Annotated in this window: 61 protein-coding genes and 1 pseudogene (2 of these 62 only partly in view); 11 read left to right on the top strand and 51 right to left on the bottom strand. The window is 62.0% G+C overall.

Going from position 1 to position 54,959, the window contains the following annotated elements:
* The 5 genes from dapB to JG739_RS19510 form a co-directional block, all read right to left on the bottom strand.
* Positions 1-485: the 5' portion of a 4-hydroxy-tetrahydrodipicolinate reductase gene (gene dapB / locus JG739_RS19530; protein WP_202362984.1), read on the bottom strand. 322 nt of this gene lie to the left of the window's left edge; 485 of the gene's 807 nt are visible here — the first part of the coding sequence; the start codon lies at positions 483-485; its stop codon lies beyond the left edge, outside the window.
* A 113-nt stretch (positions 486-598) separates the two neighbouring features.
* Positions 599-1,162, bottom strand: a complete 564-nt coding sequence (locus tag JG739_RS19525) for a GNAT family N-acetyltransferase (protein WP_027154015.1) — start codon at positions 1,160-1,162, stop codon at positions 599-601.
* Between the two features lie 5 nt (positions 1,163-1,167).
* Positions 1,168-2,019 carry a 3-mercaptopyruvate sulfurtransferase gene (gene sseA, locus JG739_RS19520; RefSeq protein WP_202362983.1) on the bottom strand — a complete coding sequence of 284 codons (852 nt, stop codon included), beginning with the start codon at positions 2,017-2,019 and terminating at the stop codon, positions 1,168-1,170.
* Positions 2,020-2,069: 50 nt separating this feature from the next.
* Entirely contained in the window at positions 2,070-2,813 is a 744-nt protein-coding gene (locus JG739_RS19515; protein ID WP_202362982.1) for an alanyl-tRNA editing protein, read from the bottom strand.
* Positions 2,813-3,847: a cysteine synthase A gene (locus JG739_RS19510; RefSeq protein WP_202362981.1), complete on the bottom strand. Its 1,035-nt coding sequence runs from the start codon at positions 3,845-3,847 to the stop codon at positions 2,813-2,815. The genes JG739_RS19515 and JG739_RS19510 overlap by 1 nt, the downstream gene beginning before the upstream one ends.
* A gap of 212 nt (positions 3,848-4,059) precedes the next feature.
* On the opposite strand from JG739_RS19510, the gene JG739_RS19505 reads away from it, so the two are divergent.
* Together JG739_RS19505 and JG739_RS19500 are read left to right on the top strand one after the other, a co-directional pair.
* Complete coding sequence (locus tag JG739_RS19505) at positions 4,060-4,881, top strand: SDR family oxidoreductase (protein ID WP_202362980.1); 822 nt, start codon at positions 4,060-4,062, stop codon at positions 4,879-4,881.
* A 94-nt stretch (positions 4,882-4,975) separates the two neighbouring features.
* On the top strand, positions 4,976-5,950 hold the full coding sequence (locus tag JG739_RS19500) for an alpha/beta hydrolase (RefSeq protein WP_202362979.1): 975 nt from the start codon (positions 4,976-4,978) through the stop codon (positions 5,948-5,950).
* 101 nt (positions 5,951-6,051) lie between these two features.
* Here the strand turns inward: JG739_RS19500 and JG739_RS19495 are convergent, their stop codons facing one another.
* From JG739_RS19495 to JG739_RS19485, 3 genes are all read right to left on the bottom strand, one after another.
* Positions 6,052-7,470 (bottom strand): DEAD/DEAH box helicase, encoded by a 1,419-nt coding sequence (locus tag JG739_RS19495; protein ID WP_202362978.1) that lies wholly within the window; start codon positions 7,468-7,470, stop codon positions 6,052-6,054.
* Positions 7,471-7,812: 342 nt separating this feature from the next.
* Positions 7,813-8,100 carry a type II toxin-antitoxin system RelE/ParE family toxin gene (locus JG739_RS19490; RefSeq protein WP_202362977.1) on the bottom strand — a complete coding sequence of 96 codons (288 nt, stop codon included), beginning with the start codon at positions 8,098-8,100 and terminating at the stop codon, positions 7,813-7,815.
* 6 nt (positions 8,101-8,106) lie between these two features.
* Positions 8,107-8,343: a transcriptional regulator gene (locus tag JG739_RS19485; protein ID WP_202362976.1), complete on the bottom strand. Its 237-nt coding sequence runs from the start codon at positions 8,341-8,343 to the stop codon at positions 8,107-8,109.
* Positions 8,344-8,547: 204 nt separating this feature from the next.
* On the opposite strand from JG739_RS19485, the gene JG739_RS19480 reads away from it, so the two are divergent.
* Complete coding sequence (locus JG739_RS19480) at positions 8,548-10,080, top strand: acyl-CoA carboxylase subunit beta (protein ID WP_202362975.1); 1,533 nt, start codon at positions 8,548-8,550, stop codon at positions 10,078-10,080.
* 29 nt (positions 10,081-10,109) lie between these two features.
* Here JG739_RS19480 and JG739_RS19475 read toward each other — a convergent pair whose 3' ends face one another.
* Entirely contained in the window at positions 10,110-12,113 is a 2,004-nt protein-coding gene (locus JG739_RS19475) for a hypothetical protein (RefSeq protein ID WP_202362974.1), read from the bottom strand.
* Positions 12,113-13,642, bottom strand: a complete 1,530-nt coding sequence (locus tag JG739_RS19470; RefSeq protein ID WP_202362973.1) for an NAD(P)H-hydrate dehydratase — start codon at positions 13,640-13,642, stop codon at positions 12,113-12,115. Before JG739_RS19470 ends, JG739_RS19475 begins: the two co-directional genes overlap by 1 nt.
* A 449-nt stretch (positions 13,643-14,091) precedes the next feature.
* Between JG739_RS19470 and JG739_RS19465 the strand changes: the two genes are divergently transcribed.
* Both JG739_RS19465 and glnA read left to right on the top strand, forming a co-directional pair.
* Entirely contained in the window at positions 14,092-14,430 is a 339-nt protein-coding gene (locus JG739_RS19465) for a P-II family nitrogen regulator (protein WP_006205430.1), read from the top strand.
* A gap of 54 nt (positions 14,431-14,484) precedes the next feature.
* Positions 14,485-15,894 carry a type I glutamate--ammonia ligase gene (gene glnA, locus JG739_RS19460; RefSeq protein WP_202362972.1) on the top strand — a complete coding sequence of 470 codons (1,410 nt, stop codon included), beginning with the start codon at positions 14,485-14,487 and terminating at the stop codon, positions 15,892-15,894.
* 162 nt (positions 15,895-16,056) lie between these two features.
* Here the strand turns inward: glnA and JG739_RS19455 are convergent, their stop codons facing one another.
* Positions 16,057-17,097 (bottom strand): glutamine synthetase beta-grasp domain-containing protein, encoded by a 1,041-nt coding sequence (locus JG739_RS19455; RefSeq protein WP_202362971.1) that lies wholly within the window; start codon positions 17,095-17,097, stop codon positions 16,057-16,059.
* A gap of 317 nt (positions 17,098-17,414) precedes the next feature.
* Between JG739_RS19455 and JG739_RS19450 the strand changes: the two genes are divergently transcribed.
* Entirely contained in the window at positions 17,415-17,609 is a 195-nt protein-coding gene (locus JG739_RS19450) for a DUF2735 domain-containing protein (RefSeq protein WP_202362970.1), read from the top strand.
* Between the two features lie 187 nt (positions 17,610-17,796).
* Here the strand turns inward: JG739_RS19450 and JG739_RS19445 are convergent, their stop codons facing one another.
* The 7 genes and pseudogenes from JG739_RS19445 to JG739_RS19415 all read right to left on the bottom strand — a co-directional run bounded on the left by JG739_RS19445 (position 17,797) and on the right by JG739_RS19415 (position 26,110).
* Complete coding sequence (locus tag JG739_RS19445) at positions 17,797-19,686, bottom strand: MFS transporter (RefSeq protein ID WP_202362969.1); 1,890 nt, start codon at positions 19,684-19,686, stop codon at positions 17,797-17,799.
* Between the two features lie 286 nt (positions 19,687-19,972).
* Positions 19,973-20,764 (bottom strand): ATP12 family chaperone protein, encoded by a 792-nt coding sequence (locus JG739_RS19440; protein WP_202362968.1) that lies wholly within the window; start codon positions 20,762-20,764, stop codon positions 19,973-19,975.
* 11 nt (positions 20,765-20,775) lie between these two features.
* A pseudogene (locus JG739_RS19435) lies at positions 20,776-21,691 on the bottom strand (DMT family transporter).
* An 11-nt stretch (positions 21,692-21,702) separates the two neighbouring features.
* Positions 21,703-22,683 (bottom strand): RluA family pseudouridine synthase, encoded by a 981-nt coding sequence (locus tag JG739_RS19430; RefSeq protein WP_202362967.1) that lies wholly within the window; start codon positions 22,681-22,683, stop codon positions 21,703-21,705.
* Positions 22,684-22,815: 132 nt separating this feature from the next.
* Positions 22,816-23,193 (bottom strand): fluoride efflux transporter CrcB, encoded by a 378-nt coding sequence (gene crcB, locus JG739_RS19425; protein ID WP_202362966.1) that lies wholly within the window; start codon positions 23,191-23,193, stop codon positions 22,816-22,818.
* Positions 23,194-23,260: 67 nt separating this feature from the next.
* The gene (locus tag JG739_RS19420) at positions 23,261-24,571 is read right to left on the bottom strand and encodes a replication-associated recombination protein A (RefSeq protein ID WP_202362965.1); all 1,311 of its coding nucleotides are present in this window, start codon (positions 24,569-24,571) and stop codon (positions 23,261-23,263) included.
* Positions 24,572-24,622: 51 nt separating this feature from the next.
* A complete protein-coding gene (locus tag JG739_RS19415; protein WP_202362964.1) occupies positions 24,623-26,110 on the bottom strand; it encodes a DegQ family serine endoprotease in 1,488 nt (495 codons plus the stop codon).
* A 106-nt stretch (positions 26,111-26,216) separates the two neighbouring features.
* On the opposite strand from JG739_RS19415, the gene JG739_RS19410 reads away from it, so the two are divergent.
* Positions 26,217-26,870 (top strand): hypothetical protein, encoded by a 654-nt coding sequence (locus JG739_RS19410; protein WP_202362963.1) that lies wholly within the window; start codon positions 26,217-26,219, stop codon positions 26,868-26,870.
* A gap of 65 nt (positions 26,871-26,935) precedes the next feature.
* On the opposite strand, the gene rplQ is transcribed toward JG739_RS19410, so the two are convergent.
* The 31 genes from rplQ to rpsL all read right to left on the bottom strand — a co-directional run bounded on the left by rplQ (position 26,936) and on the right by rpsL (position 46,185).
* Positions 26,936-27,367: a 50S ribosomal protein L17 gene (gene rplQ / locus JG739_RS19405; protein WP_077377576.1), complete on the bottom strand. Its 432-nt coding sequence runs from the start codon at positions 27,365-27,367 to the stop codon at positions 26,936-26,938.
* A 136-nt stretch (positions 27,368-27,503) separates the two neighbouring features.
* Entirely contained in the window at positions 27,504-28,514 is a 1,011-nt protein-coding gene (locus tag JG739_RS19400; RefSeq protein ID WP_023799278.1) for a DNA-directed RNA polymerase subunit alpha, read from the bottom strand.
* Positions 28,515-28,614: 100 nt separating this feature from the next.
* Positions 28,615-29,004 (bottom strand): 30S ribosomal protein S11, encoded by a 390-nt coding sequence (gene rpsK, locus JG739_RS19395; protein ID WP_023799279.1) that lies wholly within the window; start codon positions 29,002-29,004, stop codon positions 28,615-28,617.
* Between the two features lie 139 nt (positions 29,005-29,143).
* Positions 29,144-29,512 carry a 30S ribosomal protein S13 gene (gene rpsM / locus JG739_RS19390; RefSeq protein WP_023799280.1) on the bottom strand — a complete coding sequence of 123 codons (369 nt, stop codon included), beginning with the start codon at positions 29,510-29,512 and terminating at the stop codon, positions 29,144-29,146.
* 191 nt (positions 29,513-29,703) lie between these two features.
* Positions 29,704-30,324, bottom strand: a complete 621-nt coding sequence (locus tag JG739_RS19385) for an adenylate kinase (protein WP_202362962.1) — start codon at positions 30,322-30,324, stop codon at positions 29,704-29,706.
* Positions 30,321-31,661, bottom strand: coding sequence for a preprotein translocase subunit SecY (secY, locus tag JG739_RS19380; protein WP_202362961.1), 1,341 nt, complete (start codon positions 31,659-31,661; stop codon positions 30,321-30,323). The genes JG739_RS19385 and secY overlap by 4 nt, the downstream gene beginning before the upstream one ends.
* 191 nt (positions 31,662-31,852) lie before the next feature.
* Entirely contained in the window at positions 31,853-32,326 is a 474-nt protein-coding gene (gene rplO, locus JG739_RS19375) for a 50S ribosomal protein L15 (protein WP_202362960.1), read from the bottom strand.
* 22 nt (positions 32,327-32,348) lie between these two features.
* Complete coding sequence (gene rpmD, locus JG739_RS19370) at positions 32,349-32,546, bottom strand: 50S ribosomal protein L30 (protein ID WP_006205449.1); 198 nt, start codon at positions 32,544-32,546, stop codon at positions 32,349-32,351.
* Between the two features lie 24 nt (positions 32,547-32,570).
* On the bottom strand, positions 32,571-33,134 hold the full coding sequence (gene rpsE / locus JG739_RS19365) for a 30S ribosomal protein S5 (protein ID WP_006333394.1): 564 nt from the start codon (positions 33,132-33,134) through the stop codon (positions 32,571-32,573).
* Between the two features lie 156 nt (positions 33,135-33,290).
* Positions 33,291-33,650 carry a 50S ribosomal protein L18 gene (rplR, locus tag JG739_RS19360; protein WP_202362959.1) on the bottom strand — a complete coding sequence of 120 codons (360 nt, stop codon included), beginning with the start codon at positions 33,648-33,650 and terminating at the stop codon, positions 33,291-33,293.
* Between the two features lie 193 nt (positions 33,651-33,843).
* Complete coding sequence (gene rplF / locus JG739_RS19355) at positions 33,844-34,377, bottom strand: 50S ribosomal protein L6 (RefSeq protein WP_126042425.1); 534 nt, start codon at positions 34,375-34,377, stop codon at positions 33,844-33,846.
* A 92-nt stretch (positions 34,378-34,469) separates the two neighbouring features.
* The gene (gene rpsH / locus JG739_RS19350; protein ID WP_006205453.1) at positions 34,470-34,868 is read right to left on the bottom strand and encodes a 30S ribosomal protein S8; all 399 of its coding nucleotides are present in this window, start codon (positions 34,866-34,868) and stop codon (positions 34,470-34,472) included.
* Between the two features lie 12 nt (positions 34,869-34,880).
* A complete protein-coding gene (gene rpsN / locus JG739_RS19345) occupies positions 34,881-35,186 on the bottom strand; it encodes a 30S ribosomal protein S14 (RefSeq protein WP_128186828.1) in 306 nt (101 codons plus the stop codon).
* A 27-nt stretch (positions 35,187-35,213) separates the two neighbouring features.
* Entirely contained in the window at positions 35,214-35,792 is a 579-nt protein-coding gene (gene rplE, locus JG739_RS19340) for a 50S ribosomal protein L5 (protein WP_023799287.1), read from the bottom strand.
* On the bottom strand, positions 35,785-36,099 hold the full coding sequence (gene rplX / locus JG739_RS19335; RefSeq protein WP_013531428.1) for a 50S ribosomal protein L24: 315 nt from the start codon (positions 36,097-36,099) through the stop codon (positions 35,785-35,787). Before rplX ends, rplE begins: the two co-directional genes overlap by 8 nt.
* 12 nt (positions 36,100-36,111) lie before the next feature.
* Positions 36,112-36,480 (bottom strand): 50S ribosomal protein L14, encoded by a 369-nt coding sequence (gene rplN / locus JG739_RS19330; protein WP_006205457.1) that lies wholly within the window; start codon positions 36,478-36,480, stop codon positions 36,112-36,114.
* A 71-nt stretch (positions 36,481-36,551) separates the two neighbouring features.
* Positions 36,552-36,791: a 30S ribosomal protein S17 gene (gene rpsQ, locus JG739_RS19325; protein WP_023799288.1), complete on the bottom strand. Its 240-nt coding sequence runs from the start codon at positions 36,789-36,791 to the stop codon at positions 36,552-36,554.
* A gap of 11 nt (positions 36,792-36,802) precedes the next feature.
* Positions 36,803-37,003 carry a 50S ribosomal protein L29 gene (rpmC, locus tag JG739_RS19320; protein ID WP_202362958.1) on the bottom strand — a complete coding sequence of 67 codons (201 nt, stop codon included), beginning with the start codon at positions 37,001-37,003 and terminating at the stop codon, positions 36,803-36,805.
* Positions 37,004-37,016: 13 nt separating this feature from the next.
* Positions 37,017-37,430 (bottom strand): 50S ribosomal protein L16, encoded by a 414-nt coding sequence (gene rplP / locus JG739_RS19315; protein WP_023799290.1) that lies wholly within the window; start codon positions 37,428-37,430, stop codon positions 37,017-37,019.
* A 27-nt stretch (positions 37,431-37,457) separates the two neighbouring features.
* Positions 37,458-38,183, bottom strand: a complete 726-nt coding sequence (rpsC, locus tag JG739_RS19310) for a 30S ribosomal protein S3 (protein ID WP_023799291.1) — start codon at positions 38,181-38,183, stop codon at positions 37,458-37,460.
* The gene (gene rplV, locus JG739_RS19305) at positions 38,183-38,572 is read right to left on the bottom strand and encodes a 50S ribosomal protein L22 (protein ID WP_023799292.1); all 390 of its coding nucleotides are present in this window, start codon (positions 38,570-38,572) and stop codon (positions 38,183-38,185) included. Before rplV ends, rpsC begins: the two co-directional genes overlap by 1 nt.
* A 2-nt stretch (positions 38,573-38,574) precedes the next feature.
* Complete coding sequence (rpsS, locus tag JG739_RS19300) at positions 38,575-38,853, bottom strand: 30S ribosomal protein S19 (protein ID WP_006205463.1); 279 nt, start codon at positions 38,851-38,853, stop codon at positions 38,575-38,577.
* A gap of 16 nt (positions 38,854-38,869) precedes the next feature.
* The gene (gene rplB / locus JG739_RS19295) at positions 38,870-39,703 is read right to left on the bottom strand and encodes a 50S ribosomal protein L2 (protein WP_029352208.1); all 834 of its coding nucleotides are present in this window, start codon (positions 39,701-39,703) and stop codon (positions 38,870-38,872) included.
* Positions 39,704-39,726: 23 nt separating this feature from the next.
* Positions 39,727-40,020, bottom strand: coding sequence for a 50S ribosomal protein L23 (locus JG739_RS19290; RefSeq protein ID WP_202362957.1), 294 nt, complete (start codon positions 40,018-40,020; stop codon positions 39,727-39,729).
* Complete coding sequence (gene rplD / locus JG739_RS19285; protein WP_202362956.1) at positions 40,017-40,637, bottom strand: 50S ribosomal protein L4; 621 nt, start codon at positions 40,635-40,637, stop codon at positions 40,017-40,019. The genes JG739_RS19290 and rplD overlap by 4 nt, the downstream gene beginning before the upstream one ends.
* Positions 40,637-41,383 carry a 50S ribosomal protein L3 gene (gene rplC, locus JG739_RS19280; RefSeq protein WP_202362955.1) on the bottom strand — a complete coding sequence of 249 codons (747 nt, stop codon included), beginning with the start codon at positions 41,381-41,383 and terminating at the stop codon, positions 40,637-40,639. Before rplC ends, rplD begins: the two co-directional genes overlap by 1 nt.
* A gap of 142 nt (positions 41,384-41,525) precedes the next feature.
* Positions 41,526-41,834: a 30S ribosomal protein S10 gene (rpsJ, locus tag JG739_RS19275; RefSeq protein ID WP_006205468.1), complete on the bottom strand. Its 309-nt coding sequence runs from the start codon at positions 41,832-41,834 to the stop codon at positions 41,526-41,528.
* Positions 41,835-41,897: 63 nt separating this feature from the next.
* Positions 41,898-43,073, bottom strand: coding sequence for an elongation factor Tu (gene tuf, locus JG739_RS19270; protein ID WP_091591201.1), 1,176 nt, complete (start codon positions 43,071-43,073; stop codon positions 41,898-41,900).
* 66 nt (positions 43,074-43,139) lie between these two features.
* Positions 43,140-45,230: an elongation factor G gene (gene fusA / locus JG739_RS19265; protein ID WP_202362954.1), complete on the bottom strand. Its 2,091-nt coding sequence runs from the start codon at positions 45,228-45,230 to the stop codon at positions 43,140-43,142.
* Between the two features lie 31 nt (positions 45,231-45,261).
* The gene (rpsG, locus tag JG739_RS19260; protein WP_008875664.1) at positions 45,262-45,732 is read right to left on the bottom strand and encodes a 30S ribosomal protein S7; all 471 of its coding nucleotides are present in this window, start codon (positions 45,730-45,732) and stop codon (positions 45,262-45,264) included.
* Positions 45,733-45,813: 81 nt separating this feature from the next.
* The gene (gene rpsL / locus JG739_RS19255; RefSeq protein ID WP_006333356.1) at positions 45,814-46,185 is read right to left on the bottom strand and encodes a 30S ribosomal protein S12; all 372 of its coding nucleotides are present in this window, start codon (positions 46,183-46,185) and stop codon (positions 45,814-45,816) included.
* Positions 46,186-46,647: 462 nt separating this feature from the next.
* On the opposite strand from rpsL, the gene JG739_RS19250 reads away from it, so the two are divergent.
* The 4 genes from JG739_RS19250 to JG739_RS19235 all read left to right on the top strand — a co-directional run bounded on the left by JG739_RS19250 (position 46,648) and on the right by JG739_RS19235 (position 49,432).
* Entirely contained in the window at positions 46,648-46,929 is a 282-nt protein-coding gene (locus JG739_RS19250; protein ID WP_023798115.1) for a hypothetical protein, read from the top strand.
* A gap of 95 nt (positions 46,930-47,024) precedes the next feature.
* Complete coding sequence (locus tag JG739_RS19245; protein ID WP_202362953.1) at positions 47,025-47,960, top strand: Gfo/Idh/MocA family protein; 936 nt, start codon at positions 47,025-47,027, stop codon at positions 47,958-47,960.
* 19 nt (positions 47,961-47,979) lie between these two features.
* Positions 47,980-48,183, top strand: a complete 204-nt coding sequence (locus tag JG739_RS19240) for a hypothetical protein (protein ID WP_202362952.1) — start codon at positions 47,980-47,982, stop codon at positions 48,181-48,183.
* An 85-nt stretch (positions 48,184-48,268) separates the two neighbouring features.
* Positions 48,269-49,432 carry an IS4 family transposase gene (locus JG739_RS19235; protein WP_202362951.1) on the top strand — a complete coding sequence of 388 codons (1,164 nt, stop codon included), beginning with the start codon at positions 48,269-48,271 and terminating at the stop codon, positions 49,430-49,432.
* Positions 49,433-49,620: 188 nt separating this feature from the next.
* Here the strand turns inward: JG739_RS19235 and rpoC are convergent, their stop codons facing one another.
* Positions 49,621-53,817 carry a DNA-directed RNA polymerase subunit beta' gene (gene rpoC, locus JG739_RS19230; protein WP_202362950.1) on the bottom strand — a complete coding sequence of 1,399 codons (4,197 nt, stop codon included), beginning with the start codon at positions 53,815-53,817 and terminating at the stop codon, positions 49,621-49,623.
* Positions 53,818-54,009: 192 nt separating this feature from the next.
* Positions 54,010-54,959 carry the end of a DNA-directed RNA polymerase subunit beta gene (rpoB, locus tag JG739_RS19225; RefSeq protein WP_077381038.1) on the bottom strand. It continues 3,187 nt past the right edge of the window, so only the last 950 of its 4,137 coding nucleotides appear in the window; the start codon falls outside the window, past its right edge; the stop codon is at positions 54,010-54,012.

The raw sequence follows: 54,959 nt of genomic DNA, 5'->3' as shown, positions 1-54,959 counted from the left end.
GACGGCGCGTCGGGTTTCCTGGCGCTGGCATAGTCGATGACCTCGACATCCGGCACGTATTTCGCCGCCATCAGGGCAAACCGCTTCATCAGCGTGGCGGTGATCGAAAAATTGCCGGCGGCAACGACGCCGACACGATTGGCGCGGGCTGCAGCATCGATCTCGCCGAAATCGCTCGCACCCATCCCCGAGGTGCCGATCACCACGTGCCGTCCGTTTTCGATGGCCAGCAGCGCATGGTCCTTCACGACATGCGGTTTGGTGTAGTCGACCAGCACGTCCGACGGCACCTCCATTGCCTCGGCCAGCGATGCGGAAACGATGATGCCGTTTGCCGGCAGGCCGACCAGGAGGCCGGAATCCTGCCCAGCGCCGCTGCGTGATACGGCCGCGGCCAGCGCCATGTCGCCTTGCGCCCCGATCGCCGGAACCAGTGCCTTTCCGACCCAGCCAGTCGCACCGGCCATCACCACCCGAATCGCCATCGTTTGATCCTCCCATCGCTATTTGAGCGCACCCGCCTTAGACGCGTGACGAACGCTCCACCAGTTTGCCTCCAAGCTGAAGCATTGATGAAGGTTCAGCTTGCGGAGAAAAATCATGGCCGCATGACGCTGGCCGCACGCTCGGCGAAGGTCATTGGATGCACCATCTCCTTCTTTTGCGCGACCGGTTCAAAGCCGAGCTTCTGGTAGAGCGGCAATGCCGCCGGATGGTCGAGCGTGCAGGTCTGCACCGTCACCCGCCTTGGTCCGTGCGACCAGGCGGCGTCGATCGCGGCACCCAGGAACCAGCGGCCGATGCCTTGGCCGGTGGCGTGCTCCATCATGCCGAAATAGGCAAGTTCCACTTCTCCCGGCAGATGCGGCTTCAGGTCGAAAAAGCCGGCCGGCGAGCCGTCGAGATAGAGCACCCTGATGTCGCGGTCCTCGCGATGGATCCCTGCAGAAAGCTCCTCGTCGCTCAGCCTCAGCACATTGACCCAGTGCCATTTACGGCCTACCCGATCCATCAAATAGCGGTAGAAATGCAGCGGAATGTCCTTGGTCTTCAGCAGCGCGATCTGGCGGTTGTACGGCAGCGGCGGCGAATAGGCCGGTGGCGCATGCATTTCGAGAAACGTCACCGTGACCTCGATGTCTTCAAGCGCGCCATTTTCCATCACAGTCAGTCCTTGCCCGTGACGACGGGCGTATCGCCAAGTCCACCCCATTCGGTCCATGAACCGTCGTAGAGCCTGTTGTCGGTATGGCCCAGCGTCTCGAGCGCCAACGTGATCGCCGCCGCCGTAACGCCTGAGCCGCAAGAGGTGACAACCGGCTTTGACAGGTCGATGCCGGCGCCCTCGATCACCTTGCGCAACCGGTCTTTCGACAGCAGCTCGCCGTCCTCGGCAAGCGCCGAAAACGGCACATTGCGCGCGCCGGGCATGTGGCCCGAGCGGATGCCGGCGCGAGGCTCCGGCTCGGTACCGGCAAACCGTCCAGGCGAGCGCGCATCGGCGACCTGGCTTTCTCCGGTCTCGATGATCCGGCGCATGTCGGCCAGGCTGGCGACGCGAGCGGCATCGAAGTCGGCATGGAACACGCAAGGCGCGATCTTCGTTGGCTCCGCCGTCACCGGCCGTCCCTCAACTTTCCAGCGATCGAAGCCGCCGTCCAATATGTAGACCTGGAACACCCCCATGACACGGAACATCCACCAGGCGCGCGGCGCCGAGAAGAAGCCCGGACCGTCATAGACAGCGATGGTATCGTCGGCCGAAATGCCCATGGCGCCGACATATTGGGCGAAATGCTGCGGCGACGGCAGCGTGTGCGGCAGTGGCGAATCAGGATCCGAGATCGCATCATGGTCAAGGAAACGGGCGCCCGGAATGTGCGCTGCGTCATATTCGGCGCGCGCGTCGCGCTTCTGCGCCGGCAAATACCACGACGCGTCGACGATGGTTAGGCCAGGCTCGCCAAGGCGCTTCTGCAACCAGTCCGCATCGACGGTGAAAGGGCTGTCTTCGGCCATTGTTCTTCTCCTGCCCGCCTTTGACAATCTGTTATCAGGTCGGCAATTTATCAGGCTGGCGGCATCGGTCCAAAGCGTATTCGGAAGCGCCGGTTCTCACGACCCTTCTTCTCGATCTTACCGATATGGATCTCGCCGACTTCTCCAGTGCTCTTCACATGGGTGCCCCCGCAAGGCTGGCTGTCGATCGAGGCGTTGTCGCCAATGCAGACCAGGCGGATCTTGCCCGTGCCGACCGGTGGCCGAACATTTTTCGATTTCACCAGTCCCGGATTGCCCGCCAGTTCCTCGTCGGTGATCAGCCTGACAAAGACCGGGTGGTCGGCCCGCACCAATTCCATCAGCCGGGCCGTCACATCTTCCCTGGTGAAGCCGGCATCCGGAATATCGAAATCGATACGGCTGTCGTCCTCGGAAACCGAGGCGCCGGTGATCGGGAACGGGCAGACGACGGTAAGCAAGTGGCAGGCTGTGTGCATGCGCATCAGCAGATGCCGCCTCTGCCAATTGAGGGCAAGCTTTACCGGCTCACCGACCTCAGGCACCGCCTGCTCAGGCGGCGGCACATGGATGATGTCATCCTTGGACTCACCGGTGATGGTAGCGGCAACAGCGATCAGGCTGCCATCGGCGCGTTCGAGGGTGCCCGTATCGCCAGGCTGCCCGCCCGATGTGGCATAGAAGATCGTCCGGTCGAGAATGATGCCGCCACGGTCGTTGACGGCGACAACCGTGGCGTCAGCCGTCCTGAGATAGGCGTCGTCGCGAAACAGGGCATCCGTCCTGTAAGCCATCACGCAACCTCTTCGAACGGCACCGAGATCGTGCTCCGCTGTTCCATCCAGCCCGGCACCGGCAGCTGCTTTTGGCGCAGGAATTCCGGGTTGAACAGTTTCGACTGATAGCGCGTGCCGTAGTCGCAAAGCACGGTCACGATGGTGTGGCCGGGACCCATCTCACGTGCCAGCCGGATCGCGCCGGCAATGTTGATGCCGGTCGAGCCGCCGACACACAGGCCCTCCTCCTGGATCAGGTCGAAGACGATCGGCAGCGCGTCCTCGTCCGGGATCTGAAAGGAGAAATCCGGTGTGAACCCTTCCAGATTGGCGGTGACCCGCCCCTGCCCGATGCCTTCGGTGATCGAGCTGCCTTCGGATTTCAGCTCACCGGTGGTGTAGAAGCTATGGAGCGCCGCGCCGAGCGGATCGGCGAGCGCGACCTTGACGTCCTTGCTCCTGGCCTTGAGCCCGAAGGCGACCCCGGCCAGTGTTCCGCCGGAGCCGACTGCCGAGACGAAACCGTCGACCTTGCCGCCGGTCTGGGCCCAGATTTCTTCCGCCGTGGTGCGGGTATGGCCATCACGGTTGGCGACGTTGTCGAACTGATTGGCCCAGATCGCGCCGTTCGGCTCGGACCGGGCCATCTGCTCGGCCAGACGACCTGACAGTTTCACATAATTGTTGGGGTTCTTGTAAGGTACAGCAGGCACCTCGATCAGCTCGGCGCCGAGTAATCTGATCGTGTCCTTCTTCTCCTGGCTTTGCGTCTCCGGGATCACGATCACGGTGCGGTAGCCAAGCGCCTTGGCAACCAGCGTCAATCCGATGCCGGTGTTGCCGGCCGTCCCCTCGACGATCACCCCACCCGGCCTCAGGAGGCCGCGCTGCTCGGCGTCGCGGATGATGAACAGCGCGGCACGGTCCTTGACCGACTGGCCCGGATTCATGAATTCGGCCTTGCCCAGGATCTCGCAGCCGGTTTCTTCCGAGGCTTTGTTGAGGCGGATCAGAGGCGTGTTGCCGATCGCTTCGATCACAGAACGGGGCATGGAATTTCCTTTATGTTGCGGCGGAACCCTAGAAACCCGAAGCTTGGGTTTCAAGGCAAGAATTTGCCTGGTCCAGCGGCATTTCCGGGCTGCATTTCCTAAAACAGATGTTGCGTTCCGCCAATCATTGAAGCTCACCATTGAAAAGCGCTCTTTTCATCCGATTTCTTCACCGCTAGAGCACAGGCCAAGACAAAGTCGCAGGGCGTAGCATGACACTCTATCGGGCCGACCCGAAGCACGGCGTCGCCTGGATTACCGGCGGCAGCAGCGGCATCGGCCGTTCACTGGCCAAGGACCTTGCGGCGCAAGGCTATGTCGTCGCGGTGACGGCGCTCGACGACGATCCGATCGATACGCTGGTTGTGGAGACGGCGCAGATGCCGGGCCACGTCACGGCCTATCCTTGCGACGTCACCGACGAGAAACGCATGGCAAGGACGGTCGCGGCGATCGAGAAGGATCTCGGCCCGATCGTCTTGGCCGTGTTCAATGCCGGGAGCTATATTGCGACCGCCGGCGAGGACCTCACTGTCCGTGGATTTCGCCAGTCCTTCGATGTCAATTATTTCGGCATCATCAACGGCCTGGTGCCGGTCATCGAGCGCATGCGCGTCCGCGCGCGCGGCCATATCGTCCTGGTCGGTTCGGTCACCGCCTATTTCGGCTGGCCGACCACGGCCGCCTATGGCGGCACCAAGGCAGCGATCAATATCCTCGCCGAGTCGCTGAAGTACGATTTCGACAAGATGAACGTCCGCATCCAGGTGATAAACCCGGGCTTCGTCGATACCCCGCTGACCGAGAAGAATTTGCTGCCGATGCCCGGGCTGATGCCCGTCAATCGCGCCTCGCGCCGCATGGCGCGCGGCATCAGATCCGGCGGCTTCGAAGTCACCTTCCCGCGCCGCTTGAGCTGGGGCCTGAAGCTGCTCAGAATCCTGCCGAGACCATTCTGCCGATTGGTCATCAGCACCGCGACCCGCTGGAAGGCGCGTCCGCTGAATTTCGACCGCAAGCCGCCGAGCGAATAGACCGGCCATCAAGTTGGCGATCCCGCCGCCGGCAGACGTCGTTGCCTGTTTGCCATCGTGGCCATAGGTTGAGATTTATTGCATGGAGTCTGCGATGGGGCGACGGATCGTGCTTGCGGTATTGGGTCTCGCCGTCATTCTTTTTCTCGCCTTCGTGCTTGGCCCGCGCGTCCAAGCCGACACCACGATCATCTTCGATCCTTCCGTGATCGGCGATGACCCGCAAGCCTATCTGGCACGCAAGGAGGCGGCCGTACCTGATATCCACGACGGGCTGGAAAAGGAAATCATCTGGGCCAATCCGATGGTTCACGCCAGGACGCCGCTATCGATCGTCTATATCCACGGCTTTTCGGCGTCGAAGGGCGAGGTTCGTCCGCTTCCCGACGAGGTCGCCGACCAGCTCGACGCCAATCTTTTCTACACCCGTCTCACCGGCCACGGACAGGGCGGTGCCGCGATGGCGGACGGCAGCGTCAACGCCTGGATCAACGATTATGAGGAAGCGCTCGCCATCGGTCGAGCGATCGGCGACAAGGTGATCGTCATCGCCACCTCGACCGGCGGCTCGCTGGCAGCCTGGGCTGCGACGCAGCCGGGCGCATCGGACGGGGTGGCGGCAATAGCGTTCATCTCGCCGAATTTCGGCGTCAAGGCTTCCGGCGCCGAACTCCTGACCATGCCGTGGGGCCGGGAGATCGCCGAACTGGTCGCCGGCAAGCAGCGCAGCTTCGTGCCACGCAATGCGCTGCACGAGAAATTCTGGACCTACCGCTATCCGATCGCGGCGACGCTGCCGATGGTGGCGCTGACAGAACTTGCCTATGGCGCGCCGGTGGAGAAGGCGACCATCCCTGCCCTGTTCATCTTTTGCGATTCGGACAGGATCGTGCGGCCGGACCGCACCCGTGAAATCGCCGGGCGCTGGGGCGCGGCGCACGAACTGGTGCCGGTCGACGCTACCGGCGATCGGGACAATCATGTCATTGCCGGAGACGCGCTGTCGCCGTCGACCACGGCTTACCTCGCGCAGCGCATTGCGGTGTGGGTTGAGGCGGTGGTGAAGTAGATCTCAGGCGAAAAAGGCGACCGAAGCATCGCTCCGATCGCCTTTTTCAATTGTGAGCAGCCGAGCCGACCCGACAGCCGCGGGCCGGATGTACTATCTGATTACGCAGCCCGCGCTGCTGGCCGCTTGCCGCCGAAACGACGCTTGTTGTTGCCCTTGAACGGCTTGGCGCCTTCCGGCTTGCGCTCGCCGGCGAAGGCCGGCTTGTCGCCGAAGCGCTTGTTGCCGTTGTTGTGGCCGCCCGGCCGCCTGCCGTCGCGACGACCATTGCGATCGTTGGCCGGCTCGAAGCTGCGCTCGTTCTTTTCGGCAGGATTGCGCTGCGGGTCGGGACTGCCGAGATGATCGGCGACGATCGGCAGCTTGGTGCGGATGATGCGCTCGACCTGGCGCAGCTTGCTGTTCTCGGACGGGTCGCAAAGCGTGATGGCGATGCCGTCCATGCCGTTACGACCGGTGCGGCCGATGCGGTGGACATAGCTCTCGGCCTCGTCCGGCAGGTCGAAATTCACCACATGGCTGATGCCGGGCACGTCGATGCCGCGCGCCGCGATATCGGTTGCCACAAGAATGCGCACCGAACCGTCGCGGAAATCGTTCAGCGCCTTCTGGCGGACGTTCTGCGACTTGTTGCCGTGGATGACGGCGGCCTTGAAGCCGTCGCGATCGAGATCCTTGGTCACCCTGTCGGCGCCATGCTTGGTGCGCGAAAAGATGATGACCGACTTCATCGCCTCGTCGGCGAGCATCGTCGCCAGAACCTGACGCTTTTGCTTGGTGCGGGCAAAGACGACGCCCTGCACGATCTCGGCTGCCGCAGTGCTGTGCGGCGCCACTTCGACACGGATCGGGTTCTTCAGCAGGCCTTTCGCCAGCTCGGCGATTTCGGCCGGCATGGTCGCCGAGAACAGCACCGTCTGACGGTCCGGCGCGGTCGCCCTGGCGATGCGCTTGACGTCGTTGATGAAGCCCATGTCGAGCATGCGGTCGCCCTCATCGAGCACCAGCCATTTGGTGTCGGCAAGAATGAGGTCGCCCTCACGCACCAGGTCGGTCAGCCGACCGGGCGTGGCGATCAAAATATCGACGCCGGGAGCAATCTTCTTTACCTGGCTAAAGCGCGAGACGCCGCCAAGCACGAGTGCTGTCGAGACATGCGCGCCCTTGGCGAGCAGCTTGATCATCTCTTCGATCTGCACGGCGAGTTCACGCGTCGGCGCCAGGATCAGCGCACGAGCGGTCTTCGGCCGGCGCTTGGTGCCGAGCGCGATGATCTTCGACAGGATCGGCAGCGCGAACGCCGCGGTCTTGCCCGAACCGGTCTGGGCGATGCCGAAAATGTCACGGCCTTCCAGCTGCGGCGGGATCGCCTGAGCCTGGATCGGCTTCGGATCGGTGAAGCCTGCGGCATGGGTGGCCTTGAGCAGCGCGCCGGTAATTCCAAGGGCCGCGAAACCGGTGAGTTCCGCAGTGTTGCCGGTCGAGGTGGTGTTACCGGCAAAAGTGTTTTCGTTGGTCAAAATAGTCTTCTTTCACGCGACCCTAGCCGCAAACATCGATGGCGGCAGGGCGCAACCTGCCGTCGAAAAACTGTCATGGAACGACAAGGCGGGCGGACGCAAACGTCCACTCGGCTGCGCTGTCGTGCCCGCAGGCATCATGCCACGGGGCTTTTTCGCCACCTTGCCGATCAACGGGAAAGAGGGAAAACAGACGCAACCAGTCTCATTCGTCGAGAAGGCCGGACAATTCCGGCCCAAGCGCCTATGGGTTGCATATGGCTGAGTTCGCCGCGGAATGCAAGGGGTGTCATGTTGCGGTGCAACAATTAACAGTCGAGACGAGCAGCCGTGGACGGCTGTTCAAACTTCGTCCGGCCATTCCCTCGCCCCATGCTGGACGAACAGAACTTCAATTTGAGTGTCTTTCACCCGATACGCGACGATGTAGGGTGTACCGGAAATCACCAGTTCACGAGTGCCCTTGATCTCGCCGATGCGTCCGATAAATGGATTGGCGGATAACAGCCGAGCAGTCTTTGAATGAATGTCATTGACAACTCGAGCAGCGGCCCGCGGGTTACGCTCGCCGATATAGTCGCCAATTGATGCAAGCTCGATCAGATAGTGGCGGGTCCAGACAATTCGCACAGACCTTTATGCCTGACTGAATTTGTTGAGAACCGCCGTGATCTCTTCTTCGCTTGCGAAATCCTCACGCTCAGCGGCCTCGATACCCGACTGAACACCGGCAATCCACTTTTCCTGCCACGCCAGAGAACGACCGTGCGACAGAGCATCCTCAATGATCTGATCGCGAGTCAGCTTGGAGCGCGAGGCCAAGATGTCGATCCGGCGGCTCAAATCCTCTGATATCTCAATGTTGTTCTTCATAAGTTCAGTCTGCCATATCAAGCGAATGCCTGCCAAGAAGTTTCGCCGCGGGAGGGCCATCTACAGGATACCCGCCGGCATATCGAGACCCGAGGCAAAGCGCGGCCAACATTGCGCAACAAGAACCCGTGGCGAAAGCGGTGCTTGCGCTCCCATGCCGCCATGATTACCACAAATCAGCTTTCCGTTTTTGGGGATCGACCGATGAAGGACGTGCTGAAGGAACTCGAGCGCCGCCGCGCCATGGCGCGCATGGGCGGCGGCAAGGCCCGCATCGACGCTCAGCACAAGAAGGGCAAACTCACCGCGCGCGAACGCATCGAGGTCTTCCTCGACGAAGGTTCGTTCGAGGAGTTCGACATGTATGTCGAGCATCGCTCGACCGATTTCGGCATGGAGAAAACCAAGATCGCCGGCGACGGCGTCGTCACCGGCTGGGGTACCGTCAACGGTCGGCCGGTCTATGTCTTCGCCAAGGACTTTACCGTGTTCGGCGGGTCGCTGTCCGAAGCCCACGCCGAAAAAGTGGTCAAGGTGCAGGAGATGGCGCTGCGCAATCGCGCGCCGATCATCGGCCTCTACGACGCCGGCGGCGCCCGCATCCAGGAAGGCGTGGCAGCCCTCGGCGGCTATGCCGAGATTTTTCAACGCAATGTGCTCGCCTCCGGCGTCATCCCGCAGATTTCACTGATCATGGGCCCGTGCGCCGGCGGCGACGTCTATTCGCCGGCCATGACCGACTTCATCTTCATGGTGCGCGGCACCTCCTACATGTTCGTCACCGGCCCGGACGTGGTGAAGACCGTCACCAACGAGACGGTCACCGCCGAGAGCCTCGGCGGCGCCTTGGTCCACACGACGAAGTCGTCGATCGCCGATGGCGCTTACGACAATGACGTCGAGGCGCTGCTGCAAATGCGCCGACTGGTCGACCTGCTGCCTGCCTCCAACACGGCCGAAATCCCCGAGATCGAATGTTATCAGTCGGTCGCCGATGACGATCTGTCGCTCGACCGTCTGATCCCCGACAATGCCAATAAACCCTACGACATCAAGGAGTTGATCCTTAAAGTTGCCGATGAGGGTGATTTCTTCGAGATCCAGCAGGATTTTGCGAAAAACATCGTCACCGGTTTCGGGCGCGTCGAAGGGCGCACGGTCGGCTTCGTCGCCAACCAGCCGATGGTGCTGGCCGGCGTGCTCGACTCGGACGCCAGCCGCAAGGCGGCGCGGTTCGTGCGCTTCTGCGACTGTTTTTCAATTCCGATCGTCACCTTCGTCGACGTTCCAGGCTTCCTGCCCGGCACCGCGCAGGAATATGGCGGGCTGATCAAGCACGGTGCCAAGCTCTTGTTCGCCTATGCCGAAGCGACCGTCCCGAAGATCACAGTCATCACCCGAAAAGCTTATGGCGGCGCGTATGACGTGATGGCGTCGAAGCATCTGCGCGGCGACATGAACTATGCCTGGCCGACGGCGCAGATCGCAGTGATGGGCGCCCGGGGCGCGGTCGAGATCATCTATCGCAAGGACATCGGCGATGCGGAGAAGATCGCAGCACATACAAAGGCTTACGAGGATCGCTTCCTGTCGCCCTTCGTCGCCGCCGAGCGCGGCTATGTCGACGAGGTGATCATGCCGCATTCGACCCGCCGCCGCATTGCGCGCGCGCTGCGCATGCTGCGCAACAAGAATATGCAGAACCCCTGGAAGAAGCACGACAACATTCCGTTGTGAGGCGCTGACGCCGCGAAAGCGGCGAAAGCTCACTCAGCTTCCGCGGCGCCGAACCCCGCGCCCATCGTCGCGCGGACGGCGCCCGACCACGGCGTGGCATGATTGTCGATGCGCATCTGGAAGATAAAATAGGTCGGCGAGCAGAAGCCGACACCTTTCACCTTGGCCGCGCCCGGCGTATCGGGCGGCAGCGATTGGCACATATAATCCTCGCGGCAGAAATGATCGGCCGAGCAAGCCGGCCGGTTGCCGCGATTGACGGCGCCGCCCAAGCACTGGTCGAAATTGTTGGTCGCCACGCAGATGTCGAATTTCTTGCCGCCGACCAGCCCGCAGATCTCGTTCGGCATCGGCTTGCCCGGCTTGAAGCCGGCAAAGGCACGGTCCCTGTCGTTGCATCCGCGATAGGCGATGCCGGCCGGAACACCGATCTTCGGCGGCCGGCAGGTGTAGGCGGTGCGCGAAATGTCGGTGGCGAAGGCCGCGAACTGGCCTGTAATGCTGTAGCGGTCATTGAAAGGCTGCGTGCCGCTGCTGGCGATGGAGCCGGTCAGGCATGGATGGCCGGAAAACATCTTTTCGCTGTCCTTGGGCAGCAGGCATTGCGCCAGTTTCGTCCGCACCCCCGATGCGGTCGCCAGCGCCGTGCAGACGGTGCCGCCGCCGCATTGCCAGATCGTGCCGAAGCGGGCCGCATCCTCGGGCATCAAACACGGCATCGCCATCTCGGCCGCTGCGTAAGCGACCTCGCCGGCGTCTTTCCATGCGGCCGGCGGCGCGAAGGACAGCGGACGGAGGCGGTTCGGCAGCTTGCCCTCAGCGGTCGCACGCAGCCAGGCGTCGCGCCGCGGCATCTCGGCATGAAGATGCGGCGAGATGCCGACCGCGATGCGGTTCAGCGGCGATGTCGTCTTGTCGTCGAGGCCGATGAAATGAAAACCGGCGGTCGAACCAGCCTGATGACAGCCTTGGCAGGCGCCATTGTCGAGCCGCTCGACCAGCGCTTCCGGCGTGCGCACAAGCTTCAGCGCGGAATAGTCGAGCCCAGAAAAATCCGCGGGCTGGAATAGCGGCGTAAACGGGTGATTGGCCAGCCTGGCGCTGCCGAAAGTCGACCACGAGACGACTTTCTTCGCCAGGAATTCATCCGGGATTTGGTAGACGCCGAGATCAACCGCCGCGACATTGGCGCTGACATAGTCGGCAAGTTTTGCTTTCAGCGCGGCGTCGTCGGCAAGCCGCGCCAGGTCGGGCGTGTTTTCCAGCGGCTTTTCACTGACCGTCTTTCCATCGATGCCAAAAATCCGCATGAGGTAGGCAGCCTGGCCGCCAAATTCGGTCTCCTGGCCGGAGGGAAAGCGCACCATTTGGGCGTTGAGCTCGAGCTGCTTGAAGCTCAGCCCGGCCTTTTCCAGCGGCCCGCCGATGAGCCAGCCGATGTCGACGGTCTCATCGAGCTGCGGCGTCCAGCGTCCGGCAACGCCGACGCAGCCGCCATCGGCGTCCGGCGCGGTGCTATAGATGGCATTGAAGTTGAACGGCAGGCGCGAGGCGAGAACCTTGCCGTTTTTCTTGAAGCTGTAGGCAAGGCGGTAGATGAAACGGACCTCGCCGCAGCCCCCGTCGCCTCGTATCTCGGCGAAATCACGCCGATCGAGCCGGTTGACGACACCGACCAGCCGGAAGCGCGCGGCGTCGGTCTTCAGCCAGCGCATGTCGATGATGCGGCCGACATTGCCGTCGGTGACTTCATAGAGCGGCCGCCCACCGGCCTTCATCACGGCGCGCAGCGCGGCGACATCGCCGGCAATCGTTTCGACGATCTGGTGATAGGCCGGCGCCTTTTCATAAAGCGTCTTCAGGTCGCCCTTGCCGTCGACATCGAAAATGCCAGCGAAGCCAAAACCCCTGGCGTCGAGAGCGGCGAGCACGGCCGGATCGTCGACAATCATCACCGGATTTTCGGCACGCGCAGTGTTCGCCATCAAAGCGGCAAAGAAGATAGCGGCAAGCAGCGCGAACCCGCGGTTCATCAAGCAGTTACCTCCTTGCGATTTTCGGCAAGCTCGCGCAGCACCGGCACCAGCGCCAGCGGCAAGTCTTCAGCGATCAGCCCAGGTCCGAAACGGCTGCCGGCCTCAGCATGGATCCAGACCGCCGCGCAGGCGGCTTCGAAAGCCGGCATGCCTTGCGCCAGGAAGCCGGCGATGATGCCCGACAGCACGTCGCCCGAACCGGCTGTGGCCAGCCATGGCGCGCCGTTGCCGTTGATCGCCGCCCTGCCATCGGGCGCCGCGATCACCGTGTCCGCGCCCTTGTAGACGACGACGGCGCCGGCGCGCTCGGCGGCAGCGCGCGCCTTGGCCAGCTTGGACAGGTTCTTGTCTCCGGCGATGTCCGCAAACAGCCTGGCGAATTCGCCCTCATGCGGCGTCAGCACCAACGCCGGCGCGTTCGGGCGACGGGCGGCTTCGAACAGGACTTTCGGTGTATCGCGAAACGAGCTGATGCCATCGGCATCGAGCACCAGCCCGTCGACCCTGCCGTCTTGCCGCTCTCCGTTGGCCAGCACGCCGAGGGCAAAATCGCGGGTTTTTTCGCCGACGCCAAACCCGGGTCCGAGGACGAACGCCGATGGCCGGCGGCTGTCGATGAAGTCCTGTACGTCCGCGATGCTGTCGGCCTTTTTCAGCATGATCGAAGTCAGATGCGCGGCATTCACTTGCACAGCATTCGCCGGCGACAGCACGGTCACCGCCCCTGCCCCGCTTCTGGCCGCAGCAAGCGCCGACAGCCGTGCCGCACCCGTCGCCGATGGCCCGCCGGAAAAGACGCCGACATGGCCGCGCCTGTATTTATGCGTGTCGACGGCTGGAATCGGGAAACTTTCTAACCAAAGCGACGGGGCGTTCTCGAAAGTTCGCGGTTCAAGCTGCGCAACGATCTCGTCGCCGATGCCGATGTCGGCAAGCACCAGTTCGCCGCACATCTCGCGCCCAGGCAACAGCAGATGGCCGGGCTTTTTTCGCGCGAACGTCACCGTGATCCGGGCGCGAAATGCCTGGCCGAGAATCTGGCCGCTCTCGCCCGACACGCCTGAGGGCAGGTCGACCGCGACGACAGGCAGGTTCAGTTCTGTCGCAACCTCGACCGCCCGGGCGGCATCACCGGACAGCGGCTTGGACAGCCCCGCCCCATAAAGCGCATCGACCAGGATAGAACCTTGATCGGCGGCAAATTCCGACAGTGGCCGGGGCCTGACCGGGCATTCCGACGCGGCGAGCGCTGCGTCGCTGCCGGCTTTGGGCGAGCTGGATGCCCACAGCAAGACGTCGACGGCGCTATCCCCAAGAATGCGGGCGACGACATATCCATCGCCGCCATTGTTGCCGGGCCCGCACAGCACGTGGACGCGCCTGGCAGCCGGAAAATGGGCGAGCACCACTGCAGCGACTGCGCCACCTGCATTGCGCATCAGGCCGATGCCGTCGCGTGGTCCGGCCGAAATCGTCAGCCGGTCGGCCTCAGCCATTTCGGCCGGAGACAGAATTTCATTGCTCATGGATGCCGATCCGCATTGGCTCAAGCCGATCCTGTACCCGATCCCTGTGGTCAAACCCGATCCCTGTGGTCAAACCCCGATCCCTGTGGTCAAACCCCAATCCTTGTGGTCAAACATTGTCCAGTTTTCGGTTCGAAGCAAACGGCGATGAGACGGCACGATCTGTAGGCACATCGTTAGGGACAATGGCGTCGTCGAAGCACAATTGCCCACGAAATGCTCTATCTGCCCAATTATTGTGCGGACGATAGCGCCGACAATGTGTAGGTTTCCAGTATCCATGACGCATCCAACGCAGCGAATGACGCGAATTTAGCCCTCAACGCGGCATGGCATCGAAATCGCGTGATACCGCTTCGAATCCCCTCAAATTGGCACAGTTCGTGCTAGAAAGAGGCGCAAGCGGGGCTCACAACCCGTCTTTTTTGGCAGTGGAGGCCACTTTTTACATGAAAAAGATCGAAGCGATCATCAAGCCGTTCAAGCTAGACGAAGTGAAGGAAGCGCTTCAGGAGGCCGGGCTGCAAGGCATCACCGTTACGGAGGCCAAGGGTTTTGGCCGGCAGAAGGGCCATACCGAACTCTATCGCGGCGCTGAATATGTCGTGGATTTTCTGCCCAAGGTGAAGATCGAGGTCGTGCTCGGCGACGATGCCGTCGAAGGCGCCATCGAAGCCATTCGCAAGGCGGCGCAGACCGGCCGCATCGGCGACGGCAAGATCTTCGTCTCCAACATCGAGGAAGTCGTGCGCATCCGCACCGGCGAAACAGGGATGGACGCGGTCTGAGGTTTCTGATTTCAGATCATCTCCTCGAAACGTCATCAGACAGGGAAACATGACATGACGACAGCCAAAGACATCATGAAGCAGATCAAGGACAACGACGTGAAATTCGTTGACCTGCGCTTCACAGATCCGAAGGGCAAGCTGCAGCACGTGACGATGGATGTCGTTGAGGTCGAGGAAGACATGTTTGCCGATGGCGTCATGTTCGACGGGTCCTCGATCGCCGGCTGGAAGGCGATCAACGAGTCCGACATGGTGCTGATGCCCGACACCGAGACGGTGCATATGGACCCGTTCTTCGCGCAGTCGACCATGGTCATCCTGTGCGATATTCTCGATCCGATCTCCGGAGAATCCTACAACCGCGACCCGCGCGGCACCGCCAAGAAGGCTGAAGCCTATATGAAGGCGGAAGGCATCGGCGATCAGATCTTCGTCGGCCCGGAAGCCGAGTTCTTCGTGTTCGACGACGTCAAATACAAGGCCGACCCGTACAACACCGGCTTCAAGCTCGACTCCACCGAATTGCCGTCCAACGACGACACCGACTACGAGACCGGCAATCTCGGCCACCGCCCGCGCATCAAGGGCGGCTATTTCCCGGTGCCGCCGATCGACTCGGCGCAGGACATGCGCTCTGAAATGCTGACCGTGCTCGCCGAAATGGGCGTGCGTGTCGAAAAGCACCACCACGAAGTCGCCGCAGCCCAGCACGAACTCGGCATCAAGTTCGACACGCTGGTCCGCAACGCCGACAAGATGCTGATCTACAAATATGTCGTGCACCAGGTCGCCAACGCCTACGGCAAGACGGCCACCTTCATGCCGAAACCGGTCTTTGGCGACAACGGCTCGGGCATGCATGTCCACCAGTCGATCTGGAAGGAGGGCAAGCCGACCTTCGCCGGCAATGAATATGCCGGCCTTTCGGAGAGCTGCCTGTTTTACATCGGCGGCGTCATCAAGCACGCCAAGGCGATCAACGCCTTCACCAACCCGCTGACCAATTCCTACAAGCGCCTGGTGCCCGGCTATGAAGCGCCGGTGCTGCTCGCCTATTCGGCGCGCAACCGCTCTGCCTCCTGCCGCATTCCATTCGGCTCGTCGCCGAAATCCAAGCGCGTCGAGGTCCGCTTCCCCGATCCGGGCGCCAACCCCTACCTCGCTTTTGCCGCCATGCTGATGGCCGGGCTTGACGGCATCAAGAACAAAATCCATCCGGGACAGCCGATGGACAAGGACCTCTACGACCTGCCGCCGAAGGAACTGAAGAAGATCCCGACCGTCTGCGGCTCGCTGCGCGAAGCGTTGCAGAGCCTTGACAAGGACCGCGGCTTCCTCAAGGCCGGCGGCGTGTTCGACGACGACCAGATCGACAGCTACATCGAGCTCAAGATGGCCGAAGTGATGCGCTTCGAAATGACCCCGCATCCGGTCGAGTACGACATGTATTATTCGGTCTGAGCGGACGAGCTAAAGGACAAACAAAACCCCGCCGGAGCGATCCGGCGGGGTTTTTGTTTTGGATGAAAAACACTCAATTTAGACGCTGGTGTTGTCGCCTGGCAAAACGCCGGCGGAGAGCCCTCACGGCGCAGACAGAGGGGTCTGCGCCGTGACCAGTGCTCAAGCTGCGGCCGAAACCTCGGCGCTGGTCGGAACGGAGGCGATCGTCTTCAGGATCTGCGAAGCGATCTGGTAGGGGTCGCCTTGCGAGTTCGGGCGGCGATCCTCGAGATAGCCCTTGTAGCCATTGTTGATGAAGGAATGCGGCACGCGGATCGAGGCGCCGCGGTCGGCGATGCCATAGCTGAACCTGTTCCATGGCGCGGTCTCGTGCTTGCCGGTCAAACGCTTGTCGTTGTCCGGCCCGTAGACTGCGATGTGATCCATCAGGTTCTTGTCGAAGGCGGCCATCAGCGCCTCGAAATAGTCCTTGCCGCCGACCTCGCGCATATAAGCGGTCGAGAAGTTGGCGTGCATGCCGGAACCATTCCAGTCGGTGTCGCCGAGCGGCTTGCAGTGGTATTCGATATCGATGCCGTATTTCTCGGTGAGGCGCTGCATCAGGTAGCGGGCCATCCACATCTGGTCGGCGGCCTTCTTGGAGCCCTTGCCAAAGATCTGGAATTCCCACTGGCCCTTGGCCACCTCGGCGTTGATGCCTTCATGGTTGATGCCGGCGGCGAGGCAAAGGTCGAGATGCTCCTCGACGATCTGCCTGGCGACGCTGCCGACATTACTGTAGCCGACGCCGGTGTAGTACGGGCCTTGCGGCGCAGGGTAGCCGCTCTCGGGGAAGCCGAGCGGGCGACCGTCCTTGTAGAAGAAATACTCCTGCTCGAAGCCGAACCAGGCGCCCTCATCGTCGAGGATGGTGGCGCGTTTGTTGGATGCATGCGGCGTCACGCCGTCCGGCATCATGACTTCGCACATGACGAGCACGCCATTGCTGCGCGCCGGATCCGGATAGATGGCGACCGGCTTCAGCACGCAGTCGGACGAGTGGCCTTCGGCCTGCATGGTCGAGGAACCGTCGAAGCCCCACAGCGGAAGCTGGTCGAGCGTCGGGAATTCGGCATAGTCCTTGATCTGCGTCTTTCCGCGAAGGTTGGGAACCGGGGTGTATCCATCGAGCCAAATGTACTCGAGCTTGTATTTCGTCATTCTAGCCTCTCGTTGCTTTGATCACCGAACCTGGACGGCGCCGGCGTGCCAGCCACCCTGCAGCCGACCTGCCAGGTTATCAAAAAGCAATTCGTGTGCCATTTTCAGCGGGCCAAGGATGCGGCAAAAGTGACGCCGCATCCCAACAAATCCGGTGCCGCGTAATCGCAATGCGTCCGGATCAATCACAAGCATGTTCTGCATAAATAACAGGCAGATACTGATCTTTTTATAATCATATTGCCTAACTCGAATGCAGAACCTATCTTCGGGAAAGATTGAATCGGCAAGGCTCTGGAAAAGAAGGGAGACCGACTATGGAAATCACTCCTACCCGTCAGTCGGCCAAAATCCTGATGTTCCCGGTGGCAGCGCGCGCTTCTGCCTCAAATTTAAGCGGAAAGGCTAAGTTCGCGGCAGAGCTTGCTTCATTGCGCAACCGTACGGATTTCGGAAGCGGCTGGTACCACGAGGCGGCCATCGAGGAAGAAAAACAGGAGCGGAAGAGCTAAGCCTTTCCTCCGCATCGCTTTGACGAATTGCAAAAGCCCGGCGCGATCGCTCGCGCCGGGCTTTGCATTTTTGCTGTTAGAGCGGTTCATCGTTTCACGGAAACGCCGAACCGCTCTAACTCTTGTTTATGCGCAATTCCGGACGGAAAACCGTTTCACACTTTTCCTGGAATTGCTCGGCCGAGGATCAGGTCTTGGCGTGCAAGTCCGTTCCCAGCGTATCCCTGACGAAGATCGTACCGATGACCAGCGACATCGCCGCGATCACCACCGGATACCAGAGGCCATAATAGATATCGCCGCTGTAGGCGCTGAGCGCGAACACCGTCGCCGGCAGCAGGCCGCCGAACCAGCCATTGCCGATGTGATAGGGCAACGACATGCCGGTATAGCGGATGCGGGTCGGGAACATCTCGACCAGGATCGCGGCGATCGGTCCGTAGACCATGGTCACGTAAAGGACCAGGATGAACAGGATGCCGATGACCTTTGCCCAGCTGACCTGTTCAGGGTCGGCAAACATCGCAAAGGCGCCTGCTCCCGGGACGCTGTAGACGGTGATCTCGGGCGCTCCCGCCGCGGCCTCATCGGCCGTCAGCAGCTTGTCCTTGACCGCCTGGTCGGCCGCAACCGTCGTCTTGTCGCCGGCGCGGATTGCGGCGGCGTCGAGCTTCAGTTCCGGATTGGCCGCGACGAAGGCGTCAAGCTTCTGGTCGGCGACCTTGGCCGCAGCACGCTTCAGCGGATAACCGCCGTCCCGCAACGCAATGTTGATTGCCTTCTTGAACGCGGCGTCGCTTGAAGTTGCCTTGTCTGCGGCTGCCACGGCATCATAGGACGCCACCGTTTCGGTGCCGATCTTGACACTGGCCGCAGTCCCCGGCGCCGCTGTCGTAACGATGTCATAGGGCACCGAGCTCTTGGCGAGGAAATCCGTCGCAATATCGCACGACGTCAGAGGCTTGCGCGTTCCGGTCGGATTGAACTGGAACTTGCAGTCGCCAGGCGCAGCGGTAATCGTCGCACGGGTGTTTTGCTGCGCGGTGGCGAGCGCCGGATTGGCTGCCCAGGTCAGCGCCTTGAACAGCGGGAAGGTGGTGACGATCGCCAGCGCCAGACCCGCCATGATGATCGGCTTGCGGCCGATCTTGTCGGAGAGCCAGCCGAACACGACGAAGAAGATCGTGCCGAGCGCCAGCGCGATGGCGATCATGATGTTGACCGACTGGCCGTCGACCTTGAGCACGTTCTGCAGGAAAAACAGCGCGTAGAACTGGCCGTTGTACCAGACTACGGCCTGGCCGGCCGTAAGGCCGAGAAGCGCCAGAATGGCGATCTTGGCATTCTTCCACTGGCCGAAGGCTTCCGTCAGCGGCGCCTTGGAACCCTTGCCTTCGTCCTTCATGCGCTGGAATGTCGGCGATTCGGCGAGCGACAGGCGAATCCAGACCGAAATGCCGAGCAGGATCGCTGAGAGCAGGAACGGAATGCGCCAGCCCCAATCCGCGAAATCCTCCTTGCTCAGCGAATTTTGCACGATAAGGATGACGACCAGCGACAGGAACAGGCCGAGCGTCGCCGTCGTCTGGATCCACGATGTATAGAAGCCGCGGCGGTCGTCGGGCGCGTGCTCGGCCACATAGGTCGCCGCACCGCCATATTCACCACCGAGCGCCAGGCCCTGCAGCATGCGCAGCGCAATCAGGATAATGGGCGCTGCAATGCCCCAGCTTGCCGAACCGGGCAGCAGGCCGACCAGGAAAGTCGACAGGCCCATGATCAGGATGGTGACGAGAAAGGTGTATTTGCGACCAACGAGATCACCAATGCGGCCAAACACCAGCGCGCCGAACGGGCGCACGAGGAATCCGGCGGCGAAAACCAGCAGCGTAAAGATGTTGCGCGTCGCTTCCGGATACGAGTTGAAGAATGTCGAGCCGATCGCGGCCGCCAATGCGCCGTAGAGATAGAAATCGTACCATTCGAAAACGGTGCCGAGCGAGGAAGCGAAGATGACCTTCTTCTCTTCCCGCGTCATTCCGCGGCTTGCTCTGCCGGCGGTCGCTGCCATTGCCATGAATTCGTCCTCCCGTGACATCTCGCTGTGCTTGATGCTGCGCGGCGTCGCCTCTGGACACGAACTCGGGCAGCTATCGCCGCGAGAAGTGACAGAAAGCGCCGCCCAGAGGCAGCCCGTCTTTGGGATTATGACTTTGGTCCAATGCATCGGCTCGAACATCGGAATTCGATCTTCGGAAAGCACGATGCATAGATTTCCAAGTGTTACAGCGTACTTTGCACGTCCAACTGGAACGCACGTCGCTCTAATGGCAACACGAAACGAATGAGGGTGGCGATTGCCGTCAGCCCTTGAGCGCCTCGAGGAGACCGACCGCGGCCATCATGTCGCGCTTGCGGTGGGCACGGCGGGCGACGGCCTCCGCGTCATGGCCCCAGTGCTCGGCCTGCCAGTCCTCGTCGACATGGCCGGCAGTCCAGGCGGCGGCGCCGTCGATCTCGCCGAAATCGACGGCTAGCGCCAGCAGAGCCGATCCCGTCAGCGACGTCATGACGTGGATGGCGGCAAGCCGGAGCGGGTCGGCGCGCTGGGCAAGATGAACGCCGAGCACTGCGATGCTCTCACGCGGCTGCTCGACATGGATCACCCCTTCGGCGAGATGAAACCGGGCGCCGAGCGCGCTCCGCGCCCAATCGATGACGGGATCCCAAAATTCGTTCTGCCGATCGACCAGCCCCTGGGGGGCGTCGGCGCGATAGCAGAGCAGGTCGGACGAGGCAAAGCGCAGGATGTCTTCCAAAACCGCCTGCGGGTCGCTGGCGACGCCGTCGATGGCCGTGTTGACCAGACGCATGACCGGCATCGTCATCGGGTCGATCGTCTCACCTTGCGCGGCGAACTCGTCGGCGACCAGAGCGGCGGCTTTTTCGGTCGGCAGCACCAGCAGCGCCTTGCCCGGCGTGCGGACCGGCTTGCCATCGAGATGAACGGCAAAACCAGCTTCGGCCGATACGACCGAGACGGCTTTGTAGAAGCGTTTCGGCAGCTGCGTCTTCATCTGGATCTGGGCACGGCGTACCGGATCCGGATCGGACAGCTGCTTTCCCGCTTCGAGGTCGTTGAGAATATCGCGCATGCCGGAGCCTTTCATCCGGGGATCTGTTTTCGGGCCGGCCGATTCACAATGATCAGACCGGCTGCGATGAGGCCGAGTGCCAGGAAAATACGGATGGTCAGCGGCTCGTTCAAGAAGATGGCGCCGCACAGCACGCCGAACACCGGCGACAGGAAGGTAAAACTCGACAGGCCCGATGCCGGATAGCGCCGCAGGCAGCCAGAACCACAGCACATAGGTGAAGGCGACGATGTAGACCGCCTGGAAAAGCAAGGCCAAGGTCGGTAAAGCGGCGAAGTCGCGGACCGGCGGCCCGGCGAAAGGCAACACCAAGGCGCCGACCATCGCAGCGCCGGCCAATTGATAGAGAAGCATCTTCTCGGCGCTCGCTTCCGCCAATTTCGTTCGCTTGATGACGATGTAGGTCAAGGCCCACAAAATGCCGGCGCCGAGACTGAGCAGATCACCGGTCAATGTCGCACCGTTATCGGCGCTCAACTGATCGGAGAACACCGCGACCAATCCAGCGAATGCGAGCACAAGTCCGACGAGCCGGCGCGCGGTGATGCGTTCGTTCAGCAGGAAATGCCCGCCGACCAGCACCCAGAACGGCATGGTGTTGACCAGCAAGGTGTTGCGCGCGACGGTCGTCTGTTCGAGCCCGACATAGAGAAACAGGAACTCGAGACCAAAAAGCGCGCCCGCCAGAATGCCGGCGACAAGGGTTCCGTCGCGGCTGAAAAGCGCAATGCCGCGCCAGCGGCACCAGACGAGAACGCACAGCCCGCCGATGACCGACCGTGCGATCGACAGGAAAACCGGATCGTAGCCGGCATAGGAGATCTTGGCGGCGACGTAGTTCAGCCCCCAGGAAAAGGTCAGCCCGACCATGATGGCGGCGGCGGCCATGTCGACCCTGTCGCGGCGGTCGAGCGTATCCGTGGCCATACCCACTGGAACTAGTCCTCCGCGCTGGCGTCGTCGAAGCCGATCAGGTTCCAGCTCTGGCGCATGTGCGGCGGCATCGGTGCGGTGACGTCGATAAAACCCTTGTCGGGATGCGGGATGACGATGCGGCGCGCGTGCAGATGCAAGCGGTTCTGCATGCCGCCGGGAAAATCCCAATTGGTGTCGGCCTCGAAATATTTGGGATCGCCGATGATCGGGCAGCCGATGTGAGCGGCATGGACGCGAAGCTGGTGGGTGCGGCCGGTGTAAGGCTCCATCTCCAGCCAGGACAGGGTCTGCGCCGCCTGCTCGACGATCCGGTAATAAGACACCGCGTGGTCGGCGCCCTTTTCGCCATGCTTGGCGACGCGCACCCGGTCGCCGTCGGGCGTCGGCTCCTTGATCAGCCAGGTCGAGATCTTGTCCTCGCGCTTCGGCGGCACGCCCTTGACCAGCGCCCAGTAGGTCTTCTTGGTTTCACGCGCCCGGAACGCCTCGGCAAGCTTCATGGCGGCGAGCCTGGTGCGGGCGACGACCAGCACGCCTGACGTGTCGCGGTCGAGCCGATGCACCAGACGTGGTTTCTCGCCCTTCTGGTTGCGCCAGGCTTCCAGCATGTCGTCGACATTGCGGGTGACGCCCGAACCGCCCTGAACGGCGAGGCCCGCAGGCTTGTTGAAGACAAATACTTTCGGATCTTCGTGGATCAGCATCTTGGCCAGAACGTCGGCGTCGCCCTGGTTGCGGATCGAGTGACCGGTGAGCGGGCTCTCGCCCTTCTTGTCGACTTCGAGCGGTGGGATCCGAACCGTCTGACCCGGCTCGACGCGGGTATCAGCCTTCACCCTGCCGCCATCGACACGGATCTGGCCGGAGCGCAGCAGCTTTTGCAGATGGCCGAAGCCAAGACCCGGAAAATGGGTCTTGAACCAGCGATCGAGCCGCATACCCGCCTCGCCGGCCTCCACCGTGATCTGTTCTACGCCTGCCATTGTCTCGTTTTACCCGTTTCCAGCGCATGACCTGAAATCGATTTCGGAAAAGGGTCATGCGCAAATCAAAAAGCTACAACGTCCCTTGCGCGTTCTAAGGGACACGCGGTGCTGTAAGCGGGGGCAATAGCATTAAGACAGGCTTCTTGCGAGCCAAAGACCCAGAAACAGGGCAATGATCGCGCCAATGAGGCTTGCAAGGGCGTACCCGAACGCCGGCAGCGTCGCGCCGCGCTCCCACAGCGTCGCGAAATCGAGCGAAAAGGCGGAGAAGGTGGTGAAGCCGCCGAGGATGCCGGTGGCAACGAACAGCCGAAGCTCGTTCGATCCGCCGTAGCGCCGCGCCAGGGTCGTGATGAACAAACCCATGGCAAAAGAGCCGACAATGTTGATCGCCATCGTGCCCCAGGGAAAGCTCGGGCCGACAAGACGCAGCGCGACGAAATTGACGACGTGCCGGAGCCCGGCGCCAATAGCGCCGCCCGCGGCAACGAGGAGGAGATTGATCATCGCCGTTTACTGCCCTTGCAGGGTGGCTCGGTCAATCCCTGCCCCTGAGCGAGAAAGTAGCGCGAGCCTACTTTTTCCGCTCGCCGCGCAGCTTCGCCCAATAGTCGAGCCGCTTCCTGATATCACGTTCGAAACCGCGCTCGGGCGGATCATAGAATGTGCGGCGGCCCATCTTTTCCGGAAAATAATCCTGTCCGGAAAAAGCGTCAGGCTCGTCGTGGTCGTAACGGTAGCCGGCGCCGTAATCTTCTTCTTTCATCAGCTTGGTCGGCGCGTTGAGGATGTGTTTGGGCGGCAGCAGCGAGCCGAACTCCTTCGCCGCCTGTGTAGCGGCCTTGAAGGCGGTGTAGACGGCGTTGGATTTGGGCGCGCTGGCGAGATAGACGGTGGCCTCGGCGAAGGCGAGCTCGCCCTCCGGCGAGCCCAGATAGTCGTAGGCGTCCTTGGCGGCATTGGCGATGACCAGCGCCTGCGGGTCTGCCAGCCCGATATCCTCCATCGCCATGCGCACCAGGCGGCGGCCGAGATAGAGCGGATCCTCGCCGGCGTCGAACATGCGGGCGAGATAATAGAGGGCCGCATCCGGATCCGAGCCGCGCACCGATTTGTGCAGCGCCGAGATCAGATTGTAGTGGCCGTCCTGGCCCTTGTCGTAGATCGGCGCGCGGCGCTGGACGATGCGCTGCAGGCCCTCGGCGCCGAACACCTCGCCTGACTTGGCGGCGCGCCAGACCTCTTCTGCCAGCGTCAGCGCCGCACGGCCATCGCCATCGCTCATGCGGACGAGCATCGCCCTCGCCTCGTCGTCTAGCGGCAGCGCCCTGCCCTCGGTCTCCTCGGCCCGCGCCAGCAGTTTTGCGATGCTGTCCTCACCGAGCGAATGGAAGACCAACACGCGGGCGCGGGACAGAAGCGCCGCGTTCAGTTCGAAGGACGGGTTTTCGGTGGTGGCGCCAACCAGGACGACGGTGCCGTCTTCCATCACAGGCAGAAAACTGTCCTGCTGGGCGCGGTTGAAGCGATGGATCTCGTCGACGAAGAGCAGCGTCTGACGGCCGTTCGTGCGGCGCAGCTTCGCCGCCTCGAACACTTTCTTCAGGTCGGCGACACCGGAAAACACCGCCGATATCTGCTGGAACGCAAGGCTGGTTTCGCCGGCAAGCAGCCGCGCGACCGTGGTCTTGCCCGTCCCGGGCGGCCCCCAGAAGATCATCGAGCCGAGCGAGCCGGAGCCGATCAGCCGCGTCAGCGCGCCGTCGGGTCCGGTCAGATGCTCCTGGCCGACGACCTCGCCGAGGTTCTGCGGGCGCAGGCGGTCGGCCAGCGGCCTGCCGGGCGGCGCCTTTTCCGGTTCATCGACACTGAACAGATCGGCCATGCACGTCTTTTCGTTGGAGCGCGATCTCGTCCGAAGGATCGACACTCGGGCTCAGTAACGCAACACCTGGCGCAGTATCTGCCCGCCGCGCTCGACGGTAAAGCGCCACCAGCGCGTCTCCTGCATGGCTGCCTGTTCCAGGGTCGCGGCGGTATCGATGGTCAAGCCATTGACCTCGCGAACGATGTCGCCCGGCTGGAAGCCGAAACCGGCTGCGGGCGAACCGCGATTGATGTCGATCACCGTAACACCCTTGACGTCGGTGCGAATGCCGAGCCGCTGGGCGAGCCGCGGCGACAGTTCCGCGACCTTGGCGCCGGAGAACGGGCTGCGACCGCGCAGTGTCACTTCCGCGAGTTTTGCACCTTCCGGCGCACGCTCCAGCGCGATGTCCATCGCCGCTTGCTGGCCTTTGCTGAGAACGGCGAAGCTGGCATTGGTGCCGATCGACAGCGTCGCCATCCGGTAATCCAGCGCCTCGATACTCTCGACCGGCGTACCATTGAGCGACAGCACGACGTCGCCGGCCTTGAGCCCCGCCTTGGCCGCTGGCCCTTTCTCGTCGACGGACGAAACCAGCGCCCCGGTCGGCGTCTCGAGACCGAGCGATTCGGCGATTTGCGGCGTCACGCGCTCGAATTCGGCGCCGATATACGGCCGCTCGAAGAAGTCGCGCCCGGCCTTGGCCGCATCGGCAAAAGCGCGAACCATGTTGGAGGGAATAGCAAAGCCGATGCCGATCGAGCCGCCGCTGCGGCTGTAGATCGCCGTGTTGATGCCGACCAGTTGGCCACCCATGTTGATCAGCGCACCGCCGGAATTGCCGGGATTGATCGCGGCGTCAGTCTGGATGAAGAAACTGGAATCGGAAACGCCGATGTGGCTGCGGGCAAGCGCCGAAACGATGCCGCTGGTGGTGGTCTGGCCGACACCGAAGGGGTTGCCGATGGCCAGCAACAGGTCGCCGACCTCGAGCGCGTCAGAATCGCCGATGGCGACGACCGGAAATGGTTTGTCGGCGGAGATCTTGAGCACGGCGAGGTCAAGCGTCTCGTCCTTGAGCAGCACCTTGCTGTCGAATTCACGTCCGTCCGCGGTGGCGACCTTGACCTGATCGGCGTCCTTGATGACGTGGAAATTGGTGACCACTATGCCGGTCGGGTCGACCAGCACGCCGGAGCCGAGCGAAGACTGCGCACGCGGCTGCGAACGGCCGAAGAACTCTTCGAAGAACGGATCGCCGTCGAAGGGCGACCTCAGCCTGGCCGTTTGCGAGGCATAGACATTGACCACGGCCGGCGCCGTCTGCTTGACCAGCGGTGCAAACGACAGTTGCATCTCCTCGCGGCCGAACGGCACGCGCTTGTCTGGACCGGAGGTGGCATTTTCGCCTTCGGCGCCGCGCAACATGTCGGTCAGCACGTCGGACAGACCGGGATCGGCCTTGGTGTCCTGAGCCAGCGCCTGCCTGGAGGCCGGCACGACTGCCGCCGCCATCAAGGCGCAGAGCAGAACAAGGGACGTCCGTTTTACGCGCATTCCGAATCCTCCGGGTTCGGGCGCCATTGTCCCGACGATTGTGCAAAATGAAAGGCTAAGGCGATGTAATCCAATTATTTGGATAGCAAAGCAGCTATAGGTTAGCTTGAAACTGGAAAGCTTGTCGGCCCTCATGAAAAAACAACTCGTTTCATTCCGTGACTTTTTGAAGACCGGCACTTTGGGGCCTGTGTCCCCCGGTATGAAAATGATCGAAATTGCCAAAGAGCTTGGTGCGCCGGACGGCTGGCTGACCGAGTATGCGGAGACGGTGCCCGATTATTGGTTTTATGGGAAGCTTGAGGTCTCGTTTGACAAAGACCCGCCATACGAATTGGATTGGTTTCAGATCGAAGATGTGCACGCCATTCGCGGCAACACCGAACGCATAACGGACCAATTTGCTCTTTCGATGGATGGGTTCAACAGCAGAACAAAGCCATCGGAATTCCTGGCTGCGAGCCTGTGGACACCAGAAGAAGCTATGGTCTTCTACACCGCATCGAGGGACTACATCGAGCTGAACATCTGCGCGGGTTCCATTCAGATTTATTTCCGCGTTGATACTGACTACATCGAAGATCGGGACGCCGAAAAATATCTGAAGGGCGTGACTGTGTCCCGATTGATATGCGATATCGATCACCGGACGGAGATCGATAGTATTTATTCCTATTCGCATCCCGCAATCGAGCAGATTACAAATGCGATTGATTGGAGGCCGATAGGCGGAAAAGATTACCTCAACTTTGCTCGGTAAGAGGTAGCCACTCCAACGAAAAGGGGCCCTCGGGCCCCTTAAACTCTCTCAGGAGAAACCGAAGCTTATGCGGCTGCGGCTTCCTCTTCGGCGCCTTCGGCCTCGATGCGGGCACGGTCGCCGGCGCCCTTGGCCGAAGTGTCGCGATCGACGAACTCGATGACCGCCATCGCGGCATTGTCGCCGTGGCGGAAGCCGGCCTTCATGATGCGCAGATAGCCGCCGTTGCGGGTAGCATAGCGCGGCGCGATCGTGTCGAACAGGCGCTTGACGACGCCTTCATTACCGATCTGGGCAATCACCTGGCGGCGGGCGTGCAGGTCGCCGCGCTTGCCGAGCGTCACCAGCTTCTCGACGATCGGACGCAGATCCTTCGCCTTCGGCAAGGTGGTGAGGATCTGCTCATGCTCGATGAGCGACACGGCAAGGTTGGCAAACATCGACTTGCGGTGGCTTATGCTGCGGGCGAACCGGCGGCCTTTAAATCCGTGGCGCATGGCTCTTCTCCTGGTGTTGTGGGCGGTTGGCCCGGCTGTTTCGTTTTGTGAATGGTCAATAGTGAATGGTGAATGGAAGCTCTCCGAAGTCGCCGACCGGCGACCATTCACCATTTCACCATTCTCAATTCACCGGTCAGTATTGATCTTCGTAACGCTTGGCGAGGTCTTCGATGTTTTCCGGCGGCCAATCCGGCACTTCCATGCCGAGGTGCAGGCCCATCGCCGCCAAAACTTCCTTGATCTCGTTCAGCGACTTGCGGCCGAAGTTCGGGGTGCGCAGCATCTCGGCTTCGGTCTTCTGGATCAGGTCGCCGATATAGACGATGTTGTCGTTCTTCAGGCAGTTGGCCGAACGCACCGAAAGCTCGAGCTCGTCGACCTTCTTGAGCAGCGCCGGGTTGAAGGCAAGTTCGGTCACCTGCTCGGCGGCGACTTCCTTCTGCGGCTCGTCGAAATTGACGAACAGGCCAAGCTGGTCCTGCAGGATGCGGGCGGCGAAAGCCACCGCGTCCTCGCCCGAGATCGAACCGTCAGTGTCGATCGTCATGGTCAGCTTGTCATAGTCGAGAACCTGGCCCTCGCGGGTGTTCTCGACCTTGTAGGAGACCTTCTTGACCGGCGAGTAGAGGCTGTCGACCGGGATGAGGCCGATCGGCGCGTCTTCGGCGCGATTGCGGTCAGCCGGAACGTAGCCCTTGCCGGTATCGACGGTGAACTCCATGCGGATTTCAGCGCCCTCGTCCAGCGTGCAGATGACGTGGTCGGGATTGAGGATCTCGACGTCGCCGACCGTCTGGATGTCGCCGGCGAGAACAGCGCCCGGTCCCTGCTTGCGCACGACCATGCGCTTGGGGCCGTCACCTTCCATGCGGATGGCGATTTCCTTGATGTTCAAGACGATGTCGGTCACGTCCTCGCGCACGCCGGCGATCGACGAGAATTCATGCAGAACGCCGTCGATCTGCACGGCGGTCACAGCCGCGCCGCGCAGCGAAGACAGAAGCACGCGACGCAGCGCGTTGCCGAGGGTCAGGCCAAAGCCGCGCTCGAGCGGCTCGGCGACCAGCGTGGTCAGCGTCTTCTTCTTCGACGAGAACTCGATCTTGTTCGGCTTGATCAGTTCCTGCCAATTTTTCTGGATCATAATGCTTTCCTTCCGTTGACCCGCCACCATCCAATCGTGGCGGGCGACCTGGAATGCCGTGGAGGAACGCTCCTGGCGTTCGCGCGGCGTTCGGTATTCTTTAGACGCGGCGCTTCTTGCGCGGGCGGCAGCCATTGTGCGGGATCGGCGTCACATCACGGATCGAGGTGATGGTGAAGCCGGCGGCCTGCAATGCGCGCAGCGCCGATTCACGACCGGAGCCTGGTCCGCAGACCTCGACCTCAAGCATGCGCATGCCGTGTTCCTGGGCCTTCTTGGCAACGTCCTCGGCCGCCATCTGGGCAGCGAACGGGGTCGACTTGCGAGATCCCTTGAAGCCCTGGGCTCCCGCCGACGACCAGGCAATCGAATTGCCCTGCGCGTCGGTGATGGTGATCATCGTGTTGTTGAAGGTCGAGTTGACGTGGGCAACGCCCGACGAGATATTCTTGCGTTCGCGACGGCGAACACGTGTGGCTTCCTTGGCCATGATGGTCCTTTCAGTTGATCTCTACACCGCCGTAATGCCAGCGGCTCCACCAGGGAGAAGGCAGTAGGGGAGTACGGCAGTAGGGCAGTATGTCTGCCGATCCTATTGCCTTACTGCCCTACTCCCGTACTGCCCTAAATTACTTCTTCTTGCCGGCGATCGACTTGGCCGGGCCCTTGCGGGTGCGCGCATTGGTGTGCGTGCGCTGGCCGCGAACCGGCAGCGAGCGGCGATGACGCAGGCCGCGATAGCAGCCGAGGTCCATGAGCCGCTTGATGTTCATCGACACTTCGCGGCGCAGATCGCCCTCGACCTGGTAGTCACGGTCGATCGTCTCGCGGATCTGCAGCACTTCCGCGTCGGTCAACTGGTTGACGCGGCGCTCGGCCGGGATGCCGACCTTGTCGACGATCTCCTGGGCGAAGCTCTTGCCAATGCCGTGAATGTACTGAAGCGCAATGACGACGCGCTTGTTGGTCGGAATGTTGACGCCGGCTATACGAGCCATGTTCTTCTCTTCTCCATGTGGGCCGGACAAGCCGGCGCTATCAAAGTTGCCCCGCGTCCGGTGGAGGCCGGCCCATGCGGGAGTTTCCAGTTCAAAGCGGCCGCCTTGCCCTTGCGGGCAAGCAAGCCTCATGCCTGATAGGAAGACGGGCCGCCATACCCCAGCGAACCGCTCCAGTCAAGCGTAATCGTTTATTTTGCGTACGCAGACCCGTGGGCCGCCGCTGGGGTCGCAGCCGTGAGCACCGCTTCGATCTGCCGCGTCACCGCATCGATGTCGGCCATGCCGTCGACACCTCTGAGCTTGCCCTTGGCATAGTAGTAGCCGATCAGCGGCGACGTTTTCTTGTAGTATTCCTTCAGGCGCTCTTCGAACACCGCCGGATTGTCGTCCTTGCGCACCGGCAGACCCGCGGCCTTGGCCTCTTCGGCGCGCTTGCCGATTCGACCAACCAGCGCCTTGTCGTCGACGACAAGTTCGATGACGGCGTCGAGAGTGAGGCGGCGTTCCGAGAGCATCGATTCAACCGCGTCCGCCTGCACCAGGGTTCGCGGATATCCATCAAGGATGAATCCCCCGGCGCAATCGGCCTGATCGATACGCTCGGCGACGATGGCGTTGACGATGGCGTCGGAAACCAGTTCGCCAGCATCCATCACCGCCTTGGCCCGTTTGCCGACTTCGGTGCCGGCCTGGACAGCAGCGCGCAGCATATCGCCCGTGGAGAGTTGCGGTATGCCGTATTTTTCTACCAGTCTTTGTGCTTGCGTCCCCTTGCCCGCCCCTGGCGGCCCAAGCAATATCAACCTCATCTGGCCTTCTTCCCCCCGCGCAGCTTCGACTTCTTGATCAGGCCCTCATACTGGTGCGCGATCAGGTGACCCTGAATCTGCGCCACCGTGTCGAGCGTTACACTGACGACGATCAGAAGCGATGTGCCACCGAGGTAGAATGGTACGCCAGTCGCTGAAATCAGGAACTCGGGCAGCAGACACACCAGCACCAGATAAATGGCGCCGACGACAGTGATGCGGGTAAGGACATAGTCGATGTAATCGGCGGTGCGCTCGCCCGGACGGTAGCCCGGAATGAAACCCGAATGCTTCTTGAGCTGGTCGGCGGTGTCCTTCGGGTTGAAGACGATCGCCGTATAGAAGAAGGCGAAAAACACGATCATCGCCGCATAGAACGCCATGTAGAGCGGCTGGCCATGTCCGAGCGCCGCCAGCACGGTGCTGGCCCAGGCTGGCATCTCGGTCGTCTGCGAGAAGCCGGCGACCGTCGCCGGCAGCAACAGCAGCGAAGAGGCGAAGATCGGCGGAATGACGCCGGCGGTGTTGAGCTTGAGCGGCAGGTGCGAGGTGTCGCCCTGGAACATGCGGTTGCCGACCTGGCGCTTTGGGTACTGGATCAGCAGGCGACGCTGGGCGCGCTCGAAGAACACGATCAGCGCAATGACGACGACGGCAAGAACGATGATCGCCAGGATCAGGCCGGTCGACAGCGCGCCGGTGCGGCCAAGTTCCAGCGTGCCGGAGATGGCTTGCGGCAGGCCGGCGACGATGCCGGCAAAGATGATCAGCGAAATGCCGTTGCCGATGCCGCGGGCGGTGATCTGCTCGCCGAGCCACATCAGGAACATGGTGCCGCCGACCAGCGTGATGACGGTCGAGATGCGGAAGAACATGCCGGGATCGGTGACGATGCCGTTGCCGCCTTCCAGTCCGACCGCAATGCCGTAGGCCTGGACCAGCGCCAAAAGCACGGTGCCGTAGCGGGTATACTGGTTGATGACCTTGCGACCCTGCTCGCCTTCCTTCTTCAGCGCCTCCAGTGACGGGATGACGGAGGTCATCAGCTGCATGATGATGGAAGCGGAGATATAAGGCATGATGCCGAGGGCAAAGATCGCCATGCGCTCGACGGCGCCACCGGCGAACATGTTGAACATGCCAAGCACGCCCTTGCTCTGCGACGAGAAAGCCTGGGCGAAAGCGTCGGGATTGATGCCGGGCAGCGGGATATAGGTGCCGAGGCGGTAGACCAGCAGCGCGCCAAGGGTGAACCAGATGCGCTTCTTCAGGTCCTCCGCCTTGGCGAAGGCCGAGAAATTCAGATTCGAGGCTAGTTGTTCAGCAGCCGAAGCCATGCCTGATTCTCCGCTTGGTCACGCTCGATGGCCCGCAACTCAGGCGGCGCGTGTCACCGAAGCTCACGAGATAAGCTCCGGACTGCAAACATGCAAGCGGCCGCGTTGACGCGGCCGCCATATTGAGCGGATCAAAGCGCAATCAAAAGCGAAACGTGTCCCACCTCTGGCGATCGCGCTTCAAATCGCCGTTACTCGGCTGCTGCCTTTTCCGGCAGCTTCACCGAACCGCCGGCCTTTTCGATCTTCTCGATGGCAGCCTTGGAGGCGCCGGCCACGTCGAAGGCAAGCTTCGACTTGATCTCACCGTCGGAGAGGATGCGCACACCGTCCTTGACGCGGCGGATGACGCCGGCCGCGACCAGCGCTTCGGCGGTCACGATCGTCTTGGCATCGAGCTTCTTGGCATCGAGCGCGGCCTGGATGCGGGCCAGCGACACGACGGTAAAGCTCTTGGCGAAGATGTTGTTGAAGCCACGCTTCGGCAAGCGCCGATAGAGCGGCATCTGGCCACCCTCGAAGCCGTTGACGGCGACGCCGGAGCGCGCCTTCTGGCCCTTGACGCCGCGACCGGCGGTCTTGCCCGAGCCGGAACCGATGCCTCGGCCGAGACGCTTCCTGGAATGCGTCGCGCCGTCCTTGTCACGCAGATCGTTGAGTTTCATCTGAGTTCTCCTGCGCTCTGGTTCAGCCCTCGTCCACGACGCGGACGAGATGCTGGACGGCAGCGATCATGCCGCGCACCGAGGGAGTGTCCTCCAGCGTGCGCTGCTTGTGCATCTTGTTGAGGCCGAGGCCGACCAGCGTCGCGCGCTGCTCCTTCGGCCGGCGGATCGGCGAACCGATCTGCTCGACGGTGATGGTCTTGGTTGCTTTCTTGGCCATGGTCAAAATCCCTGGTCAGCGCGACTATTCTTCGGCCGCAACGGCGGTGCCGCGGCGGGCCTGAAGGGTCGAATACTTGATGCCGCGCGCGGCAGCCACATCCTTGGGATGCATCTGGCTCTTCAGCGCGTCGAAGGTGGCGCGAACCATGTTGTAGGGGTTCGACGAACCCATCGACTTGGCGACCACGTCATGCATGCCGAGCGTCTCGAAAACGGCGCGCATCGGGCCGCCGGCGATGATGCCGGTACCCTGCTTGGCAGCGCGCAGCAGGACGCGTCCGGCACCCCAGCGTCCTTCGACGTCGTGATGCAGCGTGCGGCCCGAGCGCAGCGGCACGAAGATCATGTCGCGCTTGGCCGATTCGGTCGCCTTGCGGATCGCCTCCGGCACCTCGCGCGCCTTGCCGTGACCGAAGCCGACGCGGCCCTTCTGGTCGCCGACGACGACGAGTGCTGCAAAGCCGAAGCGCCGGCCGCCCTTGACGACCTTAGCGACGCGGTTGATGTGGACAAGCTTGTCCACCATGCCGTCGTCGCGCTCTTCGCGATCACGGCCGCGGCCGCCATCCCTACGTTCCTGTGCCATATCCTGTTCCTTGTTTTTTTCCGGAAGCACGGTTGATGATGATATCCGGTTCCCTCTGTGGGTTGCCGGGAGCGAAACTCATTTTTCCCTTCGCATGATCTTATCCGAAAAGTCTGCAACTTTTTGCTGCGCAAACCTCCGGTTCGGGATCATGCTTTAGAAACTCAAGCCACCTTCACGGGCAGCCTCGGCCAGCGCCTTGACGCGGCCGTGATAGATGTACGGTCCGCGGTCGAAGACGACTTCCTTGACGCCGGCCTTCGCAGCGCGCTCGGCAATCAGCTTGCCGATTGCCGCAGCGGCGGCAGTGTCGGCACCGGTCTTGAGCGAACCCTTGAGGTCCTTCTCCAGCGTCGAGGCGGCAACGATGGTGTGGCCCCTGGCGTCGTCGATGACCTGGACGTAGATGTTCTTCGACGTGCGGTGGACCGACAGACGCGGACGCTCGCCGGCGACCTTCTTGATCTGGCGGCGGACGCGCTGAGCGCGGCGTTGGGTGGAGTCTTTCGAGCCCATGATGTCAGTTCCTTGCCTTCAAAAAACGGGGGCAACCCTGTGCGGTAGGACAAGCCTCCCGCGACCGCTCCCCGCGGCGTTGATTTGCGGTGAATGGTGAATGGAAAAATGGTGAATGGTAGAAGCCAAGTGCCGACCGGCTCCTGCTCTATCCTACTGCCATTTTACCATTCACCATTCACCATTGACGAAGTTACTTCTTCTTGCCTTCCTTGCGGACGATCTTCTCGCCAGCGTAACGAACGCCCTTGCCCTTGTAGGGCTCGGGACCGCGATATTCGCGGATTTCGGCAGCAACCTGACCGACCTTCTGCTTGTCGATGCCGGTCACGGTGATTTCCGTCGGCTTCGGCACGGTGATGGTGATGTCCTGCGGCGTTTCGTAGACGACGTCGTGGCTGAAGCCGAGCGCCAGCTGCAGGTTCTTGCCCTGCATGGCGGCGCGATAGCCGACTCCGGTGATCTCGAGCTTCTTTTCGAAACCGTCCTTGACGCCCTGCAGAATATTGACGATCTGCGTGCGCGACATGCCCCATTTGGAACGGGCGGTCTTGCTCTGGTCGCGTGGCTGGACCGCGATCTCGCTACCTTCCATCTTGACCAGCACTTCGTCGTTGACCACGAATTTCAGCTCACCCTTGGGGCCCTTCGCCGTGACGGTCTGGCCGTCGACGGTCGCGGTCACGCCCTGCGGCAGCGAAACGGGTTTCTTTCCAATACGAGACATTTTGTTGTCCTCGTCACTTCTCTTGTTTCAGGTCTCTGTTTTCGAACATGCGTTCGAAAACCGGATTCCACGTTCCGGGATCACGCCGCAGATCAGAAGATCTGGCAGAGGATTTCCCCGCCGACATTCTGTTCACGCGCTTCGTGGTCGGCCATCACGCCCTTCGGTGTCGAAAGGATGGCGATGCCGAGGCCGTTGGCGACGTGCGGGATCGACTTCGCCGAAACGTAAACGCGACGGCCCGGCTTCGAGACGCGGGCGATTTCGCGCACCACCGGCGCACCGTCGAAATACTTCAGCTCGATCTCGATTTCGGACTTGCCGTTGTCGAAGTCGGTCTGGCTGTAGTCGCGGATATAGCCTTCCGCCTTCAGCACGTCGAGGACGCGGGTGCGCAGGCGCGAGGCCGGCGTCGAAACGCTCGACTTCTTGCGGCCATAGGCGTTGCGGATGCGGGTCAGCATATCGCCGAGAGGATCGCTCAATGACATGTTATGTCCTCCTTACCAGCTCGACTTGACCAGGCCCGGGATCTGGCCGTTGTTGCCGAGATCACGAAGCGCGATGCGCGATACTTTGAGCTTGCGATAGTAGGCACGCGGACGTCCGGTGACTTCGCAGCGGTTGCGGATGCGGGTCTTGGCCGAGTTGCGCGGCAGTGCCGCAAGCTTCAGCTGAGCGCGGAAGCGCTCTTCCATCGGCTTGGACTGATCCATGATGATCGCCTTGAGCACCTTACGCTTGGCAGCGTACTGGTCCACAAGCTTGCGGCGCCTGTTGTTCTTCTCGACTGAGCTGGTCTTTGCCATTTCAGATTTTTCCTTTTCTCGCTGCCGTTACTGGCGGAAGGGGAAGTTGAAGGCCTTGAGCAATGCCCTGGCTTCGTCGTCCGTCTTCGCAGTCGTACAAACGATGACGTCCATGCCCCAGATCTGATCAACCTTGTCGTAGTTGATCTCCGGGAACACGATGTGTTCCTTGATGCCCATGGCATAGTTGCCACGGCCATCGAAGCTCTTCGGATTGAGTCCGCGGAAGTCGCGGACGCGCGGCAGCGCAATGTTCACCAGGCGGTCGAGGAACTCGTACATGCGTTCCTTGCGCAGCGTGACCTTGGCGCCGATCGGCATCTTTTCGCGGACCTTGAAGCCGGCGATCGAGTTGCGCGCATGGGTGACGACGGCCTTCTGGCCGGCGATCAGTGCAAGATCTTCCGCGGCGATCGAAGGCTTCTTCGAATCGCCGGTCGCCTCGCCGACGCCCATGTTCAGCACGATCTTGTCGATGCGCGGAACCTGCATCTCGTTCTCGTAGCCGAACTGCTCCTGCAGCGCCTTGCGGATGGTCTCGTTGTAGACCTGCTTGAGGCGCGGCGTGTTCTGGGCAGTCGCCTGCTTGGTTTGAGCCTTAGCCATTGATGACTTCTCCCGAGCGCTTGGCGACGCGCACCTTCTTGCCGTCCTTCTGGAAGATGAAGCCGACGCGGGTCGGCTTGCCATCCTTGGGGTCGGCCAGCGCGATGTTCGACAGCTGGATCGGCGCTTCCTTGGTGATGATCCCGCCCTCTTGGGACTGGGACTGCTTCTGGTGACGACGGATCATGTTGACGCCGCGCACCAGCGCGGTGTCTTCCTTCGGCTGTACCGAAAGGACTTCGCCCGAACGGCCCTTGTCCTTGCCGGCCAGCACGACGACCTTGTCGCCTTTTCTAATCTTCTGCATTGGTCCGGCTCCTTACAGCACTTCAGGCGCGAGCGAGATGATCTTCATGTGGTTCTTGGCGCGGAGTTCGCGCGGAACCGGTCCGAAGATACGCGTGCCGATCGGCTCTTTCTTGTTGTCGACGAGAACGGCCGCGTTCTTGTCGAAACGGATCACGCTGCCGTCCGGGCGGCGGATGTCCTTGGCCGTGCGAACCACGACCGCCTTCATCACATCGCCCTTCTTGACGCGGCCGCGCGGGATGGCTTCCTTGATCGACACCACGATGATGTCGCCCACGGAAGCGTATTTCCGCTTCGAGCCGCCCAGCACCTTGATGCACATGACACGACGGGCGCCGGAATTATCCGCGACGTCGAGGTTTGTTTGCATCTGAATCATGACTGGCCGCCTTCTTCTCTTCTAACGGGACGGGCTCAAAGCCCCTCCCCGGTCTGTCCAAAATTCGTTGTTTACGCCTGGTCCGAAGACACGACGGTCCAGCGTTTGTCCTTGGAAATCGGCTTCGATTCCTGGATGAACACCTGATCGCCGACCTTGTGGGCGTTGTTCTCGTCGTGCGCCTTGTACTTCTTGGTCATGCGCACGGTCTTCTTCATCACGGGATGCGTGAAGCGCCGTTCGACCTTGACGACAACCGTCTTCTCGTTCTTGTCGCTGACGACGGTGCCCTGCAGAATGCGCTTTGGCATGGTTTTCGTCCTTAAGCCTTCTTAGCCGCGGATTTTTCCGCAGCGATGGTCTTGATACGCGCAATGTCCTTGCGGACCTGCTTCACGCGCGCGGTCTTCTCGAGCTGGCCGGTGGCCTTCTGGAAGCGCAGGTTGAACTGCTCCTTCTTCAGGCTGGCCAATTCGTCGGTCAGCTGGTCCTGGGTCTTGGTCCGGATGTCTTCGGCTTTCATGATCAGCCCGTCCTTATTCTGCGATGCGCTGTACGAAGCGCGTCCTGACCGAGAGCTTGGCCGCGCCGAGACGCAGCGCCTCACGGGCGGTTTCCTCGTTGACGCCGTCGATCTCGAACATGATGCGGCCGGGCTTGACGCGCGCCGCCCAGTAATCGACCGCGCCCTTGCCCTTGCCCATGCGGACTTCGGTCGGCTTCGACGTCACCGGCACGTCCGGGAAGATACGGATCCAGACGCGGCCGGCGCGCTTCATCTCGCGGGTGATCGCGCGGCGAGCCGCCTCGATCTCACGCGCGGTGACGCGGTTTGGCTCAAGCGCCTTCAGCCCGAAACCGCCGAAATCCAGATTGGTGCCACCCTTGGCGGCACCATGGATACGACCCTTGAACTGCTTGCGGAACTTTGTGCGCTTTGGCTGCAGCATCGTTCTAACTCCAAATTCTCAACTGTCTCAGGCGTTTTCGCGACGGCGACCGCGTTCGCGCTCACCACCACCGCCATGCGCATGATCGCCCTCGGTGGCCCGGCGCTCCGAAGCCATCGGGTCGTGCTCGAGGATTTCGCCCTTGAACACCCAGACCTTGACACCGCAGATGCCGTAGGCGGTGTGTGCTTCGGCCGTGCCGTAGTCGACGTCGGCGCGCAGCGTATGCAGCGGCACGCGACCTTCGCGATACCATTCCATGCGCGCGATCTCGGCGCCGCCGAGACGCCCGGCGCAGTTGATACGGATGCCTTCGGCACCGAGGCGCATCGCCGACTGCACGGCGCGCTTCATGGCGCGGCGGAATGCGATACGGCGCTCGAGCTGCTGGGCGATCGACTGGGCGACCAGCGTCGCGTCAATCTCGGGCTTGCGCACTTCGACGATGTTCAAATGCGTCTCGGACTTCGTCATCTCCATCAGCTTCCTGCGAAGCTTCTCGATGTCGGCGCCCTTCTTGCCGATGATCAGGCCCGGACGCGCCGCATGGATGGTGACGCGGCACTTCTTGTGCGGACGCTCGATCACGACCTTCGAAATCGCAGCCTGCTTGAGTTCCTTCTCAAGATACTTGCGGATCTTGATGTCCTCGTGCAGCAGCTTGCCGTACTCGCCGGTGTTGGCGAACCAGCGCGAATCCCAGGTCCGGTTGATGCCGAGACGCAGACCGATCGGATTGATTTTCTGGCCCATTATGCGGCCTCCACTTTTTCTTCGACTTCACGAACGACGATCGTGAGGTGCGAGAACGGCTTCTCGATACGGCTGGCGCGGCCACGGCCACGGGCATGGAACCGCTTCATGACGATCGACTTGCCGACATAGGCTTCCGCCACGATCAGCGCATCGACGTCGAGGTCGTGGTTGTTTTCCGCGTTGGCGATCGCCGATTCCAGCGTCTTCTTGACCGTGCCGGAAATCCGCTTGGCCGAGAATTCGAGATCGGAAAGCGCTGTCGCGACCTTCTTGCCGCGGATCAGCGCGGCAACCAGGTTCAGCTTCTGCGGGCTGATACGGATCGTGCGCAACACGGCGCGCGCTTCGTTGTCAGCAAGCCTGCGCGGAGCTTTGGCCTTGCCCATGATTATTTCCTCTTCGCCTTCTTATCCGCGCCGTGACCGTAATAGGTCCGGGTCGGAGCGAATTCACCGAACTTGTGGCCGACCATGTCCTCGTTCACCGAAACGGGAACGTGCTTCTGGCCGTTGTAGACACCGAAGGTGAAGCCGACGAACTGCGGCAGGATGGTGGAGCGACGGCTCCACATCTTGATCACCTCATTGCGACCACCTTCACGAACCTTGTCCACCTTCTTGAGAAGGTAGCCGTCAATGAAGGGGCCTTTCCAAATCGAACGAGTCACTTGGCGTTACCTCTTCTTAGCTCTTGCGCTGATGGCGCGAGCGCAGGATGAACTTGTCGGTCGCCTTATTGGACCGCGTCTTCTTGCCCTTGGTCGGCTTGCCCCAAGGCGAAACCGGATGGCGGCCACCCGAGGTGCGGCCTTCGCCGCCGCCATGCGGATGGTCGACCGGGTTCATGGTCACGCCGCGGTTGTGCGGACGTTTTCCCCGCCACACCGTCCGGCCTGCCTTGCCGTCATTGATGTTGCCGTGGTCCGGGTTGGACACGGCGCCGACAGTGGCCATGCACGAGCCGTGGACGACACGCTGCTCGCCCGAATTCAGGCGCAGGATCGCCATGCCCTGGTCGCGGCCGACGAGTTGGGCATAGCCGCCAGCCGAACGGGCAACCTGGGCGCCCTTGCCCGGCTTCAGCTCGATGTTGTGGACGATCGTGCCGACCGGCATCGAGGCCAGCGGCATCGCATTGCCCGGCTTCACGTCGACCGCTTCGCCGGCCACGATCTTGTCGCCGGCAGCAAGGCGCTGCGGAGCGATGATGTAGGACAGCTCGCCATCGTCATACTTGATCAGCGCGATGAAGGCGCTGCGGTTCGGATCGTATTCGATACGCTCGACCGTGCCGACAATGTCGAACTTGCGGCGCTTGAAGTCGATGATGCGGTACGTACGCTTGTGGCCGCCGCCGATGAAGCGCGCCGTGATGCGGCCGTAATTGTTGCGGCCGCCCGACTTGGTCAGGCCTTCGGTCAGGCCCTTGACGGGCTTGCCCTTGTAGAGCCCCGAGCGGTCGACGATGACCAGCTGGCGGGTGCTCGGCGTTATCGGGTTGAATTTTTTCAGTGCCATGTCAGTTGTCCTCGCGGTCTTGCTCAGAGACCCGTCGCGACGTCGATCGACTGGCCGTCGACCAGCGTCACGATCGCCTTCTTGACGTCGCTCTGGCGGCCGATCGTGCCGCGGAAGCGCTTGATCTTGCCCTTGCGGACAAGCGTGTTCACGGCCACAACCTTGACGCCGAACAGCGCTTCGACGGCAGCCTTGATTTCCGGCTTCGACGCCTTCTTGGCGACGTTGAAGACGACCTGGTTCTGCTCGGAAGCCATGGTCGACTTTTCGGTGATCGCCGGCGAGACGATCACGTCGTAGTGACGAAGGTCGGTCATTTGAAGCGCTCCTCGAGAGCCTCGACGGCGGCCTTCGAAAGGACCAGCGTGCCGCGGCGCAGAATGTCGTAGACGTTGATGCCCTGGATGGGCAGCACGTCGATGTTCGGGATGTTCGTCGCCGCCAGCTTGAAGTTCTTATCGAGCTCGGCGCCGCCGATCAGCAGGGCGTTGGACAGGCCCAGCGTCGCGAAATTCGCGATCAGCGCCTTGGTCTTGGCCTCGGTCAGCATCAGCTCGTCGACGATGATGAGCGAGGCGCTCTTGGCCTTGGCCGAGAGAGCATGCTTGAGGCCCAGCGCACGCACCTTCTTCGGCAAATCGTGCTCGTGGCTGCGGACGACCGGGCCGTGGGCCTTGCCGCCGCCGCGGAACTGCGGAGCGCGTGCCGAATGGTGACGGGCGCGGCCGGTACCCTTCTGCTTGTACATCTTGGCGCCGGTGCGGGCGATCTCGGCGCGACCCTTGGTCTTGTGGGTGCCCTGCTGCTTCTTGGCAAGCTGCCAGCGCACGACGCGCTGCAGGATGTCCTCGCGCGGATCAAGGCCGAAAATCTCCTCGGAGAGTTTCACCTTGCCGGCGTCCTTGCCGCCAAGCGTTGTGATCTTGATGTCCATTATTCCGCTCCCTCTGTGGCCGGGGCATCTACTGTGGCCGGGGCATCGTTCTTGGCGCCACCATTGGTTGCAATGGCGCGGATTGCAGCGGGCTTCGGCGCATTGGCCGGCAGCGCAACCTTGGCCGCGTCGCGGACCAGGATCCAGGCGCCCTTCGAACCGGGAACCGCGCCGCGGATCAGGATCAGACCGCGATCGGCATCGGTCGAGACGACCTCGACATTCTGCGTGGTGACGCGGGTGTCACCCATGTGGCCGGCCATATGCTTGCCCTTGAACACCTTGCCCGGGTCCTGGCGCTGGCCGGTCGAGCCGTGCGTACGGTGCGAGACCGAGTTGCCGTGGGACGCGCGGCCACCGCCCATGTGGTGCCGCTTGATGACGCCCTGGAAACCCTTGCCGATCGTGGTTCCCGTGACATCGACCTTCTGGCCGGCGACGAAATGATCGACGGTGATCTCGGCGCCGACATCGATCATGTTGTCGGCGGAGACGCGGAACTCGGCAACCTTGGCCTTCGGCTCGACGGAAGCGGTCGCGAAATGGCCGCGCATCGCCTTCGACGTGTTCTTCACCTTGGCAAGGCCAACGCCGAGCTGGACGGCGGTATAACCGTTCTTCTCCTGCGTGCGCTGCGCCACGACCTGGCAGTTCTCCATCTGGAGAACGGTGACGGGAACATGTTCCCCGGCATCGTTGTAGATGCGGGTCATTCCCACCTTCTTTGCAATCACACCTGAACGCATCGGTTCATTCCTTTAGAGTTCCCTGTCGGGGCTTGTCGCCCGTCCACGCCTCTTGTTCCTTCAGAGTTCCCTGTCGGGGCTTGTCGCCCGTCCACGCCTCTTGTTCCTTCAGAGTTCCGGGTCGCCCCGCCCCTCTGGTTCCTTAGAGCTTGATCTCGACATCGACACCGGCGGCAAGATCGAGCTTCATCAAAGCGTCGACCGTCTGCGGGGTCGGATCGACGATGTCGAGCAGACGCTTGTGCGTGCGCATCTCGAACTGCTCGCGGCTCTTCTTGTCGACGTGAGGCGACCGGTTGACCGTGAACTTTTCGATCCGCGTCGGCAGCGGAATGGGGCCGCGGACGTTGGCGCCGGTGCGCTTGGCCGTCGACACGATTTCCCGCGTCGAGGCGTCAAGCACCCGGTGATCAAACGCCTTCAGGCGGATGCGGATATTCTGTCCGTTCATGCGTCACTTCCTTGTTCTGGCGCGGCGCGGGCAGCGCCCGCGACAGATCGGTTTAAGTCCAAATTACTCTTTGATGGTGACGACGATGCCGGCACCGACGGTGCGGCCGCCTTCACGGATGGCGAAGCGCAGCTTCTCTTCCATGGCGATCGGCACGATCAGCTCGACATCGACGGTGATGTTGTCGCCCGGCATCACCATCTCGGTGCCTTCCGGCAGCGACACGATGCCGGTCACGTCGGTGGTGCGGAAATAGAACTGCGGCCGGTAGTTGGTGAAGAACGGCGTGTGACGGCCGCCCTCGTCCTTGGTCAGGATGTAGGCCTCGGCGACGAACTTCTTGTGCGGCTTGACCGTGCCCGGCTTGGCCAGGACCTGGCCGCGCTCGACACCTTCACGGTCGACACCGCGCAGCAGCGCGCCGATGTTGTCGCCGGCCTGGCCCTGGTCGAGCAGCTTGCGGAACATCTCGACGCCGGTGCAGGTCGTCTTGGTGGTCGGACGGATGCCGACGATCTCAAGCTCCTCGCCGACCTTGACCACGCCGCGCTCGACGCGGCCGGTCACCACCGTGCCGCGGCCGGAGATCGAGAACACGTCCTCGATCGGCATCAGGAACGGCTTGTCGAGCGGACGAACCGGCGTCGGGATGTAGTCGTCGACCGCCGCCATCAGCTCGCGGATCGAATCCTCGCCGATCTTCTTGTCGGAATCTTCCAAAGCCGCAAGCGCCGAACCCTTGACGATCGGAATGTCGTCGCCGGGGAACTCGTTCTTGGTCAACAGCTCGCGCACCTCGAGCTCGACCAGCTCGAGCAGCTCGGCGTCGTCGACCTGGTCGACCTTGTTCAAAAACACCACGATCGACGGCACGCCGACCTGACGGGCCAGCAGGATGTGCTCGCGGGTCTGCGGCATCGGGCCGTCGGCGGCCGACACGACCAGGATCGCGCCGTCCATCTGCGCAGCACCGGTGATCATGTTCTTGACATAGTCGGCGTGGCCGGGGCAGTCGACATGGGCGTAGTGGCGGTTGGCCGTCTCGTATTCGACATGCGCCGTCGAGATGGTGATGCCGCGCGCCTTCTCTTCGGGCGCCGCATCGATCTGGTCGTAGCGCTTGTATTCGCCAAAATACTTGGTGATCGCCGCCGTCAGCGACGTCTTGCCATGATCGACATGGCCAATCGTGCCGATGTTCACATGAGGCTTTGTACGCTCGAATTTACCTTTTGCCATGTGATCTCTCCATTCCTGCTCGCCCGTGCGGGCTTTGAATTAAGTTAGCGCTGCAACCCGTTGCGGTTACGCGTATTTCTTCTGGACTTCCTGAGCGACCGCGGTGGGGACCGGCTCGTAGTGATCGAACTGCATCGTGTAGGCCGCGCGGCCCTGGCTCATCGAGCGCAAATTGTCGACGTATTTGAACATGTTGGCGAGCGGCACCATTGCGTTGACAACCACTGCCACGCCGCGCGCTTCCTGGCCCTGAATCTGGCCGCGACGGCCGTTCAGATCACCGATGACGCTGCCGACATAATCTTCCGGAGTCACCACTTCGACCTTCATGATCGGCTCCAGCAACTGCACGCCAAGCTTGGGCGCCGCTTCGCGGAAGCAGGCACGGCCGGCGATTTCGAAGGCGAGCACCGAAGAGTCGACATCATGGTAGGCGCCGTCGATCAGCGTCGCCTTGACGCCGATCATCGGGAAGCCGGCGAACGGGCCGGAGGTCATGACGCTGTTGATGCCCTTTTCGACACCGGGGATGTATTCCTTCGGCACAGCGCCGCCGACGATCTTGGATTCGAACAGGAATTCGCTGCTTTCCGGATTTGGTTCGAACAGGATCTTGACACGGGCGAACTGGCCGGTGCCGCCGGTCTGCTTCTTGTGGGTATAATCCTGCTCGTGCCTGCGGGTGATCGTCTCGCGATAGGCCACCTGCGGCGCGCCGACATTGGCCTCGACCTTGAACTCGCGACGCATGCGGTCGACGATGATGTCGAGGTGGAGTTCGCCCATGCCGGAGATGATCGTCTGGCCTGATTCCTCGTCGGTCTTGACGCGGAAGGACGGATCCTCGGCGGCCAGGCGATGCAGCGCAAGGCCCATCTTTTCCTGGTCGTTTTTGGTCTTCGGCTCGATCGCGATCTGGATGACCGGATCGGGGAATTCCATGCGCTCGAGGATGACCGGATGCAGCGGATCGCACAGCGTGTCGCCAGTCGTCGTGTCCTTGAGGCCGGCCAAAGCGACGATGTCGCCGGCGAAGGCCTCTTCGACGTCAGCACGCGAATTCGCATGCATCTGCAGCATGCGGCCGATGCGCTCCTTCTTGCCCTTCACCGTATTGTCGACCGAGATGCCCTTGGTGAGCTTGCCCGAATAGATGCGGGCAAAGGTAAGCGAGCCGACGAACGGGTCGTTCATGATCTTGAAGGCGAGCATCGACAGCGGCTCGCTGTCGTCGGCGTGACGCTCGATCTCGGCGTCGGTCTTGGCATCGACGCCCTTGATGGCCGGAACGTCGGCCGGCGACGGCAGATATTCAACGACTGCATCAAGCAACGGCTGCACGCCCTTGTTCTTGAAGGCCGAGCCGCAGAACATCGGGTAGAACTTCACCGCGATGGTGCCCTTGCGGATCAGGGCGCGGATCTCGTCATTGCTGGGCATCTTGCCTTCGAGGTAATTCTCGAGCGCCGCCTCGTCCATTTCGACGGCGGCCTCGATCATCTTCTCGCGATATTCTTCCGCACGTGCCCTAAGGTCGTCCGGGATCTCGACGACGTCCCAGGCGGCGCCCAGCGTCTCGTCGCGCCAGACCAGCGCGTTCATCTCGACGAGATCGACGACACCCTTGAACTCGGTCTCGGCGCCGATCGGCAGCTGCATGACGACGGCATGCGCACCGAGGCGCGAACCGATCATTTCGACCGAGCGATAGAAATCCGCGCCGATCTTGTCCATCTTGTTACAGAAAATCATGCGCGGCACGCGGTACTTGTCGGCCTGGCGCCAGACAGTCTCCGTCTGCGGCTCGACACCGGCATTGGCGTCGAGCAGCGCAATGGCGCCGTCGAGCACGCGCAGCGAACGCTCGACCTCGATGGTGAAGTCGACGTGGCCGGGAGTGTCGATGATGTTGAAGCGGTGCATCTTGCCGTCACGACCCTTCCAGAAGGTCGTGGTCGCAGCGGACGTGATGGTGATGCCGCGCTCCTGCTCCTGCTCCATCCAGTCCATGGTGGCAGCGCCGTCATGGACTTCGCCGATCTTGTGCGACTTGCCCGTGTAGTAGAGGACGCGCTCGGTGGTCGTCGTCTTGCCGGCGTCGATATGCGCCATGATACCGAAATTGCGGTAGTCTTCGATTTTATATTCGCGGGCCATGGGAGGTGCCTCTTCAGTCTCGTTCGCGCTTTTACCAGCGGTAGTGCGCGAAGGCGCGGTTGGCTTCTGCCATCTTGTGGGTGTCTTCACGCTTCTTGACGGCGGTGCCGCGGTTGTTGGCCGCGTCCATCAGCTCGCCGGAGAGGCGGTCGACCATCGTGGTCTCGTTGCGGTTGCGGGCGGCGGCGATCAGCCAGCGGATGGCCAGCGCCTGACGGCGCTCGGGGCGCACGTCGACCGGAACCTGGTAGGTGGCGCCGCCGACGCGGCGCGAACGCACTTCCACATGAGGCGCGACATTGTCGAGCGCCTGATGGAAGACGGTGACCGGCTCCTGCTTGGTCTTGGACTGAACCTGGTCGAGCGCGCCGTAGACGATGGTCTCGGCAACCGACTTCTTGCCGTCATACATGACGGCGTTCATGAACTTGGTGACGATCAGATCGCCGAACTTCGGGTCCGGGTTGATCTCACGCTTTTCTGCACTGTGACGACGGGACATTTTTTCTCTGCCTCAATTCTGCGTGGTGGCCTGGATCCCGGATCGTCGCATGGCGCCGGGATGACCTTGGCTACGCTTCGGTCACTTCGGACGCTTGGCGCCGTATTTCGAACGGCGCTGCTTGCGGTTCTTCACACCCTGCGTGTCGAGCACGCCGCGGATGATATGGTAGCGGACGCCCGGAAGATCCTTGACGCGGCCGCCGCGGATCATCACCACCGAGTGTTCCTGAAGGTTGTGGCCTTCGCCGGGGATGTAGCCGATCACTTCAAAACCATTGGTCAGGCGGATCTTGGCCACCTTGCGCAGCGCCGAGTTCGGCTTCTTCGGCGTCGTTGTATAGACGCGCGTGCAGACGCCCCGCTTCTGCGGGTTCTGCTGCATGGCCGGGACCTTGTTGCGCTTCACCGGCGCAATGCGCGGCTTGCGGATCAGCTGGTTGACGGTAGGCATTAAACCCTCTTGTCTCTCAATTCCGTGTCTCGCCCGGTCAGGGCCGCTCAAAGCGTCATTTCCATACGCAAAGTCGGGCCACAAACCGCGCCTCGCGGTCTTGCCCGAACAAATGGCAGAGGAAGCGGAAACCGCTTCATGCACGCCGGAAATGTCTTTTCGCTCGTAAAACGAACCCTGTTTGAGGCAAACTCCAAAGCGTGTCGCTTCGGAAGTGAGAGCCTCACATCGGTTCTGACTGGGCGGCTTCTACTCGCAAGCCTGTTGCCCGTCAACCCCGGAGCGCCAAATATTACGCTGAAACCGAGGCTTGGCAGCCATGCGGAAAGTGCATGTAATTTTCTTTCGCCATTTTGCAAGAGCAGGGAAGAAAGTGACCGGCCCTTGGCTGTTGCGCGGCCAGGCTTCATGCGAAAAAGCGACATGAACAGCGCAAATCCCCTCGCCCGGAGGAATCGGCCCGTGAACGACAATGATGAGCGCCCGGTCACCATCATCACCGGCCGGGCGTGGAAAAGAAAGGGCGGCAAGCCGGAAGGCGTCCACCTCATGCTGGTCGCGCCCGACGACGATTCGGCGGTGCGCCGGGCGCTCGAATCACTCGCGGCCGAAGGCTACGCCGAGGCGGAGCTCGACCAGATCGGCGACCTGGACGGCGTGCCCGACGAAGAGCCGCATTTGTCTGCCTATCAGGGCGCGCTCGAAGGCGAAGTGTCGATCGTCACCTTCGATGTACCGCTCTGACCAGCCATATCCTTGGCCGTCGCGGTCTCGCACCACTTGCCCGGCATCGGTTCTCTGCTAAGAACCAGCGCAATATCAGCCTGCGGAGTCCCCCCATGTCCAGGAATAACGACCCCATCAAGCTCGGCATCGTCGGGGTGGGAAAGATCGTTCGCGACCAGCACCTGCCAGCCCTGGCGAAGGACCGCGACTACCACCTCACCGCCGCCGCCAGCCGGCACGGCAAGGTCGACGGCATCGCGAATTTTCCTGATATCGAGGCGATGTTCGACGCCGTGCCGGAACTCGAGGCCGTATCGCTGTGCATGCCGCCGCAGTTCCGCTACGACGCCGCGCGGACGGCGCTGGCCGCGAAAAAACATGTTTTTCTGGAAAAGCCACCCGGCGCCACGGTCAGCGAGGTCGAGGATTTGAAAGCGCTGGCGGCGGCAAACGGCGTCTCGCTGTTCGCCAGCTGGCATTCGCGCTATGCCCCGGCGGTCGAGGCCGCGCGCGATTTTCTCGGCTCGACCACGATAAGATCGGCAGCCATCAACTGGAAGGAAGACGTGCGCCGCTGGCATCCGAACCAGGACTGGATCTGGGCCCCGGGCGGCTTCGGCGTCTTCGATCCCGGCATCAACGCGCTGTCGATCGCGACCCACATATTGCCGACGATGTTCATCACCTCGGCGATCCTCGATTTTCCCGAAAACCGGGCAGCCCCGATCGCAGCCCACATCGCTTTCCGGACCTCGAACGGCCTGCCGGTGGCGATGGAACTCGATTGGCGCCAGACCGGCCCGCAAAGCTGGGATATCCTGGCCGAGACGGACAACGGCGCGATGGTGCTTTCTGGCGGCGGCGCAAAACTCGCGGTCGACGGCCGCGTCGTTCACGACGAACCGGAAGCCGAATATCCGATGCTCTACAAGCGCTTCGCCGAGATCGTGCGCGCCGGCGTTTGCGACGTCGATCTCGCCCCGCTGCAGCACGTCGCCGACGCTTTTATGCTGGGCAGGCGCAATGTGGTCGAGGCGTTTTTCGACTGATGCCGCGGAGCTGCAACGAGTGGCCTTCGCTCCGGCCCTGACCATCTTGCAATCGCCGCGCCGCCCCTCATCTGGCTGCCGCCATCTTCTCCCCGTGACCGGGGAGAAGGACGCCGTCATCAAAGATTTCGCCAATCTCCAGCGTCGCAGAAAGAGCGCCAAGGCTGCGGCCAGCTTCTTTCTCCCCGTTTACGCAGGGCTGTCCGGGGAAAGTTTTGAGTGAATCGAAATGCCACATGTGCATGCCCCGTAAAACGGGGTTTGTCCGTCTTTTCTCTGGTTGTCGAGACTCAGAAAAGGAACGGGGCATGCGCTTTGCACCTAGCATCTTCGGGCAGCTTCTTGAACCCATCGATCGGCGTCAATTCCAAGCAATTGTGGATCGCCACGACGGGGATGCGTACGACAAATCGTTCAGAAGCTGGGATCATCTGGTGGCGCTGATCTATGCCCAGTTCTGCGGCAGCAGCAGCTTGCGTGGCCTGGAAGCCGGCTGGAACGCCAACAGCCAGCATCATTATCACCTGGGCAGCGGTCCGTTGATGCGTTCGACCTTGTCGGATGCCAACAGACGGCGTCCGGTCGCCATCTTTGCCGAGGCGTTCGGTCTGGTGGCGAACCTGCTCGACAGGCAAATGCGGCGCGAGGGCGAAGCGATGCTGCGGCTGATCGACTCGACCCCCATTCCGCTCGGCAAACTGTGCGATTGGGCCAAGTCGAACGGGCGCATCCGCGGCATGAAGGTGCATGTCGTCTATGACCCGAAGACCGACTGTCCGCGCATCCTCGACATCACCGACGCCAACGTCAACGACGCCCAGGTCGGTCGCCAGATCACGATCGAAGCTGGAGCGACCTACGTGTTCGACAAGGGCTACTGCCATTATGGCTGGTGGACGGCGATCGCCGAAGCCGGATCGATCTTCGTGACGCGGCCCAAATCCAACATGAGGCTGGCGCTGCTGCGTGATCGCCCTATAGCCGAGCCGCAGGGCGACGGCTTCCTGGTTGTGGAAGACAGTGAGGTAAGCTTGGTCAGCAAGGCTGCTTGCAAGCTGCCGATGCGGCTGCGTCGCCTGCGCGTTCAGCGCGAAACGGGCGACACCATCACGCTTTTGACCAACGATCTGGAGCGCTCTGCCGTCGAGATTGGACGGCTTTACAAAGGCCGCTGGCACATCGAGCTTCTGTTCCGATGGATCAAGCAGCACCTCAAGATCCGCAAGTTCCTCGGCAACAACGGCAATGCAATCCGCCTGCAACTCTTTGCCGCAATGATCGCCTTTGCGCTGCTGCGCATTGTCGCGCGCACCCGCCGCGTCACTATTCCTATCTTGAGGTTCACAGAACTGGTCGCTCAATACTTGTTCGGGCGGCGGAAACTGCACACCATCGATAAGCCGCCACCGGTCAATCCAAGCCGACCAAGGGACCGAGCCTCTCCCAATCAGATGGCCTTCATTTATGAATAACTTTCCCCGGACAGCCCTGCCGTTTACGGGGAGAAATGCCCGGCAGGGCAATGAGGGGCGGCGCCGGACGATCGAAACAAGTCGCAACACTCGACGGCGCCTATCCCAGTCGGTCGCCAACCCACCCCACAAAAAAGCCGCCGGGTTGGCCCGACGGCTTTGTTGCCTGAGATCTTTGCCCGCCGCGCTTACTGCGCGGCGGAAGCCATGTCGGTCAGCATCGGATCGGCGACCTCGACACCCGACGCCTTGCGGCGCTCGTCGATGATCAGCTCGTCGCGCGAGGTGGCGATGCGCCGGATCTGGCTCATCGTGCCGCCGGTGCCGGCCGGGATCAGACGGCCGACGATGACGTTTTCCTTCAGCCCCTGCAGCATGTCGGTCTTGCCGGCAACCGCCGCTTCGGTCAGCACTCGGGTCGTCTCCTGGAAGGAGGCGGCCGAGATGAAGGACGGCGTCTGCAGCGAGGCCTTGGTGATGCCCAACAGCACCGGCTGGCCTTCGGCCGGCTTCTTGCCCTCCTCGACCAGGCGCTCGTTGACCTCTTCCAGCTCGATCATGTCGACGTGGTCGCCCGGAATATAGGTCGAATCGCCCTGCGCCGTGATCTCGACCTTCTGCAGCATCTGGCGAACGATCACCTCGATGTGCTTGTCGTTGATCGACACGCCCTGCAGACGGTAGACCTCCTGGATCTCGTTGACGAGGTAGGACGCAAGCGCCTCCACGCCCTTGATCGCCAGGATGTCGTGCGGCGCCGGATTGCCGTCGAGGATGTAGTCGCCCTTCTCGATGACGTCGCCGTCCTGGAGATGGAACGGCTTGCCCTTCGGGATCAGGTATTCGACCGGCTCAAGCGTCGAGTCATGCGGCTCGATGATGATGCGACGCTTGTTCTTGTAGTCGCGGCCGAAGCGGATCGTGCCATCGATCTCGGCGATGATGGCGTGATCCTTCGGACGGCGTGCCTCGAACAATTCGGCAACACGCGGCAGACCGCCGGTGATGTCCTTGGTCTTGGCGCTTTCCATCGGGATACGCGCCAGCACGTCGCCGGGGCGAACCTGTGCACCCGGCTCGACCGAAAGAATGGCCTCGACCGAGAGCAGGAAGCGAGCGTCGCCGCCCTTCGACAGTTTGCCGACCTTGCCCTTGGCGTCCTGGACGACGATCGCCGGCTTGAGGTCGTTGCCGCGTGGCGTCGAACGCCAGTCGATGACCTCGCGCTTGGTGATGCCGGTCGATTCGTCGGCCGTTTCCTGGACGGAAATGCCGTCGACCAGATCCTCGAACGCCACCTTGCCCTCGATTTCGGTGAGGACCGGGCGGGTATAGGGATCCCACTCGGCGATGCGCTGGCCGCGCTTCACCTTGTCGCCATCGTCCACGAAGATGCGCGAACCATAGGTGAGGCGGTGCGTGGCGCGCTCCTTGCCGGCCTCGTCGAGGATCAGCACCGCCATGTTGCGGCCCATGACCATCTGCTGGCCGTCGGAGTTGCGCACCACGTTGCGGTTGCGGATCTCGACCTTGCCCTCATACGAGGCTTCAAGGAACGACGAGTCCACCACCTGCGCCGTACCGCCCATGTGGAAGGTACGCATGGTGAGCTGGGTGCCCGGCTCGCCGATCGACTGCGCCGCAATGACGCCGACAGCCTCGCCCTGGTTGACCGGGGTGCCGCGGGCCAGATCGCGTCCGTAGCAGACCGCGCAGACACCGACCCTGACGTCGCAAGTCAGCGCCGAGCGGATGCGGACCGACTGGACGCCGGCCTTTTCGATCTGCTCGACGTCGCGTTCGTCCATCAACGTTCCGGCCTTGACCAGAACCTCACCGGTGACCGGATGCGTGATGTCGTCGAGCGCGGTGCGGCCGAGAACCCGCTGGCCGACGGAAGCGACGACCTGGCCGGCATCGACGATCGGCTGCATGGTAAGGCCCTTGTCGGTGCCGCAGTCGACGGAGTTGACGATGCAGTCCTGCGCCACGTCGACCAGACGACGGGTGAGGTAACCCGAGTTCGCCGTCTTCAAGGCGGTGTCGGCCAGACCCTTGCGGGCGCCGTGGGTCGAGTTGAAGTACTCGAGCACGGTCAGGCCTTCCTTGAAGTTCGAGATGATCGGCGTCTCGATGATTTCACCGCTCGGCTTGGCCATCAGGCCGCGCATACCGGCAAGCTGGCGCATCTGGGTGGGCGAGCCGCGCGCACCGGAGTGCGACATCATGTAGATCGAGTTCATCGGCTTTTGACGGCCATTGTCCTCGAACTCGACCGCCTTGATGCGGGCCATCATCTCGTCGGCGACCTTTTCCGAGCACTTGGCCCAGGCGTCGACGACCTTGTTGTACTTCTCGCCCTGCGTGATCAGGCCGTCATTGTACTGCTGCTCGTATTCCTTGGCCAAGGCCTCGGTATCGGACACCAGCTTGATCTTGGCATCCGGGATCAGCATGTCGTCCTTGCCGAACGAAATGCCGGCGCGGCAGGCGTGGCTGAAGCCGAGGGCCATGATGCGATCGCAGAAAATGACCGTCTCCTTCTGACCGCAATGGCGGTAGACGGTGTCGATCATCTTGGAGATGTTCTTCTTGGTCATCTCCTGGTTGGCGGTCTCGTACGGCACGTTGGCGTTCTTCGGCAGAAGCTCGCCGATGATCATGCGGCCGGGCGTGGTGTCGTAGATTTTCGACACGACCTTGCCGTCCGCATCGACCGTACGGAAACGGCCCTTGATCTTGGAGTGCAGCGTCACCGCCTTGGTCTCGAGCGCGTGCTGGAGTTCGCCCATGTCGGCAAACACCATGCCCTCGCCCGGCTCGTTCTGGTTGACGATCGACAGATAGTAGAGACCCAGAACCATGTCCTGCGACGGCACGATGATCGGTGCGCCGGAAGCCGGGTGCAGGATGTTGTTGGTCGACATCATCAACACGCGGGCTTCAAGCTGCGCTTCCAGCGACAGCGGCACGTGAACCGCCATCTGGTCGCCGTCGAAGTCGGCATTGAAGGCCGTGCAGACCAGCGGGTGAAGCTGGATCGCCTTGCCTTCGATCAGGATCGGCTCGAACGCCTGGATGCCGAGGCGGTGCAGCGTCGGCGCACGGTTCAACAGCACCGGGTGCTCGCGGATGACCTCGTCGAGGATATCCCAGACCTCCGGACGCTCCTTCTCGACCAGCTTCTTCGCCTGCTTGACGGTCGAGGAATAACCCTTGGCGTCGAGACGTGCATAGATGAAGGGCTTGAACAGTTCGAGCGCCATCTTCTTCGGCAGGCCGCACTGGTGCAGCTTGAGCTCCGGACCGGTCACGATGACCGAGCGGCCGGAATAGTCGACGCGCTTGCCGAGCAGGTTCTGGCGGAACCGGCCCTGCTTGCCCTTCAGCATGTCGGACAGCGACTTCAACGGACGCTTGTTGGCGCCGGTGATGACGCGACCGCGACGGCCGTTGTCGAACAGCGCGTCGACGGCTTCCTGCAGCATGCGCTTTTCATTGCGCACGATGATGCCGGGCGCGCGCAGCTCGATCAGCCGCTTCAGGCGGTTGTTGCGGTTGATGACGCGGCGGTAGAGATCGTTGAGATCGGACGTGGCGAAGCGGCCGCCGTCCAGGGGAACCAGCGGGCGCAGGTCCGGCGGGATCACCGGGACCACCTTCATGATCATCCATTCCGGACGGTTGCCGGACTCCATGAAGTTCTCGACGACCTTGAGCCGCTTCAAATACTTCTTCTGCTTGAGCTCGGATGTGGTCGAAGCCAGCTCCGAACGCAGGTCGCCGGCGATCTTCTCCAGGTCCATGCCGGCCAGAAGGTCGTGGATGGCCTCGGCGCCGATCATGGCGGTAAAACTATCCTCGCCATATTCGTCGACGGCCATCATGTACTCTTCCTCGCTGAGCAGCTGGTGCTCCTTCAGCGCGGTGAGGCCGGGCTCGGTGACGATGTAGTTCTCGAAGTAGAGAACGCGCTCGATGTCCTTCAGCGTCATGTCGAGCAGCGTGCCGATACGCGACGGCAGCGACTTCAGGAACCAGATATGGGCGACCGGCGCGGCCAGCTCGATATGGCCCATGCGCTCGCGACGGACGCGCGACAGCGTGACTTCGACGCCGCACTTCTCGCAGATGACGCCCTTGTACTTCATGCGCTTGTACTTGCCGCACAGGCACTCGTAGTCCTTGATCGGGCCGAAAATACGCGCGCAGAACAGGCCGTCGCGCTCCGGCTTGAAGGTGCGGTAGTTGATGGTCTCCGGCTTCTTGATCTCGCCGAACGACCAGGACAGAATCTTCTCAGGGCTGGCGAGCGAAATCCGGATGGAATCGAACACCTGTGCAGGCGCCTGGGGATTGAAGAGATTCATGACCTCTTGGTTCATGCCGTTCTCCTTTTCGGGGTCATCGAAAACCCCTTGCATCTAGCGCGGGCCAAACGCCCGCCGACTTGGTCGACCATCGGCCGAAGAAACTTCTTGTTTGAGCATGATCTTGGCCGAAAACCGGTAACCACTTTTCGGGATCATGCTCGGCGCCCGGTCGCAGGAGCCCTCTCCCGCGACCGGACGTCTTGCTTATTCGGCCGCGTCGGGCAGCCGGATCGGGTTGTCGTCGAGCTTGGTGTTCTCCAGCTCGACGTTGAGGCCAAGGGAACGCATTTCCTTGACCAGAACGTTGAAGCTCTCGGGGATGCCGGCCTCGAAGGTGTCGTCGCCTCTGACAATCGCCTCGTAGACCTTGGTGCGGCCGGCGACGTCGTCCGACTTCACCGTCAGCATCTCCTGCAGCGTGTAGGCGGCGCCGTACGCTTCGAGCGCCCAGACCTCCATCTCGCCGAAGCGCTGGCCACCGAACTGCGCCTTGCCGCCCAGCGGCTGCTGCGTAACGAGCGAGTACGGCCCGATCGAACGCGCGTGGATCTTGTCGTCCACAAGGTGGTGAAGCTTGAGCATATATATGTAGCCCATCGTCACTTTGCGATCGAACGGCTCGCCGGTGCGCCCGTCATAGAGCTGCGACTGACCGCTGGTGTGCAGGCCCGCCTGCTCCAGCATGATGTTGATGTCGGCCTCGTGCGCGCCGTCGAACACCGGTGTCGCGATGGAGACGCCGCGGCGCATCTGCTCGCTGAGGCGAACGACGCTGTCGTCGTCATAGTCGCGGATCGGCTCGTTGCGGTCGTTGGCCGGCATGAAGCTTTCGAGCGTCTTGCGCAGCGGCTTGATGTCGCCGCCTGTCTTGTAGGCGTCGATCAACTCGCCGATCTTCCTGCCCATTCCGGCGCAAGCCCAGCCCAGATGCGTCTCCAGGATCTGGCCGACATTCATGCGGCTCGGCACACCCAGCGGGTTGAGCACGATATCGGCATGCGTGCCGTCCTCGAGGAACGGCATGTCCTCGACCGGAACGATCCGCGACACGACACCCTTGTTGCCGTGTCGGCCGGCCATCTTGTCGCCGGGCTGCATCTTGCGCTTCACCGCCACGAAGACCTTAACCATCTTCATGACGCCGGGAGGCATCT

Origin of the sequence: Mesorhizobium sp. L-2-11, from assembly GCF_016756595.1 — a bacterium.
Lineage (GTDB): Bacteria > Pseudomonadota > Alphaproteobacteria > Rhizobiales > Rhizobiaceae > Mesorhizobium.
The sequence above is the reverse complement of the archived record's forward strand: the minus strand, read 5'-3'. Positions and strand labels throughout refer to the sequence as shown.

Excerpts from the sequence above, each read along its gene's own strand:
- JG739_RS19525 (WP_027154015.1), bottom strand. The coding sequence starts at position 1,162 with ATGGAAAATGGCGCGCTTGAAGACATCGAGGTCACGGTGACGTTTCTC.
- sseA (WP_202362983.1), bottom strand. The coding sequence starts at position 2,019 with ATGGCCGAAGACAGCCCTTTCACCGTCGATGCGGACTGGTTGCAGAAG.
- JG739_RS19515 (WP_202362982.1), bottom strand. The coding sequence starts at position 2,813 with ATGGCTTACAGGACGGATGCCCTGTTTCGCGACGACGCCTATCTCAGG.
- JG739_RS19510 (WP_202362981.1), bottom strand. The coding sequence starts at position 3,847 with ATGCCCCGTTCTGTGATCGAAGCGATCGGCAACACGCCTCTGATCCGC.
- JG739_RS19505 (WP_202362980.1), top strand. The coding sequence starts at position 4,060 with ATGACACTCTATCGGGCCGACCCGAAGCACGGCGTCGCCTGGATTACC.
- JG739_RS19500 (WP_202362979.1), top strand. The coding sequence starts at position 4,976 with ATGGGGCGACGGATCGTGCTTGCGGTATTGGGTCTCGCCGTCATTCTT.
- JG739_RS19485 (WP_202362976.1), bottom strand. The coding sequence starts at position 8,343 with ATGAAGAACAACATTGAGATATCAGAGGATTTGAGCCGCCGGATCGAC.
- JG739_RS19480 (WP_202362975.1), top strand. The coding sequence starts at position 8,548 with ATGAAGGACGTGCTGAAGGAACTCGAGCGCCGCCGCGCCATGGCGCGC.
- JG739_RS19475 (WP_202362974.1), bottom strand. The coding sequence starts at position 12,113 with ATGAACCGCGGGTTCGCGCTGCTTGCCGCTATCTTCTTTGCCGCTTTG.
- JG739_RS19470 (WP_202362973.1), bottom strand. The coding sequence starts at position 13,642 with ATGAGCAATGAAATTCTGTCTCCGGCCGAAATGGCTGAGGCCGACCGG.
- JG739_RS19465 (WP_006205430.1), top strand. The coding sequence starts at position 14,092 with ATGAAAAAGATCGAAGCGATCATCAAGCCGTTCAAGCTAGACGAAGTG.
- glnA (WP_202362972.1), top strand. The coding sequence starts at position 14,485 with ATGACGACAGCCAAAGACATCATGAAGCAGATCAAGGACAACGACGTG.
- JG739_RS19455 (WP_202362971.1), bottom strand. The coding sequence starts at position 17,097 with ATGACGAAATACAAGCTCGAGTACATTTGGCTCGATGGATACACCCCG.
- JG739_RS19450 (WP_202362970.1), top strand. The coding sequence starts at position 17,415 with ATGGAAATCACTCCTACCCGTCAGTCGGCCAAAATCCTGATGTTCCCG.
- JG739_RS19445 (WP_202362969.1), bottom strand. The coding sequence starts at position 19,686 with ATGGCAATGGCAGCGACCGCCGGCAGAGCAAGCCGCGGAATGACGCGG.
- JG739_RS19440 (WP_202362968.1), bottom strand. The coding sequence starts at position 20,764 with ATGCGCGATATTCTCAACGACCTCGAAGCGGGAAAGCAGCTGTCCGAT.
- JG739_RS19430 (WP_202362967.1), bottom strand. The coding sequence starts at position 22,683 with ATGGCAGGCGTAGAACAGATCACGGTGGAGGCCGGCGAGGCGGGTATG.
- crcB (WP_202362966.1), bottom strand. The coding sequence starts at position 23,193 with ATGATCAATCTCCTCCTCGTTGCCGCGGGCGGCGCTATTGGCGCCGGG.
- JG739_RS19420 (WP_202362965.1), bottom strand. The coding sequence starts at position 24,571 with ATGGCCGATCTGTTCAGTGTCGATGAACCGGAAAAGGCGCCGCCCGGC.
- JG739_RS19415 (WP_202362964.1), bottom strand. The coding sequence starts at position 26,110 with ATGCGCGTAAAACGGACGTCCCTTGTTCTGCTCTGCGCCTTGATGGCG.
- rplQ (WP_077377576.1), bottom strand. The coding sequence starts at position 27,367 with ATGCGCCACGGATTTAAAGGCCGCCGGTTCGCCCGCAGCATAAGCCAC.
- JG739_RS19400 (WP_023799278.1), bottom strand. The coding sequence starts at position 28,514 with ATGATCCAGAAAAATTGGCAGGAACTGATCAAGCCGAACAAGATCGAG.
- rpsK (WP_023799279.1), bottom strand. The coding sequence starts at position 29,004 with ATGGCCAAGGAAGCCACACGTGTTCGCCGTCGCGAACGCAAGAATATC.
- rpsM (WP_023799280.1), bottom strand. The coding sequence starts at position 29,512 with ATGGCTCGTATAGCCGGCGTCAACATTCCGACCAACAAGCGCGTCGTC.
- JG739_RS19385 (WP_202362962.1), bottom strand. The coding sequence starts at position 30,324 with ATGAGGTTGATATTGCTTGGGCCGCCAGGGGCGGGCAAGGGGACGCAA.
- secY (WP_202362961.1), bottom strand. The coding sequence starts at position 31,661 with ATGGCTTCGGCTGCTGAACAACTAGCCTCGAATCTGAATTTCTCGGCC.
- rplO (WP_202362960.1), bottom strand. The coding sequence starts at position 32,326 with ATGAAACTCAACGATCTGCGTGACAAGGACGGCGCGACGCATTCCAGG.
- rpmD (WP_006205449.1), bottom strand. The coding sequence starts at position 32,546 with ATGGCCAAGAAAGCAACCAAGACCATCACCGTCGAGCAGATCGGTTCG.
- rpsE (WP_006333394.1), bottom strand. The coding sequence starts at position 33,134 with ATGGCACAGGAACGTAGGGATGGCGGCCGCGGCCGTGATCGCGAAGAG.
- rplR (WP_202362959.1), bottom strand. The coding sequence starts at position 33,650 with ATGGGCTCGAAAGACTCCACCCAACGCCGCGCTCAGCGCGTCCGCCGC.
- rplF (WP_126042425.1), bottom strand. The coding sequence starts at position 34,377 with ATGTCTCGTATTGGAAAGAAACCCGTTTCGCTGCCGCAGGGCGTGACC.
- rpsH (WP_006205453.1), bottom strand. The coding sequence starts at position 34,868 with ATGTCATTGAGCGATCCTCTCGGCGATATGCTGACCCGCATCCGCAAC.
- rpsN (WP_128186828.1), bottom strand. The coding sequence starts at position 35,186 with ATGGCAAAGACCAGCTCAGTCGAGAAGAACAACAGGCGCCGCAAGCTT.
- rplE (WP_023799287.1), bottom strand. The coding sequence starts at position 35,792 with ATGGCTAAGGCTCAAACCAAGCAGGCGACTGCCCAGAACACGCCGCGC.
- rplX (WP_013531428.1), bottom strand. The coding sequence starts at position 36,099 with ATGCAGAAGATTAGAAAAGGCGACAAGGTCGTCGTGCTGGCCGGCAAG.
- rplN (WP_006205457.1), bottom strand. The coding sequence starts at position 36,480 with ATGATTCAGATGCAAACAAACCTCGACGTCGCGGATAATTCCGGCGCC.
- rpsQ (WP_023799288.1), bottom strand. The coding sequence starts at position 36,791 with ATGCCAAAGCGCATTCTGCAGGGCACCGTCGTCAGCGACAAGAACGAG.
- rpmC (WP_202362958.1), bottom strand. The coding sequence starts at position 37,003 with ATGAAAGCCGAAGACATCCGGACCAAGACCCAGGACCAGCTGACCGAC.
- rplP (WP_023799290.1), bottom strand. The coding sequence starts at position 37,430 with ATGCTGCAGCCAAAGCGCACAAAGTTCCGCAAGCAGTTCAAGGGTCGT.
- rpsC (WP_023799291.1), bottom strand. The coding sequence starts at position 38,183 with ATGGGCCAGAAAATCAATCCGATCGGTCTGCGTCTCGGCATCAACCGG.
- rplV (WP_023799292.1), bottom strand. The coding sequence starts at position 38,572 with ATGGGCAAGGCCAAAGCTCCGCGCAGGCTTGCTGACAACGAAGCGCGC.
- rplB (WP_029352208.1), bottom strand. The coding sequence starts at position 39,703 with ATGGCACTGAAAAAATTCAACCCGATAACGCCGAGCACCCGCCAGCTG.
- JG739_RS19290 (WP_202362957.1), bottom strand. The coding sequence starts at position 40,020 with ATGACCGACCTTCGTCACTACGACGTGATCGTCTCGCCGGCGATCACC.
- rplD (WP_202362956.1), bottom strand. The coding sequence starts at position 40,637 with ATGGACATCAAGATCACAACGCTTGGCGGCAAGGACGCCGGCAAGGTG.
- rplC (WP_202362955.1), bottom strand. The coding sequence starts at position 41,383 with ATGCGTTCAGGTGTGATTGCAAAGAAGGTGGGAATGACCCGCATCTAC.
- rpsJ (WP_006205468.1), bottom strand. The coding sequence starts at position 41,834 with ATGAACGGACAGAATATCCGCATCCGCCTGAAGGCGTTTGATCACCGG.
- tuf (WP_091591201.1), bottom strand. The coding sequence starts at position 43,073 with ATGGCAAAAGGTAAATTCGAGCGTACAAAGCCTCATGTGAACATCGGC.
- fusA (WP_202362954.1), bottom strand. The coding sequence starts at position 45,230 with ATGGCCCGCGAATATAAAATCGAAGACTACCGCAATTTCGGTATCATG.
- rpsG (WP_008875664.1), bottom strand. The coding sequence starts at position 45,732 with ATGTCCCGTCGTCACAGTGCAGAAAAGCGTGAGATCAACCCGGACCCG.
- rpsL (WP_006333356.1), bottom strand. The coding sequence starts at position 46,185 with ATGCCTACCGTCAACCAGCTGATCCGCAAGCCGCGCATTGCGCCGGTG.
- JG739_RS19245 (WP_202362953.1), top strand. The coding sequence starts at position 47,025 with ATGTCCAGGAATAACGACCCCATCAAGCTCGGCATCGTCGGGGTGGGA.
- JG739_RS19235 (WP_202362951.1), top strand. The coding sequence starts at position 48,269 with ATGCGCTTTGCACCTAGCATCTTCGGGCAGCTTCTTGAACCCATCGAT.
- rpoC (WP_202362950.1), bottom strand. The coding sequence starts at position 53,817 with ATGAACCAAGAGGTCATGAATCTCTTCAATCCCCAGGCGCCTGCACAG.